General features: G+C 64.8%; 55 protein-coding genes and 1 pseudogene (2 of these 56 only partly in view). 38 read left to right on the forward strand and 18 right to left on the reverse strand.

Going from position 1 to position 54,923, the window contains the following annotated elements; all coding sequences use genetic code 11:
* On the reverse strand, positions 1–1,126 hold the 5' portion of the coding sequence (locus AWB81_RS05300) for a mannitol dehydrogenase family protein (protein ID WP_062632952.1). Its footprint begins 350 nt before the window's first position; 1,126 of the gene's 1,476 nt are visible here — the first part of the coding sequence; it begins with the start codon at positions 1,124–1,126; its stop codon lies beyond the left edge, outside the window.
* Positions 1,127–1,221: 95 nt separating this feature from the next.
* On the opposite strand from AWB81_RS05300, the gene manD reads away from it, so the two are divergent.
* The 6 genes from manD (at position 1,222) to AWB81_RS05330 (ending at position 6,618) form a co-directional block, all read left to right on the forward strand.
* Positions 1,222–2,430, forward strand: a complete 1,209-nt coding sequence (gene manD, locus AWB81_RS05305; protein ID WP_062632954.1) for a D-mannonate dehydratase ManD — start codon at positions 1,222–1,224, stop codon at positions 2,428–2,430.
* Positions 2,431–2,461: 31 nt separating this feature from the next.
* Positions 2,462–3,499, forward strand: coding sequence for an L-idonate 5-dehydrogenase (locus AWB81_RS05310; protein WP_062632956.1), 1,038 nt, complete (start codon positions 2,462–2,464; stop codon positions 3,497–3,499).
* A gap of 50 nt (positions 3,500–3,549) precedes the next feature.
* Positions 3,550–4,848 (forward strand): MFS transporter, encoded by a 1,299-nt coding sequence (locus AWB81_RS05315; RefSeq protein WP_062632958.1) that lies wholly within the window; start codon positions 3,550–3,552, stop codon positions 4,846–4,848.
* A 24-nt stretch (positions 4,849–4,872) separates the two neighbouring features.
* Positions 4,873–5,709 (forward strand): GntR family transcriptional regulator, encoded by an 837-nt coding sequence (locus tag AWB81_RS05320; RefSeq protein WP_374730474.1) that lies wholly within the window; start codon positions 4,873–4,875, stop codon positions 5,707–5,709.
* Positions 5,710–5,924: 215 nt separating this feature from the next.
* Positions 5,925–6,302, forward strand: coding sequence for a type II toxin-antitoxin system RelE/ParE family toxin (locus AWB81_RS05325; RefSeq protein WP_062632962.1), 378 nt, complete (start codon positions 5,925–5,927; stop codon positions 6,300–6,302).
* The gene (locus tag AWB81_RS05330; RefSeq protein ID WP_062632964.1) at positions 6,283–6,618 is read left to right on the forward strand and encodes a helix-turn-helix domain-containing protein; all 336 of its coding nucleotides are present in this window, start codon (positions 6,283–6,285) and stop codon (positions 6,616–6,618) included. The genes AWB81_RS05325 and AWB81_RS05330 overlap by 20 nt, the downstream gene beginning before the upstream one ends.
* Positions 6,619–6,642: 24 nt before the next feature.
* On the opposite strand, the gene AWB81_RS05335 is transcribed toward AWB81_RS05330, so the two are convergent.
* Together AWB81_RS05335 and AWB81_RS05340 are read right to left on the reverse strand one after the other, a co-directional pair.
* Entirely contained in the window at positions 6,643–6,870 is a 228-nt protein-coding gene (locus AWB81_RS05335; RefSeq protein WP_062632966.1) for a hypothetical protein, read from the reverse strand.
* A 68-nt stretch (positions 6,871–6,938) separates the two neighbouring features.
* The gene (locus tag AWB81_RS05340; RefSeq protein ID WP_062632968.1) at positions 6,939–8,459 is read right to left on the reverse strand and encodes an MDR family MFS transporter; all 1,521 of its coding nucleotides are present in this window, start codon (positions 8,457–8,459) and stop codon (positions 6,939–6,941) included.
* 73 nt (positions 8,460–8,532) lie between these two features.
* On the opposite strand from AWB81_RS05340, the gene AWB81_RS05345 reads away from it, so the two are divergent.
* Entirely contained in the window at positions 8,533–9,201 is a 669-nt protein-coding gene (locus tag AWB81_RS05345; protein WP_062633133.1) for a TetR/AcrR family transcriptional regulator, read from the forward strand.
* Between the two features lie 239 nt (positions 9,202–9,440).
* Positions 9,441–10,230, forward strand: a pseudogene (locus AWB81_RS05350) (ferritin-like domain-containing protein).
* Here the strand turns inward: AWB81_RS05350 and AWB81_RS05355 are convergent.
* On the reverse strand, positions 10,223–10,948 hold the full coding sequence (locus tag AWB81_RS05355; RefSeq protein WP_062632970.1) for a TetR/AcrR family transcriptional regulator: 726 nt from the start codon (positions 10,946–10,948) through the stop codon (positions 10,223–10,225). The pseudogene AWB81_RS05350 and the gene AWB81_RS05355 overlap by 8 nt on opposite strands.
* A gap of 161 nt (positions 10,949–11,109) precedes the next feature.
* On the opposite strand from AWB81_RS05355, the gene AWB81_RS05360 reads away from it, so the two are divergent.
* Genes AWB81_RS05360 through AWB81_RS05370 form a run of 3 tightly spaced genes read left to right on the forward strand, consistent with a single transcriptional unit; the run spans position 11,110 to position 15,944 of the window.
* The gene (locus tag AWB81_RS05360) at positions 11,110–12,291 is read left to right on the forward strand and encodes an isovaleryl-CoA dehydrogenase (RefSeq protein ID WP_062632972.1); all 1,182 of its coding nucleotides are present in this window, start codon (positions 11,110–11,112) and stop codon (positions 12,289–12,291) included.
* A 13-nt stretch (positions 12,292–12,304) separates the two neighbouring features.
* Positions 12,305–13,912, forward strand: a complete 1,608-nt coding sequence (locus tag AWB81_RS05365; protein WP_062632974.1) for a carboxyl transferase domain-containing protein — start codon at positions 12,305–12,307, stop codon at positions 13,910–13,912.
* A gap of 22 nt (positions 13,913–13,934) precedes the next feature.
* Positions 13,935–15,944 (forward strand): acetyl/propionyl/methylcrotonyl-CoA carboxylase subunit alpha, encoded by a 2,010-nt coding sequence (locus AWB81_RS05370; protein ID WP_062632976.1) that lies wholly within the window; start codon positions 13,935–13,937, stop codon positions 15,942–15,944.
* Here AWB81_RS05370 and AWB81_RS05375 read toward each other — a convergent pair.
* Positions 15,928–16,422, reverse strand: a complete 495-nt coding sequence (locus tag AWB81_RS05375) for an OmpA family protein (protein WP_062632978.1) — start codon at positions 16,420–16,422, stop codon at positions 15,928–15,930. The two genes, AWB81_RS05370 and AWB81_RS05375, sit on opposite strands and share 17 nt — an antisense overlap.
* Before the next feature lie 244 nt (positions 16,423–16,666).
* Between AWB81_RS05375 and AWB81_RS05380 the strand changes: the two genes are divergently transcribed.
* Positions 16,667–17,740: an AI-2E family transporter gene (locus AWB81_RS05380; RefSeq protein ID WP_062632985.1), complete on the forward strand. Its 1,074-nt coding sequence runs from the start codon at positions 16,667–16,669 to the stop codon at positions 17,738–17,740.
* 136 nt (positions 17,741–17,876) lie between these two features.
* Complete coding sequence (locus AWB81_RS05385; protein WP_062633135.1) at positions 17,877–18,923, forward strand: potassium channel family protein; 1,047 nt, start codon at positions 17,877–17,879, stop codon at positions 18,921–18,923.
* Positions 18,924–18,959: 36 nt separating this feature from the next.
* On the opposite strand, the gene AWB81_RS05390 is transcribed toward AWB81_RS05385, so the two are convergent.
* The 3 genes from AWB81_RS05390 to pcaH all read right to left on the reverse strand — a co-directional run bounded on the left by AWB81_RS05390 (position 18,960) and on the right by pcaH (position 20,684).
* Complete coding sequence (locus tag AWB81_RS05390; RefSeq protein WP_062632987.1) at positions 18,960–19,289, reverse strand: DUF2288 domain-containing protein; 330 nt, start codon at positions 19,287–19,289, stop codon at positions 18,960–18,962.
* Positions 19,290–19,385: 96 nt separating this feature from the next.
* The gene (pcaG, locus tag AWB81_RS05395) at positions 19,386–19,976 is read right to left on the reverse strand and encodes a protocatechuate 3,4-dioxygenase subunit alpha (protein WP_062632989.1); all 591 of its coding nucleotides are present in this window, start codon (positions 19,974–19,976) and stop codon (positions 19,386–19,388) included.
* Positions 19,977–19,979: 3 nt separating this feature from the next.
* Positions 19,980–20,684, reverse strand: a complete 705-nt coding sequence (gene pcaH, locus AWB81_RS05400) for a protocatechuate 3,4-dioxygenase subunit beta (protein WP_062632991.1) — start codon at positions 20,682–20,684, stop codon at positions 19,980–19,982.
* 112 nt (positions 20,685–20,796) lie between these two features.
* Here pcaH and pcaQ point away from each other — a divergent pair, with 112 nt between their 5' ends.
* The gene (gene pcaQ, locus AWB81_RS05405) at positions 20,797–21,735 is read left to right on the forward strand and encodes a pca operon transcription factor PcaQ (RefSeq protein WP_062632993.1); all 939 of its coding nucleotides are present in this window, start codon (positions 20,797–20,799) and stop codon (positions 21,733–21,735) included.
* Between the two features lie 194 nt (positions 21,736–21,929).
* Entirely contained in the window at positions 21,930–22,298 is a 369-nt protein-coding gene (locus tag AWB81_RS05410) for a response regulator transcription factor (RefSeq protein ID WP_062633137.1), read from the forward strand.
* 19 nt (positions 22,299–22,317) lie between these two features.
* Here the strand turns inward: AWB81_RS05410 and AWB81_RS05415 are convergent, their stop codons facing one another.
* Positions 22,318–23,031, reverse strand: coding sequence for a lysophospholipid acyltransferase family protein (locus AWB81_RS05415; protein ID WP_062632995.1), 714 nt, complete (start codon positions 23,029–23,031; stop codon positions 22,318–22,320).
* Positions 23,032–23,184: 153 nt separating this feature from the next.
* Between AWB81_RS05415 and pip the strand changes: the two genes are divergently transcribed.
* On the forward strand, positions 23,185–24,168 hold the full coding sequence (pip, locus tag AWB81_RS05420) for a prolyl aminopeptidase (protein WP_062632997.1): 984 nt from the start codon (positions 23,185–23,187) through the stop codon (positions 24,166–24,168).
* Here the strand turns inward: pip and AWB81_RS05425 are convergent.
* Positions 24,165–25,547, reverse strand: coding sequence for an EAL domain-containing protein (locus AWB81_RS05425; RefSeq protein WP_235025724.1), 1,383 nt, complete (start codon positions 25,545–25,547; stop codon positions 24,165–24,167). The genes pip and AWB81_RS05425 overlap by 4 nt on opposite strands.
* Before the next feature lie 197 nt (positions 25,548–25,744).
* Between AWB81_RS05425 and AWB81_RS05430 the strand changes: the two genes are divergently transcribed.
* From AWB81_RS05430 to AWB81_RS05440, 3 genes are all read left to right on the forward strand, one after another.
* A complete protein-coding gene (locus AWB81_RS05430; protein WP_062633005.1) occupies positions 25,745–26,167 on the forward strand; it encodes a hypothetical protein in 423 nt (140 codons plus the stop codon).
* A 529-nt stretch (positions 26,168–26,696) separates the two neighbouring features.
* Positions 26,697–27,476, forward strand: a complete 780-nt coding sequence (locus AWB81_RS05435; RefSeq protein WP_062633007.1) for an N-acyl amino acid synthase FeeM domain-containing protein — start codon at positions 26,697–26,699, stop codon at positions 27,474–27,476.
* Between the two features lie 119 nt (positions 27,477–27,595).
* Positions 27,596–30,565, forward strand: a complete 2,970-nt coding sequence (locus AWB81_RS05440) for a putative bifunctional diguanylate cyclase/phosphodiesterase (RefSeq protein ID WP_062633009.1) — start codon at positions 27,596–27,598, stop codon at positions 30,563–30,565.
* Positions 30,566–30,587: 22 nt separating this feature from the next.
* Here the strand turns inward: AWB81_RS05440 and AWB81_RS05445 are convergent, their stop codons facing one another.
* Both AWB81_RS05445 and AWB81_RS05450 read right to left on the reverse strand, forming a co-directional pair.
* The gene (locus AWB81_RS05445; RefSeq protein WP_062633011.1) at positions 30,588–30,797 is read right to left on the reverse strand and encodes a hypothetical protein; all 210 of its coding nucleotides are present in this window, start codon (positions 30,795–30,797) and stop codon (positions 30,588–30,590) included.
* An 84-nt stretch (positions 30,798–30,881) separates the two neighbouring features.
* Complete coding sequence (locus tag AWB81_RS05450; protein WP_062633013.1) at positions 30,882–31,508, reverse strand: LysE family translocator; 627 nt, start codon at positions 31,506–31,508, stop codon at positions 30,882–30,884.
* 127 nt (positions 31,509–31,635) lie between these two features.
* On the opposite strand from AWB81_RS05450, the gene AWB81_RS05455 reads away from it, so the two are divergent.
* From AWB81_RS05455 to hutI, 3 genes are all read left to right on the forward strand, one after another.
* A complete protein-coding gene (locus AWB81_RS05455; RefSeq protein WP_062633138.1) occupies positions 31,636–32,100 on the forward strand; it encodes an Lrp/AsnC family transcriptional regulator in 465 nt (154 codons plus the stop codon).
* 158 nt (positions 32,101–32,258) lie between these two features.
* Positions 32,259–33,959 (forward strand): urocanate hydratase, encoded by a 1,701-nt coding sequence (hutU, locus tag AWB81_RS05460; RefSeq protein ID WP_062633015.1) that lies wholly within the window; start codon positions 32,259–32,261, stop codon positions 33,957–33,959.
* A gap of 6 nt (positions 33,960–33,965) precedes the next feature.
* Positions 33,966–35,171 carry an imidazolonepropionase gene (gene hutI, locus AWB81_RS05465; RefSeq protein ID WP_062633016.1) on the forward strand — a complete coding sequence of 402 codons (1,206 nt, stop codon included), beginning with the start codon at positions 33,966–33,968 and terminating at the stop codon, positions 35,169–35,171.
* A gap of 80 nt (positions 35,172–35,251) precedes the next feature.
* Here hutI and AWB81_RS05470 read toward each other — a convergent pair whose 3' ends face one another.
* The gene (locus tag AWB81_RS05470; RefSeq protein WP_062633018.1) at positions 35,252–35,506 is read right to left on the reverse strand and encodes a GlsB/YeaQ/YmgE family stress response membrane protein; all 255 of its coding nucleotides are present in this window, start codon (positions 35,504–35,506) and stop codon (positions 35,252–35,254) included.
* Between the two features lie 223 nt (positions 35,507–35,729).
* Between AWB81_RS05470 and AWB81_RS05475 the strand changes: the two genes are divergently transcribed.
* Together AWB81_RS05475 and AWB81_RS05480 are read left to right on the forward strand one after the other, a co-directional pair.
* Positions 35,730–36,218 carry a hypothetical protein gene (locus AWB81_RS05475; protein WP_062633020.1) on the forward strand — a complete coding sequence of 163 codons (489 nt, stop codon included), beginning with the start codon at positions 35,730–35,732 and terminating at the stop codon, positions 36,216–36,218.
* A 78-nt stretch (positions 36,219–36,296) separates the two neighbouring features.
* Positions 36,297–36,593, forward strand: a complete 297-nt coding sequence (locus AWB81_RS05480; protein ID WP_062633022.1) for a YciI-like protein — start codon at positions 36,297–36,299, stop codon at positions 36,591–36,593.
* An 18-nt stretch (positions 36,594–36,611) separates the two neighbouring features.
* Here AWB81_RS05480 and AWB81_RS05485 read toward each other — a convergent pair whose 3' ends face one another.
* The 3 genes from AWB81_RS05485 to AWB81_RS46375 form a co-directional block, all read right to left on the reverse strand.
* Positions 36,612–37,631 (reverse strand): LysR family transcriptional regulator, encoded by a 1,020-nt coding sequence (locus AWB81_RS05485; protein ID WP_062633024.1) that lies wholly within the window; start codon positions 37,629–37,631, stop codon positions 36,612–36,614.
* Positions 37,632–37,832: 201 nt separating this feature from the next.
* The gene (locus AWB81_RS05490; RefSeq protein ID WP_062633140.1) at positions 37,833–39,098 is read right to left on the reverse strand and encodes a mechanosensitive ion channel domain-containing protein; all 1,266 of its coding nucleotides are present in this window, start codon (positions 39,096–39,098) and stop codon (positions 37,833–37,835) included.
* Between the two features lie 38 nt (positions 39,099–39,136).
* Positions 39,137–39,355 (reverse strand): hypothetical protein, encoded by a 219-nt coding sequence (locus tag AWB81_RS46375; protein ID WP_167306253.1) that lies wholly within the window; start codon positions 39,353–39,355, stop codon positions 39,137–39,139.
* Between AWB81_RS46375 and AWB81_RS05495 the strand changes: the two genes are divergently transcribed.
* The 11 genes from AWB81_RS05495 to AWB81_RS05545 are packed head-to-tail and all read left to right on the forward strand — an operon-like array spanning position 39,294 to position 49,644.
* The gene (locus AWB81_RS05495) at positions 39,294–40,247 is read left to right on the forward strand and encodes a MurR/RpiR family transcriptional regulator (RefSeq protein WP_062633026.1); all 954 of its coding nucleotides are present in this window, start codon (positions 39,294–39,296) and stop codon (positions 40,245–40,247) included. The two genes, AWB81_RS46375 and AWB81_RS05495, sit on opposite strands and share 62 nt — an antisense overlap.
* A complete protein-coding gene (locus tag AWB81_RS05500) occupies positions 40,244–41,218 on the forward strand; it encodes an isoaspartyl peptidase/L-asparaginase family protein (RefSeq protein ID WP_062633028.1) in 975 nt (324 codons plus the stop codon). The genes AWB81_RS05495 and AWB81_RS05500 overlap by 4 nt, the downstream gene beginning before the upstream one ends.
* A 16-nt stretch (positions 41,219–41,234) precedes the next feature.
* Positions 41,235–43,136: a dipeptide ABC transporter ATP-binding protein gene (locus tag AWB81_RS05505; protein ID WP_062633030.1), complete on the forward strand. Its 1,902-nt coding sequence runs from the start codon at positions 41,235–41,237 to the stop codon at positions 43,134–43,136.
* 58 nt (positions 43,137–43,194) lie between these two features.
* Positions 43,195–44,772: a glutathione ABC transporter substrate-binding protein GsiB gene (gene gsiB / locus AWB81_RS05510; RefSeq protein WP_062633032.1), complete on the forward strand. Its 1,578-nt coding sequence runs from the start codon at positions 43,195–43,197 to the stop codon at positions 44,770–44,772.
* A 55-nt stretch (positions 44,773–44,827) separates the two neighbouring features.
* On the forward strand, positions 44,828–45,748 hold the full coding sequence (gene gsiC, locus AWB81_RS05515) for a glutathione ABC transporter permease GsiC (RefSeq protein ID WP_062633034.1): 921 nt from the start codon (positions 44,828–44,830) through the stop codon (positions 45,746–45,748).
* 7 nt (positions 45,749–45,755) lie between these two features.
* Positions 45,756–46,655: a glutathione ABC transporter permease GsiD gene (gene gsiD / locus AWB81_RS05520; protein ID WP_062633036.1), complete on the forward strand. Its 900-nt coding sequence runs from the start codon at positions 45,756–45,758 to the stop codon at positions 46,653–46,655.
* Positions 46,652–47,662 carry a DmpA family aminopeptidase gene (locus AWB81_RS05525; protein WP_062633038.1) on the forward strand — a complete coding sequence of 337 codons (1,011 nt, stop codon included), beginning with the start codon at positions 46,652–46,654 and terminating at the stop codon, positions 47,660–47,662. The genes gsiD and AWB81_RS05525 overlap by 4 nt, the downstream gene beginning before the upstream one ends.
* Positions 47,659–48,477, forward strand: a complete 819-nt coding sequence (locus AWB81_RS05530; protein WP_062633040.1) for a M55 family metallopeptidase — start codon at positions 47,659–47,661, stop codon at positions 48,475–48,477. Before AWB81_RS05525 ends, AWB81_RS05530 begins: the two co-directional genes overlap by 4 nt.
* Positions 48,478–48,536: 59 nt before the next feature.
* Positions 48,537–48,755: a hypothetical protein gene (locus AWB81_RS05535; protein WP_235025721.1), complete on the forward strand. Its 219-nt coding sequence runs from the start codon at positions 48,537–48,539 to the stop codon at positions 48,753–48,755.
* Positions 48,756–48,783: 28 nt separating this feature from the next.
* A complete protein-coding gene (gene crcB, locus AWB81_RS05540; protein ID WP_062633041.1) occupies positions 48,784–49,161 on the forward strand; it encodes a fluoride efflux transporter CrcB in 378 nt (125 codons plus the stop codon).
* Positions 49,162–49,164: 3 nt separating this feature from the next.
* Complete coding sequence (locus AWB81_RS05545) at positions 49,165–49,644, forward strand: GNAT family N-acetyltransferase (RefSeq protein ID WP_062633043.1); 480 nt, start codon at positions 49,165–49,167, stop codon at positions 49,642–49,644.
* Here the strand turns inward: AWB81_RS05545 and AWB81_RS05550 are convergent.
* On the reverse strand, positions 49,619–51,007 hold the full coding sequence (locus AWB81_RS05550; RefSeq protein ID WP_062633045.1) for a sensor histidine kinase: 1,389 nt from the start codon (positions 51,005–51,007) through the stop codon (positions 49,619–49,621). The genes AWB81_RS05545 and AWB81_RS05550 overlap by 26 nt on opposite strands.
* Positions 51,000–51,677, reverse strand: a complete 678-nt coding sequence (locus tag AWB81_RS05555; RefSeq protein WP_062633046.1) for a response regulator — start codon at positions 51,675–51,677, stop codon at positions 51,000–51,002. Before AWB81_RS05555 ends, AWB81_RS05550 begins: the two co-directional genes overlap by 8 nt.
* A gap of 145 nt (positions 51,678–51,822) precedes the next feature.
* Between AWB81_RS05555 and AWB81_RS05560 the strand changes: the two genes are divergently transcribed.
* The 3 genes from AWB81_RS05560 to AWB81_RS05570 all read left to right on the forward strand — a co-directional run.
* Positions 51,823–52,923, forward strand: a complete 1,101-nt coding sequence (locus AWB81_RS05560; RefSeq protein WP_062633048.1) for an ABC transporter substrate-binding protein — start codon at positions 51,823–51,825, stop codon at positions 52,921–52,923.
* 78 nt (positions 52,924–53,001) lie between these two features.
* Positions 53,002–54,768 carry an ABC transporter permease gene (locus tag AWB81_RS05565; RefSeq protein WP_062633050.1) on the forward strand — a complete coding sequence of 589 codons (1,767 nt, stop codon included), beginning with the start codon at positions 53,002–53,004 and terminating at the stop codon, positions 54,766–54,768.
* Positions 54,761–54,923: the 5' end (the start) of an ABC transporter ATP-binding protein gene (locus AWB81_RS05570; RefSeq protein WP_062633052.1), read on the forward strand. 905 nt of this gene lie beyond the right edge of the window; 163 of the gene's 1,068 nt are visible here — the first part of the coding sequence; its start codon is at positions 54,761–54,763; its stop codon lies off the right edge, out of view. The genes AWB81_RS05565 and AWB81_RS05570 overlap by 8 nt, the downstream gene beginning before the upstream one ends.

Raw genomic sequence — 54,923 nt, forward strand, 5'->3', positions numbered from 1 at the left:
CCATCGCGATCTGCGCCGTGCGGTGCTTGAGCGCCGCGTTGGCATAGCGCGCGAGCAGGGCGTCGCGGTACGCGAGGACATCGAAGGAAGGCGGCACGTCGAGCGTCGGCGCGATTTCCTGCGTCATCATCGCGTGGATCAGCTTCTTCAACGGCGCATGCGCGATCGCCTCATCGATGGTGGCGAAACCCGCGAGCATCGAGAGATACGCGAGCGTCGAATGCGTGCCGTTGAGCATGCGCAGCTTGGCGATTTCGAACGGCATCACGTCGTCGACGAGTTGCGCGCCCGCCTTTTCCCACGCGGGGCGGCCTGCCGGAAAGCGATCTTCGATCACCCACTGGCGAAACGGTTCGCAAGGACCCGGCGCGGCGTCTTCCATATTCAATGCGTGCGACGCGGCTTCGCGGTCGGCATCGGTGGTCGAGGGCACGATGCGGTCGACCATCGTCGATGGAAACGCGACTTGCGTGTCGATCCAGTCGGCGAGCGCGGCGTCGCGGGCCCGCGCGAACGATACGACCGCCTGCTTCAAAGCTGCGCCGTTGTGCGAGAGGTTGTCGCAGGAAAGCACGGTGAACGGCGGCGTGCCCGCCTCGCGCCTGAGTGCCAGCGCTGCGCTCAGGATGCCCGGAACCGTCGACGGCTCTTGCGGATGCGTCAGATCGTGCGCGATTCCCGGATGATCGCGGTCCACGTCGCCGGTCTTCGTATCGCGGCAATAGCCCTTCTCGGTGACCGTCAGCGAGACGATGCGCACGTTCTCGTCGGCGAGGAGCGCGAAGAGGCGCGTGCGGTCGTACGGCATCGCGAGCACTTCCTTCAGCGCGCGAACCACCGTCACGCGCACGCCGTCCGGCCCGCGTTCGATCACGCTATACAAACCGTCCTGCGCCATCAGCGCGTCGCGCTTGGCGACATCGCCTTGCAGCGTCACGCCGCAGATGCCCCAGTCGCCGCCAGCCGCCAGCATCGCCTCTTCCGTATAGACCGCTTCGTGCGCGCGATGAAAGTTGCCGATCCCCAGATGCACGATCCCGACGCGCGGTTCACGCCATTCGGGCGAAAGCAGATGCGGCTCGATGGAAGCGAGCGTCTCACGGCAAAGCGTTGATTTTGCGTTCATTTGTCTGTCCGAGGGGCGGGAAAACCCGCTGTTGACGATTGAATATACTTGTATGGTAGCATCGGTTCCAACGAATGCCACTCAAGGAAATCCCCATGAAAATCGTCCGCGCCGATGTGATCGTCACCTGTCCCGGCCGCAACTTCGTCACACTCAAAGTGGTGACGGACGAGGGCGTCTACGGTATCGGCGACGCCACGCTCAACGGCCGCGAACTCGCGGTCGCTTCGTACCTGAAGGATCACGTGTGTCCGCTGTTGATCGGGCGCGATCCGGGACGCATCGAGGACATCTGGCAGTTTCTCTACAAGGGCGCGTACTGGCGCCGCGGCCCGGTGACGATGACCGCCATCGCCGCCGTTGACATGGCGCTCTGGGACATTCTCGGCAAGGTGGCGAACCTGCCGCTGTACCGGCTGCTCGGCGGGGCGTCGCGCGAAGGCGTGATGGTCTACGGACACGCGACGGGCCGCGACATCCCCGAAGCGCTCGACCGCTACGAAGAGCACCTCGAACAAGGCTACAAGGCGATCCGCATCCAGTGCGGCGTGCCGAACATGCGCTCGGTGTACGGCGTCTCGAAGGGCAGCGGCATGTACGAGCCGGCGACGAAAGGCGCGGTGGAAGAGCAGAGCTGGTCGTCGGAGAAGTATCTCGACTTCGTGCCGAAGCTCTTCGAAGCCGTGCGTGACAAATTCGGTTTCGATTCGCATCTGCTGCACGACGTTCACCACCGCCTGACGCCGATCGAAGCGGCGCGGCTCGGCAAATCGGTCGAGCCGTATCGCCTCTTCTGGATGGAAGACCCGACGCCCGCCGAAAATCAGGCCGGCTTCCGCCTGATCCGCGAGCACACAGTGACGCCGATCGCAGTCGGCGAAGTGTTCAACAGCATATGGGACTGCAAGCAGCTGATCGAAGAGCAGTTGATCGACTACATCCGCGCGACGCTCACGCATGCGGGCGGCATCACGCACCTGAAACGCATCGCGGATTTCGCTTCGCTCTATCAGGTGCGCACGGGGTGTCACGGGCCTTCGGACCTGTCGCCGGTGTGCATGGGCGCGGCGCTGCACTTCGACCTGTGGGTGCCGAACTTCGGCGTGCAGGAATACATGGGCTTTCCGAAAGAAGCGCTCGACGTCTTCCCGCATGCGTGGACGTTCGATCGCGGCATGATGCATCCGGGCGAGGCGCCGGGCCATGGCGTCGATATCGACGAGGAAGCCGCCGCGCGCTATCCGTACGACCCGGCGTATCTGCCGGTCGCGCGGCTGGAAGACGGCACGCTGTGGAACTGGTAAGCCCAACGCATATAAGGAAAGGAGCATCACGATGTTTGCAGCCGTACTTCACGAACCCAAAAAACTCCTCATCGACGAACTCGATGCGCCTCAACCGCAGCCGGGCCAGGTGCAGATTCGCGTACGCGCGGGCGGCATCTGCGGGTCGGACCTGTCGTACTACTTCAAGGGCAAGAGCGGTGACTTCGCCGTGCGCGAGCCGTTCGTGCTCGGTCACGAGGTCGCGGGCGAAGTCGCCGCGCTCGGCGAAGGCGTAAGCGGTCTTGCAGTCGGACAGCGCGTCGCGGTGAATCCGGGGCTCAACTGCGGCGTGTGCCGTTATTGCGTCAAAGGCATGCCGAACCACTGCCTGAACATGCGCTTCATGGGCAGCGCGTCGACGTTTCCGCACATGCAGGGCATGTTCCGCCAGTACATCGCAGTGAGCGCGCACCAGTGCGTACCGGTGCCGGACGGCCTCGACTTCGCGCAGGCATCGATGGCCGAGCCGCTCGCCGTCGCCTTGCACGCGTTGCGGCAGGCCGGCACGCTCGTCGGCGCGAAGGTGCTGCTGGTCGGCTGCGGTCCGATCGGCTGCATCTTGCTGGCCGTTGCGAAGCGGGCGGGCGCGCATCGCATCGTCGCGCTCGATCTCGCGGAGAAGGCGCTGCAAATGGCGACGACGCTAGGCGCCGACGAAACCGTGCTCGCTAACGACCAGGCGCGCATCGAACAGTGGGCGCAGCAGCGCGGGACGTTCGATGTCGTGCTCGAAGCGTCAGGAAGCCCCGCAGGGCTTGACACTGCATTGCGCGCCGCACGCGCGGGCGGCACGGTGATTCAGGTCGGCAACCTGCCGGCGGGGCAGTCGCCGGTGGCGGCGAATCTCGTGATGTCGAAGGAGCTGTGTTATCGCGGCTCGTTCCGTTTCACCGACGAATACGCGGTCGCCGCCGAGGAACTCGGTGCGCACAAGATCGACCTGCGTCCGCTGATGACGCACGCGTTCCCGCTCGAAGAAGCGAATCGCGCATTCGAAGTCGCACACGACCGCACGCAGTCGATGAAAGTCCATCTGCATTTCGATTAACTATCTTGCACGAACCGCCCGGAAAGAGGCGGCGCAACCGGAGACTCACCATGATCAAGAGCCAGCGATGGTTCGTCGTCGGCCTGCTGTTTTTGGCGGGCATCATCAATTACCTCGACCGCGCCGCGCTTTCGATTGCCGCGCCGCTCATCCAGAAAGACCTGAACTTTTCGCATGCGCAGATGGGCATCGTGTTCAGCAGCTTCTTTGTCGGCTACGCGCTGTTCAACTTCATCGGCGGCGTGGCGTCGGACAAATATGGCGCGAAGAAAGTGTTCGGCGGCGCAATGGGCATCTGGTCGATCTTCTGCGGCGCGACTGCGCTCGCCGGCGGCCTCGTCTCGCTGATCGTGCTGCGCGTGCTGTTCGGCATGGGCGAAGGGCCGTTCAGTTCGTCGAACAGCAAGATGGTGAACAACTGGTTCCCGCGCCGCGAGGTGGCGAGCGCGATCGGCGTCATCAGTTCGGGTACGCCGCTCGGCGGGGCGCTCGCGGGGCCGGTCGTCGGCTATATGGCGATCCAGTTCGGCTGGCGCTGGGCGTTCGTCGTCATCATGCTGTTCGGGCTCGCGTGGCTCGTGCTGTGGACGCTCACGACCACCGAACACCCGCAGCAGAACAAGCGCGTGAAGGCCGCGGAACTCGACCTGATTGTCGAAGGACAGCAGCAGGCTTCGTCGATGGAACACGCGCCCGCTGGTCAGAAAGCGGGTCTCGGCTTCTACCTGAAGCAGCCGATCATCCTCGCCACGGCATTCGCGTTCTTCGCGTACAACTACGTGCTGTTCTTCTTCCTGTCGTGGTTCCCGACCTACCTGATCGAGGCGCACCACATGTCGTTGCGCGACATGAGCATCGCGACGGTCATTCCGTGGGTGCTCGGCAGCATCGGGCTGGCTGCGGGCGGCTTCATCACCGACTTGATCCTGCGTCTCACCGGCAAGCCGCTGCTCTCGCGACGCATCGTGCTCTCCGTGTGCCTCGGCGCGGCGGCGGTGTGCGTCGGCTTTGCGGGGCGTGTTGCGAGCATGCAGGGCGCGGTCGCGCTGATGTCGGTGTCGATCTTCTTCCTGTATGTGACTGGCTCCGTCTACTGGGCCGTGATCCAGGACACGGTGCGGCGCGAGAACGTCGGCGGCGTCGGCGGCTTCGTGCACCTGCTCGCGAACCTCGCGGGCATCATCGGACCGGCGGTGACGGGCTTCATCGTGCAGGCGACGAACGGTCACTACGGCAGCGCGTTCGTGCTGGCGGGAGCGATCGCGGTGCTCGGTGCGTTGTGTGCTCTGGTGTTCATTCGCGAGCCGCGCACGCTGAAAACCGCAGCAGGGCGCGTGATAGTATCGTGAAGACAGCGTATTGAAAGACTGCCCATGACAAGCATTTCCGCAACCACTCCGCTCGACAGTGTGGACCCGCCCGACACCGCCGCCCCGATGAAGCGCGGACGCGCTCGCCGCGCGCTCGCGTCGCAACCGAAGACGCCGCTTCCCGATCTCACGGAGAAAGTGTCGTTCGATTCGCACGAGCCTATCGGCAAGCAGATTTTCCGCGCATTGCGCCAGGCGATTTTCGCGGGCGAGATGGCGCCGGGCACGCCGCTTTCGGAAAAGGAAGTGTCGGAGATGTTCAACGTCTCGCGGCAGCCGGTGCGCGAGGCGTTCATCAAGCTGGTCGAGGCGGGGGTGCTGCAGGTGCTGCCGCAGCGCGGCACTTTCGTGAAGAAGATCTCGCCGCGTCAGGTGCGAGAAGGGCGCTTCATCCGCGAGGCGATCGAGACAGCGGTGGCGCGCAAGGCCGCCGCCGCGATCACGGAAGCGCAGCTCGACGAACTCGCCGCGAACCTGCGCGAGCAGAAGGCGGCGGCGAAGGCAAACGACATCGCGGCGTTCCTCGCGCTCGACGAGCAGTTTCACTTCCTGATCGCGCAGTCGATCGATTGCGTGGCGGCCTGGAACACGATTCAGGACATCAAGGCACAAATGGATCGCGTGCGTTATCTGAGCCTTCCCGATGTTTCGCCGCTCGACCTGCTGATCCGGCAGCATGCGCGGATCGTCAGCGCGCTGAAGGCGCACGATCCGTCGCTCGCCGAAGAGGCGATGCGCGCGCATCTGCGCGAGATCCTGATCTCCCTGCATCCGATCGCCGAGCGCAATCCCGACTGGTTCGAAGCCGACGAACCGGAGCGCGTGCCGCTCGCCACCTGAACGCTCATCCACATTGAGCTTTGCCTCACGCCTTGCGGCTCGCGCCGCAAGGCGTTTTTGCTTTGCGTAGGCCATTCGGCCGAATTGTTCCGCTTCTGCTGCCGGGAGATGCTCGAACTGGCGCCGTGACTTGGCATTCCTGATGTTTTTCGTGGCGCGCTCAGGAGTCGCCAGAAAAGCGGCTTGCATTTCAATACCAGTTCGAGTATAAATACATGCAGTCAGATGAAAGGCCGCTCATCTGGGTCGGCAGCAGCAAAAAGGATTTGTGCGCGCTTCCTGTGGAAGTGCGGCAGTTTTTCGGTCACGCGCTCGACGTCGCCCAGCGGGGCGGGCGTCACCAGTCGGCAAAGACAATGCGCGGCTTCAGCGGCGCGGGCGTGCTGGAACTTGTGGAAGACGATGCTGGCGGAACGTATCGCGCGGTTTATACCGTGCGTTATCGCGAGGCCGTGTTCGTGCTGCATTGTTTCCAGAAGAAGAGCAAGTGCGGCATTGCCACGCCTGTCGAAGAGATGGACATCGTCCGTGCGCGGCTGAAACTGGCGGAACACCTGGCGAAGGAGCTAAGAAGTGGGAAAACGTATTATTGAAGGCGTCGAGTTCGAAGTCGGGTCGGGCAACGTGTTTGCCGACCTCGGATTGCCCGACGCGGAAAAACTCAAGATCAAGTCCGGGCTCGTGTTCGAGATCGCCAAGGCGATCCGGCGTCTCGAACTCACCCAGGAACAGGCTGCGCGCCGCATGGGTATCGCGCAGCCGAAGGTGTCGGGCCTGCTGCGCGGCGATTTCGCCAATTTCTCCGAGCGCAAGCTGATGGATTGCCTCACGCGTCTTGGCTACGACATCGAGATCTCGGTCAAACCGGCCGCCGCCGAAACCGGTCACCTCGTGCTTGCGGTGGCCTGAGCGCGGCGCGGCGGGTCATCGGGTTCAGGGATGGCCGTAGAGCGCCTTGTCCGATTGCGAGGTGTGGTGGTGATGCTGGCTCGAGTGCTTCTTCCCGGCGTGTGCGCTTTGAGCCTTCGTATGAGCGCCTGAATGTGCGGCCGCCATCGACGATTGGCCTTCCGCGAAGCGATACGTTTCGGCCTGCGCGAGCGTCGAGAACGACACCAGCGCATAGCATGCCGGGACGATCAGCCATTTACTCAATTGCATGAAGCTTTCTCCTGAATTCGGGAGCGCAAGCATACACCGGCGCGCCGAAGGAGAGTCGCACGCTGGCGTCAACGCTTGCGCAGCGGCTGATCCTTCAGGAACCACGAGAGTACGAACGCGATCAGGACGACACCCGCCGCCACGAGATACACCGTATGCATCGAAGCGGCGAACGCGTTCAGATAGTCGTCGTGGAGCGCGGCGGGCAAGTGCTGGATGGCTTGCGGCCCGAGCGAGCGCGGCAGTTCGACGCCCGCCGGAATCGCTGCTTCCAGCCGCGAGCGCAGTCCGTTCGAGAAGATCGCGCCGAACGCCGCCACACCCACCGAACCGCCGATCGAGCGAAACAGCGTCGCGCCGGACGTCGCCACGCCGATCAGGCGAAACTCCACCGCGTTCTGCACCGCGAGCACCAGCACCTGCATCACCATGCCGAGTCCGAGCCCGAGCAGCGCCATGTAGCCGTACATCACGTGAACCGGGGTCGCGATCTGCAGGGTCGAGAGCAGCAGCATCGCGCAGGCGACGAGCGCCGTGCCGGCAATCGGAAAGGCGCGGTATTTGCCGATGCGGCTGATCAGCCGCCCGCTCACGATCGACGAAAAGAGCACGCCGGCCATCATCGGCGTGACTTGCAGGCCGGCTTGCGACGGCGTCGAGCCTTTCACCACCTGCAAATAGAGCGGCAGGAACGTGACCGAGCCGAACAGCGAAAAGCCGACGATGAAGCCGATCAGCCCGCTCAGCACGAAGGTGCGATCCGTGAAAAGCGACAGCGGCATGATCGGTTCGGCGGCGAGCCGTTCTTCGTAGATGAAGCCGCCAATCGAAATCAGCCCGAGCAGGAGCGTGCACCACAGCTGCGGCGAACTCCACGGCAGAAGGGTGCCGCCCTGGCTCGTGAACAGGATGATGCAGGTGAGCGCCGACGCGAGAAACGCCGCGCCCATGTAGTCGACCTTGTGGCGGACATGCGCGGTATGCGGCTTGAAAACGAGCCCGATCACGACAAGCGCGATCACGCCGAGCGGCACGTTGATGTAAAAGATCCAGCGCCACGACAGATGCTCGACAAGAAAGCCGCCGACGAGCGGACCGACCACGGTCGCGAGTCCGAACACGCCGCCGAAGAGGCCCTGATAGCGGCCGCGTTCGGCGGGCGGGATGACGTCGGCGATGGCGGCCATCGTGATGACCATCAGTCCGCCGCCGCCCAGGCCCTGCAACGCGCGCAGCACGATCAGCTGCGTCATGTCCTGCGCGACGCCGCACAGAATGGAGCCGGCGAGAAAGATCAGGATCGACGCCTGCAGCACGATCTTGCGGCCGAACAGGTCGCCGAACTTGCCGTAAAGCGGCACGACGATGGTCGAGGTGAGCAGATACGACGTCACCACCCACGACAGGTTTTCCAGCCCGCCCAACTCGCCGACGATCGTCGGCAGCGCGGTGGAGACAATGGTCTGGTCGAGCGCGCCGAGCAGCATGACGAGCAGCAGCGCCGTGAAAAGCAGGCGGATCGGCGGTCGTTCGGCGGATTGCGCGGCACTTGGCAAGGCGGCCGCGGCGGTTTGGTGCAAAGATGCCATCGAGTGACTCGATTGAAATTAATTAACACGGAAGTTAATATGGGCCTCGTTTTCTGTCTGGTCGATGGATCTCATGACAAAAGTTGTTACCGAAACTGACAAGCAAGCCGCGCCGCGCAAGGCCGGCCGGCGCCCCGGGCGGCCGACCGGCGCGCACGGCGCCGATGCGCGCGAACATTTGCTGGACATTGCGCTCGGGATGTTCGCGAAGCAGGGCATCGTTGAGACGACGCTCGGCGCGATCGCGCGCGAGGCGGGCGTGACGCCCGCGATGGTCCACTATTACTTCAAGACGCGCGATCAGTTGCTGGACGTGCTGATCGACGAGCGTTTCATTCCGTTGCGCACCGAACTGGGCCGCGCATTCGCCGATCCCGAAGCCGAGCCCGCCGACGCGTTGCGCACTTTCGCCGAAGCGCTCGTCGCCACGGTCGACAAGCATCGGTGGTTCGCGGCGCTGTGGGTGCGCGAAGTGATCAGCGACGGCGGCTTGCTCAGGCAGCGCATGGCCGAGCGTTTCGGCGACGAGAAAGAGGCGACGATCACGCGCATCGAGCAATGGCAAAAGGACGGCAAGCTGAATCCGCGACTGGAGCCGTCGCTGGTGTTCGTCTCGCTGTTCGGTCTGACCGTGTTCCCGCTCGCGACCTGGAAATGGCGTGAGGGCGGCCGGCGTCTGACGAGCGAGCAGATTGCGCGTCACGCGGTCGCGCTGCTGACGCAGGGCGTCGGGCCGGTGTAGCGCTGGCGACGACCGGCAGACCGGCCTCGGACAACGGATAGCGGTCGCGGGCCCAAACTGGCCGCAAATATGACACAAGCGAGCGTGTTCGCGCCCCTTATGCCAGAATCCGCATTACGCGCACTTCCGAACATGACATGGCCGACACGCTCACGCCAGCCGAAGCGGATCATGCGATGCGTCACTGGACGTATCGTTCCGCCGGAAAGATCTAGACAGGTTCCGCTCAGCACAAGCGGATGTTCTGCGAGTTGCTGCTCACCACGCACAACCCGTACAAGCCCGCCGTCATCGACTGGCCGAAGCTCGATCCCGCGGCGCTGAAGCGCGTGACGTCGCTGCCGATCTGGGACATCGCGGTGCAGACGGAAGGCCGCGCGTCGATCCGTGTTGCGACGTACGCGGCGAGCAAAGATCCGCTTCTGCGCGAAGCCATCACGATGAACGCCAATGAGGAAGCGCGCCACAAGATCGTGCTCTCGAAGCTGGTCGAGGCGTACGGCATCGCGCTCGCGCCCGAGCCGCCGTATCCGCCGCCCGCCGACGCGCTGCGGGCGTGGATGCTTACCGGCTACAGCGAATGCATCGACAGCTTCTTCGCGTTTGGTCTCTTTGAGGCGGCGCGCACGTCGGGTTACTTCCCCGAGGCACTCGTCGAGACTTTCGAGCCCGTCATTCAGGAAGAGGCGCGCCATATCCTGTTTTTTTGCGAACTGGCTGGCGTGGTATCGGCGCAGTCTGCCGTGGTACCGGCGACCGTGGTTCTTTGCCAGGACCTGCAGCGTCTGGATCGCGCTGATCCGCGACCGCGTGTCGCTTGCGCGCGGCTTCGACAACAGCGGCGCGGCGCAGGACATGAACTTCCCGGCGAATGTCGGCGATTCGGTGGGGGGCGGGGTGTCGGCGGGTGCGCTGATCGACCTGTGTCTCGCCGAAAACGACCGCCGCATGGGCGGCTACGACGGGCGCCTGCTGCGCCCGACGTTCGTGCCGAAGCTCGCGCGCCTCGCGCGGCGTTTCATCAAGTAGCGCGCTTCGTTTCCTGTTCGAAGCGGCGCGATGCCTCTTCCACGTCCTGCCGGAACTGCGTGAGCGCCGCTGCGTTCGCGTCCGGCGGTTGCAGCGCAACCCACAGCACCTCGATCAGCTCGTTCGCGGTCGTGTCGATCTGAGTCTGACTCAGGCGGCGCTTCGCAAGCGTGGCGTCCCACAGCACATGCTCCATCGGCCCGAAGACGAGCGAGCGCATCAGCCGCAGCGGGATGTCGCCGCGCACGTGCCCGAGTTCCTGCCCGCGCGCGAGGACATCCATCAGCGGCGCGGTGTAGCGGCGTTGCAATTCCGTGAGCGTGTCGCTGAGGTCGTGCTGCTTCGTGCGTCCCTCCGACAGAACCAGCGAGCACAATCCCGTACCGTTCACGAGCATCAGCCGCAGATGCGTCCTCACGATGAACGCGAACTGCTGGCGCACGGAGCCGTCGCGCGGCAGGCCGGTTTCGAATGCCTGGATGATTTCGTCGTACCAGTCCGCGATCACGCGCGCGCAGAGTTCGCGCTTGCCGCTGAAATAGCTGAACACCGTCGCTTCAGAAATGCCCGCGCGCTGCGCGATCTCGGCGCTGGTGGCGGCGTCGTAGCCTTTTTCGGCGAAGACGTCGCGTCCCGCCTGAAGGATGTCCTTCACGCGCTGCTGCGACTTGACACCCGACGGCGTACGTCGGCTGGATACGGAGGTAGGGGCGGACATGGCGCGAGAAAGCACAGTAATAAATGTGAGCGTAGCTCAAAAATGTGTTGACTGCCAGAGCAATTGAGCGTGAAATTGCTCAATGCGCTTGAGGCGCGCGCTGTGTGAGCAGCACTTATATTCAGGGTGCGCCGAAAACATTGAATCTGGAGGAGACACCCATGAATGACGTTCCGGGCCTGAACTTCGCGCTGGGCGAAGATATCGACATGCTGCGCGACTCGCTCGCGAACTTCTGCGCGAAGGAAATCGCGCCGCGTGCTGGCGAGATCGATCGCACCGACCAGTTCCCGATGGACCTGTGGAAAAAATTCGGCGACCTCGGCGTGCTCGGCATGACGGTCTCCGAGGAATATGGCGGCGCGAACATGGGCTACACCGCGCATATGGTCGCGATGGAGGAGATTTCGCGGGCGTCGGCTTCGGTCGGGTTGTCGTACGGCGCGCATTCGAACCTGTGCGTGAACCAACTCCACCGCAACGGCACCGAGGCGCAGAAGCGCAAGTACCTGCCGAAGCTCGTGTCGGGCGAACATGTCGGCGCACTCGCGATGAGCGAGCCGAACGCGGGTTCGGACGTCGTCAGCATGAAGCTGCGCGCCGACGAAAAGGGCGACCACTATGTGCTCAACGGCACCAAGATGTGGATCACCAACGGCCCGGATTGCGACACGCTCGTCGTCTATGCGAAAACCGACATCGAAGCGGGCGCGAAGGGCATCACGGCGTTCATCGTCGAGAAGGGCATGAAGGGCTTTTCGGTCGCGCAGAAGCTCGACAAGCTCGGCATGCGCGGCTCGCATACTGGCGAACTCGTGTTCGAGAACGTCGAAGTGCCGAAGGAGAACATCCTCGGTCAGTTGAACGGCGGCGCGAAGGTGCTGATGAGCGGCCTCGACTACGAGCGCGCCGTGCTCGCGGGTGGTCCCACCGGCATCATGCTCGCGTGCATGGATGCGGTCGTGCCGTATATCCACGATCGCAAGCAGTTCGGGCAGGCGATCGGCGAATTCCAGCTGATCCAGGGCAAGGTCGCAGACCTGTACACGACGCTGCAGGCCTGCCGCGCGTATCTGTACGCAGTCGGGCGCCAGCTCGATACGCTCGGCTCAGGCCACGTTCGGCAAGTGCGCAAGGACTGCGCAGGCGTGATCCTCTACACCGCCGAAAAGGCGACGTGGATGGCCGGCGAAGCGATCCAGATTCTCGGCGGCAATGGTTATATCAACGAATATCCGGTCGGACGCCTGTGGCGCGACGCGAAGCTTTATGAGATCGGCGCCGGCACGAGCGAAATCCGCCGCATGCTGATCGGCCGCGAACTGTTTGCTGAAACGGCTTGAGCGAGACAACCTCATGCCGATCATCGAAACCAAACTGAATCCGCGCGGTGAAGAGTTCCGCACGAACGCGGCGGCGCTCGAAGCGGTCGTCGCGGACCTGAAGGAAAAGGTCGCGAAACTCGCGCTGGGCGGTGGACAGGCAGCGCGTGACAAGCACGTCTCGCGCAACAAGCTGCTGCCGCGCGACCGCATTGCGCAATTGCTCGATCCGGGCACGCCATTTCTGGAACTGTCGCAACTCGCCGCCTTCGGCATGTACAACGACGACGCCCCGGGTGCGGGTGTCATCACGGGCATCGGGCGGATCGCGGGGCAGGAGTGCGTGATCGTCTGCAATGACGCGACGGTCAAGGGCGGCACCTACTATCCGGTCACGGTCAAGAAGCATCTTCGCGCGCAGGAAATCGCGGAGCAGAACCGCCTGCCGTGCGTGTATCTCGTCGATTCGGGCGGCGCGAACCTGCCGAATCAGGACGACGTCTTCCCCGATCGCGATCACTTCGGCCGCATCTTCTACAACCAGGCGAACATGTCGGCGCAAGGGATCGCGCAGATCGCGGTCGTGATGGGTTCGTGCACGGCGGGCGGCGCGTATGTGCCGGCGATGAGCGACGAATCGATCATCGTGAAGAATCAGGGGACGATCTTCCTCGGTGGCCCGCCTCTGGTGAAGGCCGCCACGGGCGAGGAAGTGAGCGCAGAAGACCTCGGCGGCGGCGACGTGCATACGCGTCTGTCCGGCGTAGTTGATCATCTCGCGCAGAACGATGCGCATGCGTTGGGCATCGCGCGCAGCATCGTCGGCAATCTGAATCGCGTGAAGACGGCGCCGCTCGCGCTGAAGGAACCGCTGCCGCCGCGCTACGACCCGCAGAGTGTCTACGGCGTGATTCCTGTCGATACCCGCAAGCCCTTCGACGTGCGCGAAGTGATCGCGCGCATCGTCGACGACTCGGCCTTCGACGAATTCAAGGCCCGCTACGGCACGACGCTCGTCTGCGGTTTCGCGCATATCTGGGGCCATCCGGTCGGGATCATCGCGAACAACGGCATCCTGTTTTCCGAGTCTGCCCTGAAGGGCGCGCATTTCATCGAACTGTGCTGCCAGCGCAAGATTCCGCTCGTGTTCCTGCAGAACATCACGGGCTTCATGGTCGGGCGCAAGTACGAGAACGAAGGTATTGCGCGCAACGGCGCGAAGATGGTGACGGCCGTGGCGACGGCGAAGGTGCCGAAGTTCACGGTGATCATCGGCGGGTCGTTCGGCGCGGGCAATTACGGCATGTGCGGCCGCGCGTATTCGCCGCGCTTCCTGTGGATGTGGCCGAACGCGCGCATCTCGGTGATGGGCGGCGAGCAGGCTGCCTCGGTCCTCGCAACGGTGCGGCGTGACGGCATCGAAGGCAAGGGCGGTAGCTGGTCGAAGGAAGAAGAGGAAGCGTTCAAGGCGCCGATTCGCGAGCAGTATGAGGTTCAGGGACATCCGTATTACGCGAGCGCGCGTCTCTGGGACGACGGCGTGATTGATCCCGCGCAAACGCGCGACGTGCTCGGCCTCGGGCTCGCCGCGACGATGAACGCGCCCATTGAAGACACGCGGTTTGGCGTCTTCCGGATGTAATCCTCTTTACTCAGGCTCAGCCATGTTCAACAAAATTCTGATCGCGAACCGCGGCGAGATCGCGTGCCGCGTCGCGGCGACGGCGAAGCGCATGGGTATCGCGAGCGTCGCCGTCTATTCCTATGCCGATGCGCAAGCGAAGCACGTCGCCGTGTGCGACGAAGCGGTGCACGTGGGCGGTGCGGCGGCGGGCGAAAGCTACCTGCGCATCGAGCGCATCATCGACGCCGCCTTGAAAACCGGCGCACAGGCGATTCATCCGGGCTACGGTTTCCTGTCGGAAAACGAGGACTTCGCACGCGCCTGCGAGAAGGCGGGACTGGTGTTCATCGGGCCGCCGGTCGAGGCAATTTCCGCGATGGGTTCGAAGGCGGCGGCGAAGGCGCTGATGCAAACCGCGTCGGTGCCTCTCGTCCCCGGCTATCACGGCGACGATCAGGACCCCGCGCTCCTGCAACGCGAAGCGGACCGCATCGACTATCCGGTGCTGCTGAAAGCGAGCGCGGGCGGCGGCGGCAAGGGTATGCGCGTCGTCGAGAAGAGTGCGGATTTGGCTGCGGCACTGGCCTCGTGCAAGCGCGAGGCGGCGAGCAGTTTCGGCAACGATCGCGTGCTGATCGAGAAGTATCTGCTGCGTCCAAGACACGTCGAAGTGCAGGTTTTCGCGGACAAGCACGGCGGCGCCGTCTATCTGTTCGATCGCGATTGCTCGGTGCAGCGCCGCCATCAGAAGGTGCTGGAAGAAGCGCCCGCGCCGGGCCTGACAGATGAAGTGCGTCGCGCGATGGGCGAAGCTGCGGTTGCCGCTGCGCGCGCGGTGAATTACGTGGGCGCGGGCACCGTCGAATTCATCATGACGCAGGACGGCCAGTTCTACTTCATGGAGATGAACACGCGTCTGCAGGTCGAGCATCCGGTGACGGAGATGGTGACGGGCCTCGATCTGGTCGAATGGCAGTTGAAGGTCGCGTCGGGCGAACCGCTGCCGTTGAAACAGCAGGAACTCAAGGTCGACGGCCACGCAATCGAAGCGCGCATCTATGCGGAAAATCCGTCGCGTGGCTTCCTGCCGTCGACGGGCACGCTCAAGCATCTGCGCATGCCGCAGTCGGATCAGTTCACGATAAACGGCAAAGTGCGCATCGACAGCGGCGTGCGCGAAGGCGACACCATCACGCCGTTCTACGATCCGATGATCGCGAAGCTGATCGTGCACGGCCGCGACCGAGCCGATGCGCTCGCGCTGATGTCGCGCGCGCTGCGTGAATTCGAAGTGGTCGGGCCGCACACGAACGTGGAGTTCCTGCAGCGCATCGTCGCGAGCGAGCCGTTTGCGACGGGCGATCTGGACACCGGCCTGATCGAGCGTCATCACGACACGCTCTTCGCGCCTTCGACCGTGCCGCAAAAAGAAGCGCTCGCGCTTGCCTGCGCGGCCTTGCTGACACGCGAAGGCGGTGAGGCGCACGGCAACTCCCCCTGGGACGCGCTGTCGCACTGGCGCATGGCGGGCGGCTACGCGCAGGACCTGAACTGGCGCGCGATCGCTACCGATGAAACGCTGCAAGCGGTCTTCACGCGCGAGTCGACGGCGATGCACGTCAACGACAAGCGCCTCGAACTGCTCGGCGAGAACGTGCGCTTCGACTGGTCGCATGGGGACGAGCCGCACATGTTCGCGGTGCTGCTCGACGACACGCTCATCAAGGGCCGCGTGTTCATCGACGGCGACGTCTTCCACGTGTTCTATCAGGGCGCTTCGCTTGCGTTCGAATGGCAGAACCTGATGGCTCACGCCGCCGACGCCGAGCACGAAGGCCGTCTCACCGCGCCGATGCCCGGCAAGGTCATCGCGGTGCTGGTGGAAACGGGGGCTGTGGTGGAAAAGGGCGCGCCTCTGCTCGTGATGGAGGCGATGAAGATGGAGCACACGATCGTGGCGCCATCCGGCGGCAAGGTCGGCGAGATTCTCTTTAACGTCGGCGATCAGGTCGCCGACGGCGCCCAGTTGCTCGTCATGGAAGCCAGCTGAGCGTCGGCTTGCGCGGACCGACCAGCGTTTCCGTCGTCTCGGCCTTCACCAGGATATCCACGCGCCGGTTCAACGCACGCCCTTCGGGCGTGTCGTTGCTCGCGATCGGCTGCAGGTAGGCCATTCCCTTCGTCCTGATGCGCGCGGCAGGCACGCCGCGTGCGACGAGCGCATCGGCGACCGCTTCGGCGCGCGCCGCAGAAAGCGAGTCGTTATACGCGCGCGTTCCTTCGTTGTCGGTGTGGCCTTCCACCAGAATCGGCCGTGAACTGCGCTTGAGGAGCGCTGCGGCACGGTCGAGCATGGGCGCGCTCGTGAGGCGGATGGTTGCGTCGTCGGTATCGAAGAGCGTCGCATCGGACATGCGAATTTCTACGCCATCCTTGCCTGAATGCAGGACGACACCGTATCGGGCGTTCAGGGCGTCTTCGCGCCACCGGTCGAGACCGGACGAGCAGCCGGCAACGAAAACGGACATGACACAGAAGCTGGTGATCGTTCGAATGGCTGTCACTGCGACCTTACGTAGCGGATTGCCAGAAGCAAGTTAAGTCTGATTATATGTAATGGACCGCCGTACTTTGTAAAAGAACATTGGCGCACGGCCGACGGGCGAACGATGCGCGATCCATCCACGCGAGCCCGGACATACAATGCAGCGCACGCGCCGGCCGGAGCCGGCGTGCTGTCCGTCCCGAACCACGCGCACCCGAACCTACCCGATGATCCAACACGAGCAGATTCCGACCGAAGACGAGGCCCGCGCGAAACGCCTGCAGCGTGCGGCATCGGCTGTACTGTACGCCGCGCTGGTCGCCCTGGCGCTCTGGACGATGCGCACGTTCATTCCCGCCGTCGTGTGGGCTTCCGTGATAGCAATCGCGCTGTGGCCCGCGTTCGGCTGGCTCGAGCGCCGGCCGTGGCTCGGCAGGCACACATCGCTGGTTGCGATCGCCCTGACGGCGGCCGTCGGGCTGTTGTTCGTCGTGCCGTTCGCGATCGTCGCGACGCAGGCGGCGAGCGAAGCGCGCGACACGCTGCACTGGCTCCATGAAGTGCTGCGCTCCGGCATCGCGCTGCCCGAGTGGGTACATCGCCTGCCGATGGGCTCGCAGCAGATCGCGTCGTGGTGGTCGGCGAATCTGGCGACGCCGCTCGAATCGTCGCCGGCGGTGCAGAAGCTGCACAGCGCGACCTTCGTCGAGATGACACGCCACTTCGGCGGACGGCTCGCGCACGGCCTCATCATCTTCGGGTTCATGCTCGTCACGCTGTTCTTCATCTTGCAGGCGGGATCGAGACTCGGCGAGCAACTGTTCGCGGCGTCGCGACGCGCCTTCGGCAGCGACGGCGCGATGCTCGCGCGCCGCATGGCCGATTCGGTGCGCAGCACGGTTGTGGGTCTCGTCGTCGTGGGACTGGGCGAGGGCGCGCTGCTCGGCATCGCCTACGCGATCACCGGCGTGCCGCACGCGACGCTCCTCGGCATGCTGACCGCCGTCGCGGCGATGCTGCCGTTCTGCGCGCCGATCGTCTTTCTCGGCTCGGCGCTGTGGCTGCTCGCGCAAGGCTCGATGGTGGCGGCGGTCTGCGTCGCGGCGTTCGGGCTCGTGGTGGTGTTCATCGCGGAGCATTTCGTGCGGCCGGTGCTGATCGGCGGATCGGCGCGCCTGCCGTTCCTGCTCGTGCTGTTCGGGATTCTCGGCGGCGCCGAGACGTTCGGGCTGATCGGGCTTTTCATCGGCCCGGCGCTGATGACGATCCTCGTCGTCCTCTGGACCGACTGGGTGCGATGAAGCACCGGGCGCGGCGCGCCAGTCAAGCGGCTTTCAGGCGGTAGAATCTCCCGATCCCGGAACCCTTCGAGCTACTGACTTGTCTTCTCCGCGACCCTCGCCGAAACCGCCCCCGCGCGTGCCGCGCAGCGCGCGCATGCCGTGGCAGCCGCGCCACGGGCGCATGCTGTTCACGCGCCCGACCGTCTCGCCGCAACGGCTGCTGCTGCGGCGCGTCTACATGGTGTTCGCGCTGTGCCTGCTCGCGTTCACGATTCTCTACATCGACCGGGACGGTTTGCGCGACGCGTCGAAGCCGCCAAACGAGCCGATGAACCTGGTCGACGTGGTCTATTTCACGATGGTGACGGTCGCGACCGTCGGCTACGGCGACATCGTGCCGGTGACGGCGCGCGCGCGTCTCGTCGATGCGCTGCTCATCATGCCGATCCGCGTCATCATCTGGTTCATCTTTCTGGGCACCGCGTATCAGCTGGTGATCCAGCGCATCGTCGAGGAATATCGCATGAAGCGTCTGCAACGAAACCTGCGCGGGCACATTCTCGTGTGCGGCTACGGGCTTGCCGGGTCGATAGCCGTGCGCGAACTGCTGGAAAGCGGCACCGACGCGCGCCGCATCATCGTGATCGATACCAGCGAGGCCGCGCTGGAGGCGGCGACCTCGGTCGGCGTGACGGGCCTGCTCGGCGACCCGTCGCGCGAAGACATCCTGCGCGAGGCGCAGGTCGCCCGGGCGCATGCGGTGATCGTCGCCGTCACCGACGACCCGACCGCCATCCTCGTCACGCTCTCGGTGCGCAGTTTCGCGCCGAAGGTGAAGATCGTCGTGCGGGTTCAGGAGCACGTGTTCCAGCGACAGTTGCGGCAGGCGGGCGCCGACGTGATCGTTTCGTCGACGAAGATCGGCGGACTCCTGCTCGCCGATGCCGTGGAAACACGCTATGTCGTGCCGTTCGTCTCCGACATGCTGCAGGCGCGCGGACGCGTCACGCTGCTCGAACGCGTGGCGCTGCCCGGGGAGATCGGGCAGATGACCAACGAGGTGAAGGGCGCGATCGTCGTTGGACTGGCGCGCGACGGGAAAGTGATGGAGTTCTACGAAGACCCGCACGTCGCGATCGAGGCGGGCGATACGCTCGTGATGATCCGCTCGTCGCGGGGCGAGGGGAAGCCCGCGGCCTGAGGCCGCTCAAGGCGCCTCGAGGTAGCTTGAGACGGCCTAGTTCGCCGCTTGCGAGGGCTTGCCGGCGCGTTGCTGCACGCACACCCACGGCGACACCACGACGGCCCACAATTCCGGATCGCGCGCGGCAAAGTCGGCCGCCGTTTCGGCCTGGACGCGTTCGATCAGCCCGGCCGACAGCCATTCGGTGACCTGTTTCGTATTGTCGCTGGCGACGCTTTCGGCGACGCTCACGAGGTCGAGATCGCGCGCTACCTTGATGAGCACGCCGCGTGCGAAAAAGCGCTCCAGTTCGGACCAGCCGATCTGCGCGGTTTCGCCGAGGAGCTTGACGTAAAGCGGGGAGGGGGAAGGTGCTTCGGACATGGCGGCGGGGCGTTGAAATGGGCGTCGGGTTTTATGCATCCGACACTATAAACCATGTGCCGGACGCACCTTCCTTCGCCCACCCTCAATGCAGCATCAGAGATCGAAGAAAACGGTCTCTTGCGGGCCTTGCAAATAAATGTCGAAACGGTAGATCGTGCTCGACGTGCCCGGTTCGCGCTTCGCGATGAGCGTTGCGCGGCGTTCTTCGGGAACGCTCGCGAGCACCGCGTCCTTCGCATTGGCTTCGCTCTCGTCGTCGAAGTAGATGCGCGTGTACGCGTGCAAAAGCATGCCGCGCATCAGCACGATGACGTCGATGTGCGGTGCGGCGTCGTCGCCGGTCTTGCCGGGTTTGACCGTGTCCACCACGAAGCGCAGTTTCGGGTCCGTGCCGGTACCGACGCGTGCGAAGCCGCGAAAGCCCGTCTTGCGCGCTTCGTCGACGCTCTGCACATAATGCCCGGCCGAATCGGCCTGTGCCATTTCGATAACCGCGTCGCCGATCACCTTGCCTTCGCCGTCGTACACGTTGCCGACGACCGAAATGTGTTCGCCCGTCACTTCGCGGTCAGCGACCGACGGCGTAAAGAGGCTCTTCAGATCGAAGTTGTATTGCTCGGGGCACAGGCCGTAGGCGAAGTACGGTCCGACCGTCTGCGAGGGGGTCTGTTTCAGTGTGGTCATGGTTCAGGCCTCCGTCGGGGTTTGGTCCGGGCCGCGCAGCACGATGTCGAATTCGTAGCCGAGCGCATAAGCTTCTTCCGTCGTATCGATGGAAAAGCGCGAGATCAGGCGTTCGCGCGATTGTTCCGGGATGCCCTGGTAGATCGGGTCGAGCTGGAGCAGCGGGTCGCCGGGGAAGTACATCTGCGTGACGAGCCGCGAGCCGAAGTACTCGCCGAAGAGCGAGAAGTGGATGTGGTTCGGACGCCAGGCGTTCGGATGGTTGCCCCACGGATACGCGCCCGGCTTGATCGTCAGGAAGCGATAGCGGCCTTCGTTGTCGGTGATGCAGCGTCCCGCGCCGAGGAAGTTCGGATCGAGCGGAGCGTCGTGCTGGTCGGCCTTGTGGACGTAGCGTCCGGCGGCGTTCGCCTGCCAGATCTCGACCAGCGTATTGCGTACCGGGCGGCCGCCTTCGTCGAGCACGCGGCCCGTCACGATGATGCGCTCGCCGAGCGGATCGCCGTTCTTCACAGCGTTCTTCGTGAGGTCGTTGTCGAGCGCACCCAGGTCTTCGGCGCCGTACACTGGCACGCGACGGTCGCGCAGGTTTTCCTTCAGCGGGATCAGCGGGCGCGACGGGCTGCGCAGCACGGAAGACCGGTAGCCCGGCGAGCAGTAGGGCGGATGCGATTCCCAGTCGCGCGGTGTGAGGATCGGTGAAGTCATTCGACTGTCTCCTGTTATTTGTGGGTCAATGGGATATTTCTGAAGACTACTTTAACGAACCTTCGAAGTTATGGAAAATGACGTTTTATGCCTCCTGCCATAACGATTCGTCATGGATAACGACTTCACCAATACGCGCGTCAAATTCCGGCATCTGCAGTGTTTCCTGGCCGTGACGCAACTGGGCAGCGTCCAGCGAGCCGCCGACAGCCTTTCGATCACCCAGCCGGCGGTATCGAAGACGATCGGCGAACTCGAATCCATTCTAGGCGTCCGGCTCTTCGAGCGTGGGCGCCGCGGTGCCGTCCCGACGCGCGAAGGGCGTCTTTTCGCGCCGCATGCGAGCGCGTGCGTGGCAGCCCTGCGCGAGGGCGTCGATGTGCTGCTGCGCGAAGGCGGCGACGTGCCGGGGTCGGTGGCGATCGGCATCCTGCCGACCGTGGCGACCGCGCTCCTGCCGCGCGCGCTCGCGGAGTTCCGGGCGCATTGGCCCGCCGTGTCGGTGAGCGTGTGGACCGATTCGAACGCGCAATTGCTCGCGCGGCTGAAGGAGGGCGAAGTGGATTTCGTGATCGGGCGCGTGTCCGATCCGGAGGGCATGCACGGCCTCTCGTTCGAGCAGGTCTATCGCGAGCCGCTCGCGGTCGTCGTGCGGCGCGAGCATCCGCTCACCCTGGAAGCGCCGCTCACGCCCGCGCTGCTCGCGCGCTTTCCGGTTGTCGTGCCGCCCTTCGGCACGCTGATCCGGCAGTCGGCGGAGAGCGTGCTGACGGCCTTCGGCGCGCACGCGCTGACGGCGTTCGTCGAGACGCTGTCGGTTTCGCTCGGGCGTGCGCTCGCGCTCAACAACGATGCCGTCTGGTTCGTGCCGGCGGGCGCCGTCGAGCGTGACATCGCGTTCGGACTGCTCGCGGCGCTCTCGATGCCGTTCGCGGGCACCGACGAACCCATCGGCCTGATCCGTCGCACCGATGCCGCGCGAACGCCTGTCGAGGAGAGTCTGATCGATGCGATTCGCGACGCGGGCCGCGCGCGCATCGGTACGAAATAGCCGTTGCGGCCAGCGCCCCGGCGGGGCACAAGTTACCGGGTGCGTTCAATGCTACGAGGAAATCGGCGCGTATGGCGTTTTCGGGCGATACTGGTGCAACAAACGACGTGTCGCGCGGTCAGATGGCAGAGCACGCCGCCGGACGCCCCCGCGCGGTTAATCTCGTTGTCAACCTGCCGTCAACTTTAAGGAAGATGAAGACCGTACTGCTCGTCGACGACGACCCCGCCACCATCGAAGCCTGGACGATCTGCATGCAGGACGCAGATTGCGCGGTGCTCTGCGCCTATGACGGGAATGCCGCGCTTGCGCTTCTCGCGGAGCATCGCGTGGACATCGTCGTGTCCGACTGGATGATGCCGGGCCTGGGTGGCGCGCTCCTTTGCCAGACGATGAAAAACGACACGGCGCTTGCAAGGATTCCCTTCCTGATGATTTCGGGTCACCCGAATCCGCCGGCCTTCGTGAGCTACGACGGCTATCTGCAAAAGCCCGTCGACATGGAGACGCTCTTGTCCGCGGTCAACCGTCTCTGCGCCGCCAAGACGCGCCCGCTTTACTGAAGCGCGCGGCGCGCTCGACTCATCGCAACTCGGCCAGCGCCTCATCCATCTGCGCCTGCGCGAGCTTGTTCAATTCCTGCGGGATCGTGCAATCGAGCGGCAGCGTCTGCGTGACGATCACGCGGATGTGCCCCGGTCCTTCGGGCCAGCCCTTCGCCGGCCAGACCTTGCCGGCATCGTGAACGACGGGCACCACCGGGACGCGTGTTGCGCAGGCGAGCCGCACGCCGCCCGACGCGAGCTTGAGCGGCGCGTCGTGCGCGACGCGCGTGCCCTCCGGGAAGATCACCACCGCATCGCCTTTCGCGAGCTTTTCGGCGCATTCGCGCGTGACGGCCTGATGCGCCTGGCGCAGCGATCCGCGATCGAGGCTCACCATGTCGAGTCCGACCAGCACCCAGCCGAAGAACGGCACGCGCTTGAGTTCGCGCTTGAAGACGAAGCTGATGCGCTGTGGAAAGAGCGCCATGAACGCGAGCGTCTCCCAGGTCGATTCATGGCGGCACAGCATGATGAACGGCCCTTCGGGCAGATGCTCTAGCCCTTCGACCGCACACGTGATGCCGCAGATCACGCGCAGCATCGCGACCATTGCACGGCACCAGAGTCTCGCGAGCCAGTAGCGGCCACGCCGGCCGACGAAGGGAAACAGAGGCAGGATCAGGATCGACCAGATGATGCCGCTGCCGAGAAGATAAGTGGCGAAGAGCCGCCTGACGAGTGTTCGGTGCATCAAAACGCTTTGAAAGAAAGGGATGGTAAGGAGCGCGTCTCGCGCGGCCCCCCCGAAGCATAGCCCGACATGCGGCGCGTGTCTGGCCCGATGGCTTATGCTGCGGCAGTGAGCGACACGAACGCTCGGCCCCAATCAGGACAAGAGGAATCCATGACGGAACAGACGGCAACTGAACCGCCCGGCTTCGAGGAAGGCATGCTCGAGGTCGGAGACGGCCACACGATCTACTGTCGCGCGCAGGGTCCGCGCGACATGCCCGCGATGCTCGTCGTGCACGGCGGGCCGGGCGGCGCGATGAACGTCAAGTGGGCGGAGGTGCTCGATGCATCGAAGTGGCGGATCGTCTTCTTCGACCAGCGCGGCTGCGGCAAGTCCACGCCGTTCGGCAAGCTCGAACACAACGGAATCGACGCGCTCGTCGGCGACATGGAGAAGCTGCGCGTCGCGCTCGGCATCGAAAAGTGGGCGCTCTTCGGCGGTTCGTGGGGCACGACGCTCGGACTGGCGTACGGCATTGCGCATCCCGGGCGCTGTCTCGGTTTCCTGCTGCGCGGCGTGTTTCTCGCACGGCGCGAAGACATCGACTGGTTCCTGTGGGACGTGCGCCGCGTGTTCCCGGACGCGCACCGCCGGTTTCTCGACGCGATCGAAGCGGCGTGCGGTCACCGGCCGCGCAGTGCCGAAGAGATCCTGACGCTCGCAGAAGCGCCGCTCGCGCGCTTCGACGAAGCCGGCACGCGGCTCGCGCGCGCCTGGACGGCGTATGAGACGACGCTTTCCGTCGTGAACAAGCCGGCGCAGGCTCAGGAAAAACCGGCAGAAGAAAAAAAGGAAACTGGCGAATCCAATGCGCCGGCCGTGTCGATGGCGCTGCTCGAACGTCACTACATGGCGAACGAACTGCCGCCCGAACCATTGCTGCCGCGCCTGTCGGCGATTGCGCACCTGCCGTGTCATATCGTGCATGGCCGCTTCGACATGGTCTGCCCGGCCGATCAGGCGCTCGAACTCGCCGGGCACTGGCCCGGTGCCCAGCTTTCCATCGTCGACGCCGCCGGCCACTGGACCTTCGAGCCGGGCAATGTCGCCGCGCTGCGCGTGGGCGGTGAAGCGCTGTCGAAGGCGCTTGCCTAGAGAATCGCGGCGGCCGGCGCGGAAAGCTTCTGCCAGTCGAGGTCCGCGCCCACGACGATCCACGCGCCGCGATAGCGCACCGCGACGGTCAGCGTCACGCACAGCGACGCGCCCGTCACCGACAGATACGGCGCGCTCGCGATCAACTGCTCGCGGGCGGCGAGGGCGTCGACGAAATAGTCTCGGTTGTCCCAGCGTCCCGTCGACGGATCGGCGATCGGCGCGAAGCGCTCGCCGGCCGCGCGGGCAGCGGCGCCGGGCAGGGCGGGCGAAAACTCGCGGCCGCGCTGGTCGAGAAAGAAGCAGCTCGACGTGCACGGCAACGTGAGCAGCGCAGCGCATGCGGCCTCGGTCGACGCGCCGCCCGAGAGGCGCGCGGTGGCGTCCTTCAGTTGCGAGCGATACGGCATCAGAAGTAGATCGCTCGCGAGGCGCTCGGAATGGCGCATCTGCGCGAGCGTATCGAAGACATTCTCGAAGAGCGTGCCCGCCGACGACGCGCGGACCAGTTCCGGCGCCGGGCGGCCGAACAGAAAGCCCTGCACGAAATCGACGTTCGAGCGGGCCGCGAGCAGCAGGTCCTGCTCCGTCTCGATGCCTTCGGCCACGACGAACATGCCCGACTCGTGCAGGAGATTGACGAGCTTCGGCAGCAGCGCGTCGCGCAGATGGGCGCCCTGCGTGCGCACGAGGCTGCGGTCCAGCTTGACGATGTCGGGCCGAAGCGTCAGCAGACGGTCGATGTTCGAATGGCCGGCGCCGAAGTCGTCGACGGCGACGAGAAAGCCCTGTGAGCGGAACGCGTGCGTCGCGTGGGCGATCCGGGCAAGCTCGGAGCCGCCTGATTCCAGCACTTCGATCACGATGCGCCCGGGCGCGAGCCCGCACTCGCGCGCGAGCGCGGCGAGTTCGGCCGCGTAGGCGTGGTCCGTGAAGGTCGACGGATTGATGTTCAGGAAGAGCCAGGTCGCGTCGGGCAGGCGGGTGGCCGCGCTGGCGAGGTGCGTGGCGTGGCTCGTGCGGTCGAGCAGGGCGACCGAGCCTTCGACGATCGCCTTCCGAACAGGTCGAACGGCGCGACGAGCGGCCCGGACGGCGCGATCCCGCGCAGCAGCGCCTCGTAGCCGACCGCGCGCTGGTGCGGCAGGCTGAAGATCGGCTGCAGGTGCGAGGCGAGCGCGATGCCGTCGAAGATATGCGCGACGTGCATCACGCCGCGTGCCCGCAAAGCGCGATGGGACGGCGGCGGAACGGCCAGGGCAGACGGCGCATGCGAGGAAGCTCGAACATGATGAATGGCCGCTTGGCCCGGCGCGCGTGGCGCGGGCCCCGGCCGGATCCGGAGATTTCGATATACACGTTATCGGTCGGACCGGCACGGACTTGAGTGCCGCGCCCGTCGCGACCTGTCCGTCTTGCCTGTCCGGCAAGGCAGCCGCCGTCGCCGGTGCGCACAAAAAATTGCCCCGGCGTGGCGCGCGTCCTATCTTTGAGAGGGCAAATGGTAGGATCGCGCCTGCAACCAAGACGGGCGAGGCCCGTCGAACGGTCAATTGAAAGACAGCGAGGCGATTCGATGGCGCAACAAAAAACCAATCCGAAACTCGAGCAGGCGCTCACGCGCGGCGACCTCGCCATTCGGCAGGCCAACTCGGCCCGCGCCACCGCGGTACTGCGCGCACTCGGCAAGATGATCGTCGAGGCATCGTCTACGATCGGCGTGGAGGCGTTCGTCGTCATTCACGACGGCGACAAGATCTACGATCCCGTCGACGGCATGTGGCCGCAGCAACTGCTGATATCGCTCGACGGCCCGGTCGAGGACACCGATCCGGACGAAGTGCGCACCATCACGTTGCTCGCCGATACGCCGGCCACGATCTTCCGCTGCGAGTGGCAGCGCGCGGACGGCAAGATCGGGCGCCAGGAAGGCCGGCCGCTCGCGATGGTCGCGTTCATCACCGACGTCGACATCCCCTGGCTCGACGACGAAGACTGACCCGATCCCACTTTTTGCGCATCTGAACGGCTCCCTTCGCGGAGCCGTTTTTATTTGCCGGCGTTTCCCGGCATTTCCCGCCCCGGCTCCTCCCGTAGATCCTCACCTTTCGTGTGAGCATCGCTCCGTATGTCCGCGAATCATTTTCTTTTCGAACGATAGCGCAATCGTTTGCTTTCCTATTTTCAGGAATAGATTTCGAATTTTAATTTCCATTCTGCGGGCCGATAACCTTTCTACCCCGTTGCGAGCCTGTAATTCGTGAAAGTCGCAGCTGTCTTTCTGGCTGCTCCCTCTCCGATTACCGCCGGTAACTTTCGCCATTGCTCAATATCGGGGCTGAGGTGCCGCTATCGGCGACTAGAGCGATTTCTCCATGTGTTTACCCCGGATTTTGTCCAGAAACATTTGCCACCGCTCACGCCGAAATAACGAGTCATGAGACGCTCTTTCCGCCGCGCTTGGGCGCCACCTTTTCACCTGACTCGGGCCGGCACCTTTCCTAAATGCCAACAAAATGGGGTTACAAATGGAACGTCTCAGCCTTGTAAATGAAGCCGCCGAAATCAGCCGTGAACAAAATGCCGCTCGTCCCGAGCTTTTTGCACTCCGCGCCCTCCAGAAACCCGAACGGATGCCGTTTACTATCCGTATCGCCTCGAACGAGCGCGACCTGCAGAAAGCGGTGCACATCCGGCGGTCGGCGTACGGGCGGCACCTGCCCGAGTTTGCCCAGACGATGTCCGTCGAGGACTGCGATCGCGCGCCGGGCACGGCCATACTGCTCGCGGAATCGAAGCTCGACGGTGCGCCGCTCGGCACAATGCGGATTCAGACCAACGAATTCGAACCGCTCGGCGTGCAGCATTCGGTGGCGCTGCCTGAGCGGTTGAACGGCCGGCTCGCGGAAGCGACCCGGCTGGGGGTTGCGGGCGGCTCGGTGGGCCGGGTAGTAAAAATGATGCTTTTCAAGGCTTTGTTTTTATATTGCGAGCAACAGAACATCGACTGGATGGTAATTACCGCGCGCTCGCCCATCGACAGGGAATATGAAGCGATGCTTTTTGAAGATGTTTTTGGCGATAAACAATTCATTCCGATGGCGCATGTCGGCGGATTGCCGCATCGTGTGCTTGCGGGGGAAGTCGGCGTCGCCCGGCAGCGCTGGGAAGAAGCGGGTCATCCGTTATTCCAGTTCGTGTTCCAGACGAACCATCCGGATATCGATTTGCGGACGTCCGATTTATCTTTCGAGCGGGAAACGGTACGATGCCCGGAGGCCTCGCAGCAAGTCGCTTACGGCCGGTGACCAAGAATAACTGGGCTGCCCGACGGCCCGGGTAACAGGAATTGGCGATGGCGGGCAGGCATTTTCGGCCCCGCCATCGTCCGCGCGGCACGCGTCGTGCACCACGGGGATTTTCCAGTATGGCGTCGGTTACGTTATTTTCCCTTTCGAAATACCGGCACACGGGGTCGTGGCTCGACCGCGCGCTTTATGTTTTCTCCGTATATATCGTTCCCTTTTTGATTGCGGCCGGCACGATTGCCACGCTTTTGCTGTTGCCGCACCAGTTTCGATCCGCCGCAGCCGTAACGCTGCCGCTGCACGTCATCGACGAGCGCGGTGCCGTCGTCGCTCCCGCGGACGCGCTCGCCCAGTTGCGCGACGCGCCCTCGACCACACGCTACGGCACGCAACTCTCCGAAACGCCCATCTGGTTCACTTTCACCGTGCCGGCGTCGACATCGACGCACCCGACGCTCGTCGAATTCCCGTCGCGGCATGCGCAAAGCCTCTCATGCTGGATCGCCTCCACGATGCAGCCGCTCGGCACCGCCGACCGCGAGTCGGTCACGGGCGAGATGCGCGCCGTCAAGGCCGGCTTTTCCGTCTATCTCGGTCATCTCGCGCAACCGCTGCCGATCCTGTGCGCCGGCACGTTTTCCGGTCCCGCGCAACTGAGCGTGCAGGCGTGGGACGCGCCCGGCCTGCGCAATTCCTCGCTCGACTTCCAGGAAAGCGCAGGGCTGATCGGCGGCGGCCTGCTCACGCTCGCCGTGTTCGTCTTCGTCACCGCGATCATCAATCGCGAGTGGACCTATGTGATCTTCGCGGTGTGGCTCGTCGGCAATTTGCGGCTGTGCGCGAACGCGATGGGCTGGGACACGCAGTGGCTCGACCGCGTGATTCCGCCCGACTGGATCCCGGTGCTGCGGCAGGTCACGTTCGCCGCGTACTACCTGTTGACGGGCGCGCTCTTCAGCCAGCTGTTCCGGCGCGAATTGCGCGCGATCGGCTATCGATGGCTCCTGCGCGCCGGACAGTACGTCGGACTGGTGCTGCTCGCGCTGTCGGTCGTGCTGCCGTATTCGCGCTTCATTCCGGCGCTGTGGGTGCTGGGCGGCTTCGGCATCGGCGTGCTGATCTTCCTGCTCGCGCGCCTCGTCTGGCTTGCCCGCTCGCGCACGGTGCTGTGGTACGTCGCGTCGCTCGCGATCGTGCTTTTCGCCACGTTCTCCGAGGTGCTCGGCGCGGCTTTCGGGCTAAAGCTGTTGTTCGGCGGCGTCAACACGGTGACGGCTGCGCTCTCGTCGAGCATGATGGCGGCCTTCGCGATCGCCGAGCAGATGCGCGCCGAACGCGAGCACCGCCGGCAGGCGCAGACAGAACTGCGCAACACCTACGAAGTCACGCCGATCGGCCTCTTCACGCTCGACTCCGACGGCCACTTCGTGCGCGCCAACCCGGCGTTGCGCGCGATGCTCGACCTGCACAAGGCCGAATACAAGTCGCGCCACTGGAATGATTATTTCGAAGCGGGCGCCTGGGGCGCGCTGCAGGCGCTGGCTTCGAAGGGCAGCGACGGCGAACTCGAAATGGGCGGCGCCGCTGCGCGCGGCACCGGCGAGCGGCGCTATCTGCTGAAGGCGATCGAGTCGAACGGCTGGGTCGAAGGGTCGCTGCAGGACGTCACCGAGCGCTCGAAAGCCATCGAGCGCCTGCGCTTTCTGGCCGAGCACGATCCGCTGACGGGGTCGCTCAACCGCCGCGGCGTGGAAAAGGCGATCGCGGTGGAAAGCGATGAAGCGTTGCCGTGGGCGCTCGCGTACGTCGACCTCGACCGCTTCAAGCTCGTGAACGACCTGTTCGGCCATCGCTCCGGCGACGAAGTGCTGAAGCAGGTCGCCTCGCGCATGCGCGCGCACTTCGAGCGCGAATATCCGCTCGGTCGCATCGGCGGCGACGAGTTCGTCTGCGTGATGAGCGACACCTCCATCGACGACGCCATCGCGCAATGCCACGAACTGATCTCGGTGCTCTCCGACGCGCCGTATCAGGTGGGCAATCGCGCGTTCCAGGTGAAGGCGTCGATCGGGCTCGTCGAGTGCTCGCGCGGCGTGCGCGTGCAGGATGCAGTCTCGAACGCCGACCGCGCGTGCCGCGAGGCGAAGAAGGTCGCGCACACGCGCCTCGTCACGTACCGCAAGGGCGCCGCCGCGTTCGAGGAGCGCGCGGAAGAACTGCGGCTCGTCGAGACGCTCGGGCGCAACCGGCTGCCGGCCGGCCTGTTCCTCGTGATGCAGCCGATCATGTCGCTCTCGGCGCCGACGGAGTCGCTCAACTTCGAGGTGCTCCTGCGCATGCGGGCCCCCGACGGCACGACGCTGCCCGCGGGCAAGGTGATCGTCGCGGCGGAAGAGTCGGGCAATATCGCGGCGATCGACCGCTGGGTCATGACGACGCTGCTCACGTGGATCGAAAAGCATCAGCACATGCTGCCGAACACGCAGTTCATCTGCGTGAACCTGTCGGGCGGGTCGCTGAACGACGAGCAGTTCATGGAAGACGTCTTCGCGCTCTTCGCGCAGCACCGCTCGATCGTCCACTACCTGTGCCTCGAAATCACGGAGAGCGTCGCGCTGCACGATCTCGAAAACACGCAGCGCTTCATTTCGCGTGTCCACGACATGGGCGGCAAGATCGCGCTCGACGACTTCGGGGCGGGCTACACGTCGTTCAAGTATCTGAAGGCGCTATCCGCCGACGCGCTCAAGATCGACGGCGAGTTCGTCCGCACGATGTGCGCGCATCCGGCCGACATCGCGATCGTCGAGGCGATCGTGGCGTTGGCCCGCAATCTCGGCATGCGCAGCGTCGCGGAATGGGTCGAGGACGCCGATACGCTGCGCGCGCTGCAGGAAATCGGCGTGGACTACGTGCAGGGTTATCTGATCGCGAAGCCGCAGGAAAGCGCGGCGATTCTGGCGGCGTCGTCGGCCGCGAGTTTCGTGCAGGATGCGGAAGTCGTGAATTTCATCGAATGCCTGTCGGAACCCGAGCAGGCAATGTCTTACGGCTACGAGTGGCGCGCGCGGGTCGCGTCGCGCCACTGAGCGCGGTCTTTGCGACGCCCGCTCAAGCCGTCTTCTGCTCGTTCAGTACCTTCGTGGCCGCAATCGGAATGCGCGTGTCGTCCCATTGGGCGAGCCACTGCACTTCCTTCGTCGTGAAATAGCCCGGGTAATTGCGCAGCGCGAACTGCAGCGAATCGACGACATGGTCGCGGATGATTTGCGGCGCGGCTTCGTCGTTGACGATCGCGTGGAGGGCTTCGAGTGTGCTCATGGCGCAGGTTGAGTCGAAAGGAAATTGCGCCAACCTTAACCGGAGAAAAATCCGGAAAATTATTCGATGCGCGCCGCGCGTGGCTTAATCGAGCGAAAGCCGCACGGCGAACGCCAGCAACGCCGCCGAGAACGTCCAGCGCTGCGCCGTCTGCGCGCGCGGATGACGGCGCAGCCATCCCGAAATCCTCACCGCGCCGAGCGCGAGCGTCACGTCGAACGCGACGCCGACCGCCACCAGCACCACGCCCAGTTCGACCACCTGCGACCACACCGGTCCGGCTTCCGGATGCACGAACTGCGGCAGCAGCACGGAGCAGAACAGCAGCGCCTTCGGATTCAGGATGCTGCTCAGCATGCCTTTCGCGACCGCCGAGCGTAGCGTCGATGTTGCGCCGGGGCGGGCGGCATCGTCGAGACCGAACGACGGCGAGCGGAAGATCTGCACCGCGACGTACGACAGATACAGCGCCCCGGCAATCCGCACCGCTTCGTAGAGCCACGGCGCGCTTTTCAGCAACGCCGCGACGCCGAGCGCGGAAATCGTCACATGCGTCGCGCGGGCCGTGGCGAGGCCGCTCGCGGTGGCGAGACCGTGCCGCATGCCGCGCGTCGCGCTCGTCTGCAGGACGAGCGCCATGTCGGGACCGGGCAGCGCATAGACGACGGCCAGCGCGCCGACGAACACCGCGAGCAAATCGAGCGAAACCATGATGACCTCCGTTTTGAAGGCTCAATGATGCCGCCACTCGATGAGCGATTTCTGGCTTATTGGGCTATTGTATTCATAGAAATTAGCGGAAAGCGCCAGAAGCGTGCTCGAACTGGAGGAAATCACCATGAACGATCTCGACAAGATCGACCGTGCCATTCTCGCGGCTGTCCAGCAGGACGGCCGCATTCCGATCGCCAAGCTCGCCGAGCGCGTCGGCCTGAGCGAAACGCCCTGTGCGCGGCGCCTGAAGCGTCTCGAAAGCGAGGGATTCATCGGCGGCTACCGCGCCGTGCTGTCGCGAAAAGCGCTGGATATCGGCGTGATCGCGTTTGCGCAGGTGCGCTTTTCCATCCACGACCGCGCGCTGTCCGACCGCTTCGAGCGCGAAGTGCAGGGCATCGGGCGCATCGTGTCGTGCCACAACATTTCGGGCAGCGCAGACTACCTGCTGCAGGTCGCGGCGCGCGACCTCGACGAATACGGCATTTTCATGCGCGACGTTTTGCGCGCACTGCCGGGCGTGACGGCGGTCGAATCGATGCTGTCGCTGCGCGAAGTCAAGCGCGATACCGGGCTGCCGCTGATTTAGCTGTCTATACAAGCGTCCGCGCAGTCTTCCGAAAGCCCGGCACTAAAGACCAAGGGAATTCCCTAATACAACCAAAGTTGTATATACAAGACCATCTGGCTTATCGGATCTGTCTGTTGCAGGCGGATCGTCCCACCCTCAAAGCGCAGGAGTTCGTTGTGGACCAATCTTCCCGTCAGGCTTTTCGTTTCCGCGATGTGGAGATCCGCGCGCCGCGCGGCACCACGCTCAACGCCAAGAGCTGGCTGACCGAAGCGCCGCTGCGCATGCTGATGAACAATCTCGATCCGGAAGTAGCCGAGAATCCGAAGGAACTGGTCGTCTATGGCGGCATCGGGCGGGCGGCGCGCGACTGGGCGTGCTTCGACAAGATCGTTGAGACGCTCAAGCGCCTGGAAGCCGACGAAACGTTGCTCGTGCAGTCGGGCAAGCCGGTCGGCGTGTTCAAGACGCACGAGAACGCGCCGCGCGTGCTGATCGCGAATTCGAACCTCGTGCCGCACTGGGGCACCTGGGAGCATTTCAACGAACTCGACGCGAAAGGCCTCGCGATGTACGGCCAGATGACGGCCGGAAGCTGGATCTACATCGGCAGCCAGGGGATCGTGCAGGGCACCTACGAGACCTTCGTCGAAGCAGGGCGGCAGCACTACGGCGGCGACCTGAAGGGCCGCTGGGTGCTGACCGCGGGCCTCGGCGGCATGGGCGGCGCGCAGCCGCTCGCGGCGACGCTCGCGGGCGCCTGTTCGCTCAACATCGAATGCCAGCAGAGCCGCATCGACTTTCGCCTGAAGACGCGCTACGTCGACGAACAGGCGACCGATCTCGACGACGCACTCGCCCGCATCGAGCGCTACACGTCCGAAGGCCGCGCGATTTCGGTCGCGCTGTGCGCCAATGCCGCCGATGTGCTGCCCGAACTCGTGCGCCGCGGCGTGCGTCCGGACATGGTCACCGACCAGACGAGCGCGCACGATCCGCTGAACGGCTATCTGCCGAAGGGCTGGACCTGGGCGCAATACCGCGACCGCGCGCAGAGCGACGCGGCGGGCACGGTGAAGGCGGCGAAGCAGTCGATGGCGGAGCACGTTCGCGCGATGCTCGCGTTCCAGCAGCAGGGCGTCCCGACCTTCGACTACGGCAACAACATCCGCCAGATGGCGAAGGACGAGGGCGTCGCGAACGCGTTCGATTTCCCGGGCTTCGTGCCGGCGTACATCCGGCCGCTTTTCTGCCGCGGCGTCGGGCCGTTCCGCTGGGCCGCGCTCTCCGGCGACCCGCAGGACATCTACAAGACCGACGCGAAGGTCAAGGAACTGATTCCCGACGACGAACATCTGCATCGCTGGCTCGACATGGCGCGCGAGCGCATCAGCTTCCAGGGGCTGCCCGCGCGGATCTGCTGGGTCGGGCTCGGACAGCGCGCGAAGCTCGGCCTCGCGTTCAACGAGATGGTGCGCTCGGGCGAACTGTCGGCGCCGGTCGTGATCGGGCGCGATCACCTGGATTCCGGCTCGGTCGCGAGCCCGAACCGCGAGACCGAATCGATGCAGGACGGCTCGGATGCCGTCTCCGACTGGCCGCTCCTCAACGCGCTCCTGAACACCGCGAGCGGCGCGACGTGGGTGTCGATCCACCACGGCGGCGGCGTCGGCATGGGCTTTTCGCAGCATGCGGGCGTCGTGATCGTCTGCGACGGCACCGACGAAGCCGCCGCGCGCATCGCCCGGGTGCTGCACAACGACCCGGCGACGGGCGTCATGCGCCACGCTGATGCGGGCTACGACATCGCCGTCGAGTGTGCGCGCGAAAAGGGCCTCGATCTGCCGATGATCGAAGGCGCCGTGCCGAAGAAGTAAGCCGCGATGAAACGACTCTGGCAATACTGTCACGCCGCGACGATGAAGGGCGGCGCGTACTCGACCATCGAGGACGCGGCAATCGTCACCGATGGCGGGCTGATCGAGTGGATCGGTCCGCGCGCGTCGCTGCCCGCGCACGACGCCTGCGAGGTCGTCGATCTCGAAGGCGCGTGGGTGACGCCCGGTTTCGTCGATTGCCATACGCATCTCGTCTTCGGCGGCGATCGCAGCGGCGAATTCGAAAAGCGTCTGCAAGGCGTGAGCTACGCGCAGATCGCGGCGGAGGGCGGCGGCATCGCGAGTACCGTGCGCGCGACGCGCGAGGCGAGCGAGGACGCGCTCTTCGCCAGCGCGAAGCGCCGCGCGAGCGGCTTCCTGCGCGAAGGCGTGACGACGGTCGAAGTGAAATCGGGCTACGGCCTCGATCTCGCGAACGAGCGCAAGATGCTGCGAGTGGCGCGCCGGCTCGGCGAGGCACTGCCGCTGACCGTGCGCGCGACCTGCCTCGCGGCGCACGCGCTGCCGCCGGAATACGCGAACCGTCCGGACGACTACATCGACGTCGTCTGCGCGGAAATGCTGCCGGCGCTGGCAAAGGAAGGTCTCGTCGATGCCGTCGATGCCTTCTGCGAACACCTCGCGTTTTCGCCGGCGCAGGTCGAGCGCGTGTTCCTGACGGCGCGCGAACTCGGGCTGCCGTTGAAGCTTCACGCGGAGCAGTTGTCGTCGCTCCATGGTTCGAGCCTCGCCGCGCGCTACGAGGCGTTATCGGCGGATCATCTCGAATACATGACCGAGGACGACGCGATCGCGATGGCGCGTTCGGGCACCGTCGCCGTGCTGCTGCCGGGCGCGTTCTACATGCTGCGCGAGACGCAGCTGCCGCCCATCGACGCATTGCGCCGCCACGGCGTGCCGATCGCGCTCGCGAGCGACCTGAACCCGGGCACGTCGCCGGCGCTTTCGGTGCGGCTGATGCTGAACATGGGCTGCACGCTCTTTCGGATGACGCCCGAGGAAACGCTCGCAGGCGTGACGATCCACGCGGCGAAGGCGCTCGGCTTGCAGGCGACGCACGGTTCGCTCGAAGCGGGCAAGGTGGCGGATTTCGTCGCCTGGCAAATCGGCCGGCCGGCGGAACTGGCGTACTGGCTTGGCGGCGATCTGCCGAAACGCGTGGTGCGTCACGGAGCGGACGTGCATATCTGAAAGCGCCGTTACGAGATGCCCCAAAAAAAACCTCACCCGGTAGGGCGAGGTTTTTTATCGTGCGCCGGTTTCCTGAAAAGTCAGGCGCGTCGTTTCGTGAAAATGCCCCATAGCACGAGCAGCACGATCGCGCCGATCACCGAGGCGATCCAGCCTACCGGCTGTCCGGGCTGATACCAGCCCATCGCGCGGCCGACGTAGCCCGCGATCAGCGATCCCGCGATGCCGAGCACGATGGTCATGATCCAGCCCATGCTGTCGTTGCCCGGTTTGATCGCCCGCGCGATCAGCCCCACGATCAAGCCGACGATCAAAGTCCCGATGAATGCAAGCATGCGTTTGCTCCCTGACAGAGTTTGGCTGCGGCCGGGCGTCCCCCGGTATGTGCAAATTAGCACGGCAGCCCGGATTTGGGTATGACGACAGGGGCACGGTTCGTGCCCGGTCCTCTGCCGGACGGCCAGGTTGCGGGCGCACGGCCGCGGGGTTCGGGGCCGGCGGGTTAAAATCGCGGCCCGAACGCACCAGCTGCAGACTTTCGCCAGGAATTCCATCGCCATGACCGACTCTGAACTCGACCAGACCGACGACGCCATCCACGAAGACCGCCTGTGGCGCGACGACGGCTGGACCGCGCGCGTGATCAAGAACGAGGACGACGACGGCTGGGCCGTCGAGATGATCCGGGACGGTGAGGCGGAACCCGCGCTCGTCGGCCCGTGGACGATGGGCCGCGACAAGAAGAACCCGAAGCCGCTCGATGCGGCGGCGTTCCGCACGTTGGTGAAGACGGCGTCGGAGGTGCTGCGGCGGCACGAGCAGCAGCGTCACGCGATGCTGCACAAGAATGTCACGGTGAGCGTGCAAGGTGACGACGTGACCGTCACGCTCGATATCGTCCCGGACGAGGACGATCCCTACGCCGACCTGAAGGCGTTCGATGCGTTCGGCGCGCAGCTCGCGCAGGTGCGCGTGTCGGCGGGATTCAAGCTGACGAAGGCGAGCGCCGAGGCATGGGTCGCGAACGAGTTTCAGAAGCCGGGCTGAGCGCGGGAGCGTGGCGGCCGCCTTGCTGAAAAGCGGCGCCCGCCACGATAATCGGCTCTTGTTCCAAGGAGACGCGCCATGCACTACGTCCTCATCTACGACCTCTGCTCCGACTACATGGAGCGCCGCGTGCAGTTTCGCGACGACCATCTGACGCTCGCGTGGGCCGCCGTCGAGCGCGGCGAAATCGTGCTGGCGGGCGCGCTGGACGAGCCCGTCGATCGCGCGATGCTGCTCTTTCACATCGATTCGCCGCAGGCCGCCGAGGAGTTCGCGCGCAACGATCCGTATGTGATCAACGGGCTCGTCACGCACTGGCAGGTGCGCAAGTGGAATACCGTCGTCGGCAATTCGGCGGCAACGCCGGTGCGCTAGCGCCGCATTCGCCCGGGATCAGCCTTCGTCGGCGGTTTCCGGGTGCTCGTTTTCGCCGCGCGAGGGGCGTCCGCGCGAAGCCGCCGGCAGCGGACGCCGGCCCGCCGCGCGAAAGAGCCGGGTCATCGCGTCGTCGACCTGCTGCGAACGCTCGAACAGTTCCGCGAGCCAGTCGACGAAGACGGAGACGCGCGGCGTCGCCTGCCGGCTCTTGAGAAACGCCACCGACACGTTCATCGGCATCGACCGCCACTGCGGCAGCACTTCGCGCAACTGTCCCGAGCGCAGGTACGGGAGCGCCGCGATCCGCGCCGGCTGGATCAGCCCGAGCCCTTCGATTCCGCACGCGAGATACGCGTGTTCGTCCGCCACCTGGACGAATCCCGGCATTTTCACCGTCAGCGCCTTTCCGTCGACTTCGAAGTCGAAATCGCACGGCCGGCCGGTCTTTTCCGACACGCAATTCACGGCGAAATGGCGCGCGAGATCGTCGAGCGTTTCAGGCGCGCCGTTGCGCTCCAGATAGGCCGGACTTGCGCACGTCACGTGCTCGAAGGTGCCGAGCCGGCGCGCGATCAGGCCGGAATCGGGGAGTTCGCCCAGCTGCACGCTGCAATCGACACCTTCGCCGACCAGATCGACCGCGCGGTTGCCGATACCGATCGACAGGTCGATATGCGGATAGCGCGTGTGAAAGTCCGGCAGCGCGGGCACGACGATGGAGGTCGCGACGGTATCGGGCATCTCGACGCGCAGCCGGCCGCGCAGGCGGTCTTCGCCCGCGTGGAAGCCGGATTCGAGGTCGTCGATATCGGCGAGGATTTGCGCGCAGCGCTCGTAGTACGCGGCGCCGTCGACGGTGAGATTCAGGCGGCGCGTCGTGCGGGCGAGCAGTTGCACGCCCACCAGCGCTTCGAGTTGCTGGATGGTGGTGGAGACGGTCGCGCGCGGCATGGCGAGCGATTCGGCTGCGCGCGAAAAGCTGTTCGTATCGACGACGCGTGTAAAGACACGCATTGCATGAATGCGATCGAGCACGGTATTTTCCTTTGACGATGATGGAGCGGGCCCCGTGCGCGGTGTGGGTTTTTTACTTGCGCTTTCGCGGGAGGGGCCGGCGATGGTTACATCGTAAGCAGACACATCGTCTGGGTGAATACCCAAAAATCGCGGATTATTGCCCGATTCTGTGGGGCCTGGCGCGCCGGAGTATCGAACGGTCAACCGCCGGCCCCGGTATCAAAGCACGGGCATCTCGCCGCGAAGCCGCCCCGAAAGCCCCGTCATGTCCGCGCCCGACGGCGCCTGATAGAGCCGAAGCCCCATCTCCGGCAAAATCGACAGCAGATGATCGAACACGTCCCCCTGGATGCGCTCGTATTGGGTCCACGCGGTCGTCGCGGTAAAGCAGTACACCTCGACCGGAATACCCTGCGACTGCGGTTCCATCATGCGCACCATCATCGCCATGTCCTGCCGGATCTCGGGATGCCGCTGCAAATAAGCCAGCCCGTACGCGCGAAACGTGCCGATATTCGTCAGCCGCCGCCGATTCGCCGGCTCGCTCGCCAGTTCGCCGAGATTGCGGTTCGCCTGCTCGACCTCGGTCTTCTTTTCCTCGAGATAGTCGTGCAGGAAGCGAAAGCGCGTGAGCCGCTCGGTTTCCTCGTCGGTGAGAAAACGCACGCTGGTCGCGTCGATGCGCAAGGTCCGCTTGATCCGCCGTCCGCCCGATTCGAACATGTGCCGGTAGTTGCGGTAGCTTTCGGAGAAGAGCTTGTAGGTCGGCACGGTCGTCACCGTGTTGTCCCAGTTCTGCACCTTGACCGTATGCAGCGCGATGTCCTTCACGAAGCCGTCCGCGTTTGACTGCGGCATCTCGATCCAGTCGCCGATACGCAGCATGTCGTTCGACGTCAACTGCGTGCTCGCGACGAGCGACAGCAAGGTGTCCTTGAACACCAGCAGCACCACCGCCGACAGCGCGCCCAGCCCCGAGAGCATCCAGAGCGGCGAGCGGTCGATCAGGATCGACAGCACCAGCACGCCGCAGACCAGCGCGAGCGCCAGCTTGCCGATCTGGATGTAGCCCTTGATCGAGCGCGTCTGCGCTTCCTTGCTCGCGGCATAGATGTCCTGCCACGCCGAGAGCGCGCTGCCCGCCGCGAAGAACACACAGATCCATGCGAGCGCATGCGCAAGCCGCTCGACGATGCCCGCCGCCTGCGCGATGTGCGGCACCTCGCCGATCCCGAGCGCGACCGTCGCGAAGGGCACGGCGTACCAGAGCCGGTGATACGCGCGGTGACGCGTGAGCGCTTCGTCCCAGGCGCCGTGGCCGGCCAGGACGAGCAGCCGGTGCGCGAAATACAGCACGATCCACGCGACCACCCACTGCGCAAACAACGCGACCGCGACGAGCGCGAGCAGGCCGACGGCGAACTGCGCCCAGGGATGCGTGGGAAGGTGCTGCTGCAACTGATCGGCGAGGACGTCGAGGTTCATGCGTACGAAGTCGTGAAAGGAGCGAGCCGTATTGTGCATCAAGCGGGTGCATCGAGCGTCGCATCGTCCGTGCGGGCACGCATTGCTGCAGAGCGTCTCATCGGAAACCCGCGGTTGATGAAAATGAATTTTTTTTGGCGTCCGTTTTGGGTAAACATAGTTTCATTACATTTTCCCAAGGGCGCTTTCGCGCGTATGGCCCGTTCGTCGTCCTCCATCACGCCGCCTTCGGGCGACGAGTTGATCTCCGTGCGCATCGCCTCCGCCATGCCCACGCTCACGCCGATTCACCGGCGCATGGGCGCGTTCGTGCTGGCGAACCTGTTCCGCTCGGCGACGATGCGCATCGACGAACTGGCGAGCGCCGTGGGCGCTTCCGTGGCGACGGCGAACCGCTTTGCCCGCGCGCTCGGCTTCGACGGCTATCCGGCGTTTCGCGAGGCGCTCGTGCGCGGCTTCGAGGCGACCATCGCGCCCGTCGAGCGGCTGCGCACCGCGCTGGAGTCGCCCGCGAGCGGCTCGCAGGTGTTCGATGCGTCGCTCGAACAGGCGGCGTCCAACCTGCAGATGACGCGCGCGGCAATCGACGGCGGCGTCGCCGAGGCACTGGTTGACGCGATTCTGGAGGCGCGGCGCGTCTTCGTGATCGGCTACGGTGCCAGCGCGTTTCTCGCGGGGCTGATGGAGCACGGGCTGACGCCGTATTGCGCGAACGTGCAGTCGCTCGCGTTGATGGGCGGTCCGTCGCACGCGGCGCGGCGGCTCTTCAACGCGGCGCCGGGCGATCTGCTGATCGCAATCGCATTCCCGCGCTACGTCGACGATACGATCGAACTCGCGCGCCTCGCCGCCGGCCACGGCGTGCGCGTGGTCGCGCTGACGGACAGCGCGGCGTCGCCGCTCGCGCAGGTCGCGGACCTCGTGCTGACGATCCGCACCGAACGTCGTCTCGCGGCGAATTGCGATACGGCGGTGCTGGCCGTCATCGAAGCCCTGTGCGACGCGGTCGCGCAGCGGGCGAAGCGCTCCGTGGAAGCGGCTTCGGGCCTGACCGAATTCGTGTTGCCGTGGCTCGTGAAGCCGGCGATGCACATTCCCGCCGCCAGCAGCACGCGCGCGCCTGCCAAAACGGAAAACACCAAGACATGACCCCGACAGCCGTCATCGCGATCCACGGCGGCGCAGGCACTATCCTGCGTTCCGCGCTCAACGCCGAAGCCGAAGCGCAGTATCACGCGGCGCTCTCCGGCATCCTCGAAGCGGGGCAGAGCATCCTCGCTTCGGGGGGCAGCGCGCTCGACGCGGTCACCGAAGCGGTGCGCCTGCTGGAAGACTGTCCGCTTTTCAACGCGGGCCACGGCGCTGTCTTCACGGCGGCGGGCACGCATGAACTCGACGCTTCCGTGATGGACGGCGCGACGCTCGAAGCCGGCGCCGTGTGCTGCGTGACGCGCGTGAAGAACCCCGTGCTCGCGGCGCGCCGGGTGCTCGAAAAGAGCGAGCACGTGCTCTTCACGGGTGCGGGCGCGGAAGCGTTCGCAGCGGCACAGGGGCTCGAATTCGTCGATCCCTTGTACTTTCATACCGAGACGCGGCATCGGCAATGGCTCAACGCGCGCGGCATGCAGGGCACGATGCTCGATCACGACGCCGCTTCAATGGAAGCAAAGGCCGAAGGTCCGAACGAACCCATCGATCCCGACAAGAAGTTCGGCACGGTCGGCGCGGTCGCGCTGGATGCGCACGGCCACGTCGCGGCGGCGACCTCGACGGGCGGCATCACCAACAAGCAGCCGGGGCGCGTCGGCGATGCGCCGCTGATCGGCGCGGGCTGCTACGCGAACGACGCGACCTGCGCCGTCTCGACCACCGGCACGGGCGAGATGTTCATGCGCATGCTGGCCGCCTACGACGTCTCGGCGCGCATGGAGTATCGCGGCGCGACGCTCGAACAGGCGGCAACCGAAGTCGTGATGGAACGGCTGCCGCGCATCGAGGGACGCGGCGGCCTGATCGCCGTCGATGCGAAGGGCAACGTGACGCTGCCGTTCAACACGGAAGGGATGTACCGCGGTTTCGCGCGCGTCGGTGAAGCGCCAGTGACCGCGATCTACGGCTGACAAGGAAGAAGAAGCGATGCCAGACATCAAGTCTTTGCCGCCGTCGCGGGTGATCGAAGTGGACGACCTGTCGGTGACGTTCCGCTCGGGCGCGAAGCTGGTCGAAGCGGTGAAGCATCTTTCGTTCACCGTGGACCGTGGCGAGACGCTTGCCATCGTCGGCGAATCGGGCTCGGGCAAGTCGGTGACGTCGCTTGCGCTGATGCGCCTCGTCGAGCATGGCGGAGGCAGGATCGCGTCGGGCAGCATCGCATTTCGGCGACGCAACGATCGGGTGCTCGACCTCGTGAGCGTATCGAATGCGACGATGCGCTCGATTCGCGGCGCCGACATCGCGATGATCTTCCAGGAGCCGATGACGTCGCTGAACCCGGTGTTCACGGTCGGCGACCAGATTGCCGAAGCGATCGCGCTGCATCAGCACAAGAGCCGTGCCGAGGCGCGCACCGAAGCGCTGCACCTGCTCGATCTCGTGCGCATTCCCGAATCGAAGCGCGTGTTCGCGCGCTATCCGCATCAGCTTTCGGGCGGCATGCGCCAGCGCGTGATGATCGCGATGGCGCTCTCGTGCAAGCCTGCGCTCCTGATCGCCGACGAGCCGACCACCGCGCTCGACGTGACCATCCAGGCGCAGATCCTGCAGTTGATCCGCGGCCTGCAGGACGAGATGAACATGGGCGTGATCTTCATCACGCACGACATGGGCGTGGTCGCTGAAGTCGCGGACCGCGTGCTCGTGATGTATCGCGGCGAGAAGGTCGAGGAGGGCGCATCCGACACGCTGTTTGCGGCGCCGAAGCATCCGTACACCAGGGCGCTGCTCGCCGCCGTGCCGAAGCTGGGCGCGATGCGCGGCACCGATCGTCCCGCGAAGTTTCCGATCGTCGAAGTGGAAGCGGCCGACGTCGCCCCGGACGATGCGAGCGCGCTGCGTCCATCCGCGGCGGTCGAGGCGCAGCACCAGCCGGCACTCGATACCGCTGCAGCGCCGATCCTGCGCGTGCGCGATCTCGTCACGCGCTTTCCGGTGAAGAGCGGCCTTTTCGGCCGCGTGACGGGCGCGGTGCATGCAGTCGAACGCGTGAGCTTCGACCTGCGTCCGGGCGAGACGCTTGCGCTCGTCGGCGAGTCGGGCTGCGGAAAATCGACGACAGGCCGCTCGCTGCTCAAGCTCGTGGAGAGCCAGAGCGGTTCAATCGAATTCGACGGACGCGATATCAGCACGCTCAGCGGACCCGCGTTGCAGGCGTTGCGCCGCAATATCCAGTTCATTTTCCAGGACCCTTTTGCGTCGCTCAATCCGCGCCTCACGGTCGGCTTCTCGATCATGGAGCCGTTGCTCGTGCATAACGTGGCGAAGGGCAAGGAAGCCGAGGCACGCGTCGAGTGGCTGCTCGAAAAGGTCGGACTGCCCGCAGAAGTGGCGCAGCGCTATCCGCATGAATTTTCGGGCGGCCAGCGTCAGCGCATCGCGATCGCGCGCGCGCTTGCGTTGAACCCGAAGGTCGTGATCGCCGATGAGTCCGTGTCCGCGCTCGATGTCTCCGTGCAGGCGCAGATCGTCAACCTGATGCTCGACCTGCAGCGCGAACTGGGCGTCGCGTATCTCTTCATCTCGCACGACATGGCGGTGGTCGAGCGCGTCAGCCATCGCGTCGCCGTGATGTACCTCGGGCAGATCGTCGAGATCGGTCCGCGTCAGGCCGTGTTCGAAGCGCCGCGTCATCCGTACACGAGAAAGTTGATGAGCGCGGTGCCCGTCGCCGATCCCGCGCGCCGGCACGCAAAGCGCATGCTCGCCGCCGACGAGATTCCGAGCCCCATTCGCAAGCTGGGCGACGAGCCCATCGTCGCGAAGCTCGTCGCTGTCGCGCCGGATCACTATGTCGCCGAGCATCATGTCGGCGGGGCCTATTGATAACAAGCTTGCAGTGCACCTCCAGCGAACCATAACGTCAAGCCAAAGGAGTCCAACGATGTCGCTCTCGAAGTCAGGTCCGAAGTTCAAGCTGTTGCGCATGCGCGCGCTGATCGCCGCGAGCGCGAGCGCCTGCGTCTTCACGACGCTCACCGCGATGCCCGCTCACGCCGAAACCACGGCGGTGATGGCGGTCGCCTCGACCTTCACGACGCTCGATCCGTACGACGCGAACGACACGCTGTCGCAAGCGGTGGCGAAGTCCTTCTATCAGGGCCTGTTCGGCTTCGACAAGGACATGAAGATCGTCAACGTGCTGGCGACGAGCTACGAAGCGAGCCCCGACGCGAAGGTCTACACGATCAAGCTGCGCACCGGCGTGAAGTTCCATGACGGCACCGACTTCAACGCCGATGCGGTGAAGGCCGTGTTCGACCGCGTGACCGATCCGGCGAACAAGCTGAAGCGCTACAACCTCTTCAACAAGATCGAGAAGACCGAAGTGATCGATCCGCAGACGGTAAAGATCACGCTGAAGATTCCGTTCTCGGCGTTCATCAACGTGCTGGCGCATCCTTCGGCGGTGATGATCTCGCCCGAGGCTTTGAAGAAGTACGGCAAGGACATCTCGATGCATCCGGTCGGCACGGGACCGTTCGAATTCGTCGAATGGAAGCAGACGGACGACCTGAAGGTGAAGAAGTTCGCGGGTTACTGGAAGAAGGGCTATCCGAAGATCGACATGATCGACTGGAAGCCGGTGGTCGACAACAACACGCGCGCGGCGCTCATGCAGACGGGCGAAGCGGACTTCGCGTTCCAGGTGCCGTTCGAGCAGGCGGCGGCGCTCAAGGCGAGCCCGAAGGTCGACCTGATCGCAGCGCCTTCCATCATCCAGCGCTACATCAGCATGAACATGCTGCAGAAGCCCTTCGACAACCCGAAGGTCCGCGAAGCGATGAACTACGCGATCAACAAGGAAGCGCTCGTGAAGGTGGCGTTCGCGGGTTACGCGATGCCGGCTGAAGGCGTCGTGCCGCAGGGCGTCGACTATGCGGTAAAGACGGGTCCGTGGAAGTACGATCCGGCGAAGGCACGCGAACTCCTGAAGGAAGCGGGCTATCCGAACGGCTTCGAAACGGAACTGTGGTCGGGCTATAACCACTCGACCGCGCAGAAGATCATCCAGTTCGTGCAGCAGCAACTGGCGCAGGTCGGCGTGAAGGCTTCGGTGCAGGCGCTCGAAGCGGGCCAGCGCGTGGCGAAGGTCGAGAGCGCGCCGGATCCGGCCACCGCGCCGATCCGCATGTACTACATCGGCTGGTCGTCGTCGACGGGTGAAGCCGACTGGGCCATCTCGCCGCTGCTCGCGAGCGCGTCGTTCCCGCCGAAGCTTTCGAACACGGCGTACTACAAGAACGACACCGTGGATTCCGACCTGGCGAAGGCGCTCGCGACCACCGACCGCAACGAGAAGTCCGCGCTCTACGCCGATGCGCAGAAGCGCATCTGGGCAGATGCGCCGTGGGTCTTCCTCGTCACGGAGAAGGTCGTGTATGCGCGCAGCAAGCGTCTTTCGGGCGCGTATGTGATGCCCGACGGCTCGTTCAGCTTCGACGAGATCGCCATCAAGTAACTGCCGATGGCAGGGCGTCATGCGTCGATGACGCCCGGCCGAACCGATTCGACTCATGCTGACCTTTCTCGCCAAGCGCCTGCTCGGATTGCTGCCGACGCTGCTGATCGTCGCGGTGCTGGTGTTCTTGTTCGTGCACATGCTGCCGGGCGATCCGGCGCGTCTTGCCGCCGGCGCCGAAGCCGACGAAGCGACGGTCGCGCTCGTGCGCGCCGATCTCGGCCTCGACAAGCCGCTGCCGCAGCAGTTCGTCAACTTCTTCAAGAAGGTCATGCACTTCGACTTCGGCACGTCGACGCGCAGCAAGCGCCCCGTGAGCACCGAGATCGCCGAGCGCTTCATGCCGACGCTCTGGCTCACCATCGCGAGCATGGTATGGGCGGTGATCTTCGGGATGGCGATCGGCATCGTCTCGGCGGTGTGGCGCAACCAGTGGCCGGACCGCATCGGCATGACGCTCGCGGTGTCGGGCATCTCGTTTCCGGCGTTCGCGCTCGGCATGCTGTTGATGGAGATTTTTTCGGTGAAGCTCGGCTGGCTGCCGATCGTCGGCGACGGCTCCTGGCAGAGCTATATCCTGCCTTCGATCACGCTCGGCGCGGCCGTCGCTGCCGTGATGGCGCGCTTCACGCGAGCGTCGTTCGTCGAGGTGATGAACGAGGACTTCGTGCGCACCGCGCGCGCGAAGGGCGTGCACGAACCGGTCGTCATCATCAAGCACTGCCTGCGCAACGCGATGATTCCCGTCGTCACGATGATGGGCCTGCAATTCGGATTTCTGCTCGGCGGCTCGATCGTCGTCGAGAAGGTTTTCAACTGGCCGGGGCTTGGGCGCCTGCTCGTCGATGCCGTCGAGATGCGCGACTATCCCGTGATCCAGGCCGAGGTGCTGCTGTTCTCGCTGGAGTTCATCGTGATCAACCTGATCGTGGACGTGCTGTACGCCGTGATCAATCCGACCATTCGCTTCAAGTGAGGCCCGCATGAGCGTGACAGCCGACACAGCCAAGGCCGCCGCTGCAGCGAGCCACGAGATCCGCACGCCGTGGAGCGAGTTCTGGCGCAAGTTCAGGAAGCAGCCGGTCGCGCTTGCCGCGGGCGTGTTCGTAACGCTCCTGATCCTGATCGCGATCATCGCGCCGTATATCGTGCCGTACGACCCGGAAAACTTCTTCGACTACGACGCGCTCAACGCAGGACCGTCGGCGGCGCACTGGTTCGGCGTCGATTCACTGGGGCGCGACATCTTCAGCCGCATCCTCGCGGGCAGCCGCATTTCGTTGTCGGCCGGGCTGTTGTCGGTCGTGATCGGCGCGGTGATCGGCACGTTCTTCGGGCTGCTCGCGGGCTACTACGAAGGATGGTGGGACCGCATCGTGATGCGCGTCGCCGACGTGCTGTTCGCGTTCCCCGGCATCCTGCTCGCGATCGGCGTGGTCGCGATTCTCGGCAACGGCATGATCAACGTGATCTGTGCGGTCGCCATCTTCAGCATCCCCGCGTTCGCGCGGCTCGTGCGCGGCAACACGCTCTCGCTCAAGCACCTGACTTATATCGAAGCGGCGCGCAGCATCGGCGCGTCGGACTGGACCATCATCGTGCGGCACATCCTGCCGGGCACGATCTCGTCGGTGGTCGTGTACTTCACGATGCGCATCGGCACCTCGATCATCACTGCCGCGAGCCTCTCGTTCCTCGGCCTCGGCGCGCAGCCGCCGACGCCCGAGTGGGGCGCGATGCTCAACGAGGCGCGCGCCGACATGGCGATGGCGCCGCATATCGCCGTGTTTCCGAGCCTCGCGATCTTCTTCACGGTGCTCGCGTTCAACCTGCTCGGCGACGGCTTGCGCGACGCGCTCGATCCGAAGCTGGACCGGCCATGATGGATGTGCCGCATATCGGCTCGCTGACAGCCGGTCCGCTCGGCACGATTGCGGACGTGGCGGGCGTGACGGTCGGGCATTGCACGCTCGACGAGGGTGCGGTGCAGACGGGCGTCACGGTCGTGCGGCCGCATGACGGCGACATCTATCGCAGCAAGGTGCCGGCAGCCGCGAGCGTGATCAACGGCTTCGGCAAGAGCATCGGACTCGTGCAGGTCGATGAACTCGGCGTGCTCGAAACGCCGATTGCGCTGACCAATACCTTCGGCGTCGGCACGGTGGCGAACGCGCAGATTCGCGGCGCCATCGAAGCCAATCCGCAGATCGGGCGAGACTGGCCGACCGTCAATCCGCTCGTCTTCGAATGCAACGATGGCTATCTGAACGACATTCAGGCGCTCGCGGTTCAGGAGGCGCATTACCGTCACGCGTTGCAGGCGTGCGATGCCGGCTTCGAGCGCGGCTCGGTCGGTGCAGGGCGCGGAATGTCGTGCTTCGACATGAAGGGTGGTATCGGATCGGCATCGCGTGCGGCGCGCGTCGCGGGCCGTGAGTTCATGACCGGCGCGCTCGTGCTCGCGAACTTCGGCCGCCTGCCGATGCTGACGCTCGGCGGCGTCGCGCTCGGGCGGACCATGTCGGCTTCCGAAGAACAAAAGCCCGAGCAAGGCTCGATCATCATGATCATCGCCACCGACGCGCCGCTCGACGCGCGCCAGTTGCGCCGTCTTTCGCTGCGCGCGGCCGCCGGCCTCGCGCGCACGGGCTCGGTGTACGGCCACGGCAGCGGCGACATCGCGCTCGCGTTCACGACGGCCTGGACGGTCCCGCATCTCGCCGACTTCGTCGCGGTGCCCGCGCTCGTTGCGGATGCGCGGCTCGATCCGCTCTTTCAGGCCGCGGCGGACAGCGTCGAGCAGGCCATCGTCGATGCGCTGTTCAGCGCGGAACCGGTGACCGGCCGCGACGGCAACCGGCGTCTTTCGCTCAAAGACATGCAACCATGAAAGTACTCATCTCGGCGGACATCGAAGGCATCGCGGGCGTGTTTCATCCCGAACAGACCCGCGCGGGCAATGCCGAATACGAACGGGCGCGCCGCTGGATGACGCTCGAAGCGAACGCGGCCATCGAAGGCGCATTCGCGGGCGGTGCGACGCAAGTATGGGTCAACGATTCGCACGGCGGCTTTCGCAACCTCCTGCCCGATCTCATCGACGCGCGCGCGGGCATCGTGCTCGGCAAGCCGCGCACGCTCGGCATGATGGCGGGTCTGGAAGACGAACCCGAACTCGTGTTCATGATCGGCTATCACGCGCGGGCGCAGAGCCGCGGCATCCTCGCGCATACGATCAACAGCTTCGCGTTTGCGCGCGTTTCGCTCGATGGCGAGGAAGTCGGCGAGGCGGGGCTCTATGGCGCGCTCGCGGAGGAACGCGGCGCGCGCGTGGCGCTCCTGACCGGCGACGACGTATTCGTCGAAGAGACGCGTCCCGCGTTTGCCGACGCCCGCTTCGTGACGGTCAAGACGGCGCACGGCTATTCGAGCGGCGTCACGCAGTCGCCCGTTAGCGCCTGCGAGACGATCCGGCGCGCAGCGATCGAGGTCGTCGGGCAAGCGCCGCGTGACAGGCTTCGCAAGGTACCTAAGCACGTGCATTGCGAATTGCGCGTGCAGGACACCGCGCTTGCCGATCTCTTCTGCCAGTGGCCGACGCTCGAACGCATCGACGGCGTCACGCTCGCGTTCGATACGCCGTCGGTCGAACATGCGGTGCGCGTGCTCAACAGCCTGTCGGCGATGTCGTTCATGCTGAGGTGAAAGCACACGCGTTCGTCTATCATGGAGTCATGCATCGGCTCGATGGTGAGAGGTACGCCATGCGCAAGATCTGGCTCGAACACAACGACGATACCGCGCTCGATCCTGCTGACCCTGAACTCGTGATGCGCGGGTCGCTTTTCATCGACGGTCACGAAGTAGGATGGTGGGAACAGCGGCACGACGGTACGTGGATGGCGCATGTCAGGCATACTGCGCACGACATTGTAGAGACGAGCAAGGAGCGGCTCATCGAGCGCCTTGCACGTGACGCGTAGACCTTCCAATTCACTTTCGCTTCTGTTCATGTATCTGTCGATCATCGCCGTGGGTCTTGGCGGCGCGCTCGGCTCCCTGCTTCGCTGGGTGCTCGGGCTGCGCCTCAATGCGCTGTTCCCCAACCTGCCGCTCGGCACGCTCGCCTCCAACGTGATCGCGGGCTACGTGATCGGCGTCGCCGTGGCGTGGTTTGCGCGCTTTCCTGACCTTTCCATCGAATGGCGGCTCTTCGTGATCACCGGCCTGATGGGCGGCCTGTCCACGTTCTCGACCTTCTCGGCCGAAGTGGTTGCGCATTTTCAGCAAGGGCGCTTCGCCTGGGCCGCGGGCGAGATCGCGATCCATGTGACGGCTTCGGTCGTGATGACGGTGCTCGGGATCGCAACCGTTTCTCTCGCGCGATAGGCCGTGGTTGAAATCAGGCCGTATCGTCCTTCGGATCTCGACGCGGTAATCGAGCTGTTCCTGCGCTCGGTTCGCGAGGTTGCCGCGCGTGACTACGATCGGCGGCAGATCGATGCGTGGGCGCAAGCGGATCGCGATGAGTGGTCCGTCAAGCGCATGAGCCGGCCGACCTGGGTCGCGACGACAGGCGTATCGCTTGCCGGTTTCGCCGACCTCGAAACCGACGGCCATATCGACATGATGTTCGTGCATCCCGCGCATCAGGGCGCGGGCGTCGCGAGCGTGCTGCTCGCACAGGTCGAAGCGAGCGCGCGCGAACGAGGCATCGCGCGACTGCACACGGATGCGAGCATCACGGCGCGGCCGTTCTTCGAGAAGCGCGGGTTTCATGTGATCGCGGCGCGGGTCGTCCATGTTCGAGGCGAGGCCTTCGAGAACTTCCGCATGGAGAAGACACTCAGTCCTTCCCGAACTGCACGCTGACGATAAGTCCGCCGCCTGGCGCATCGTCGAGCGATATGCGCGCATGATGCACCCGCGCGATCTCGCGCACGATCGAGAGGCCGAGCCCGCTGCCTTCCACATTCTGCGTCGCCGAGCTACGGTAGAAGCGTTCGAAGACCGCGTCGCGTTCCTGCGCCGCGATGCCGGGACCGTCGTCGATCACTTGCAGCAGCGGCCCTTCGGCCGCATTCGTCACGCGCACGGTGATGACCGATCCGTCGCCCGCATAGCGGATCGCATTGTCGATGAGATTGCCGCAGAGTTCGCCGAGCAGGTCGCGCTGGCCGGTCACGTCCACTCGTTCTTCCTGCTCGAAGCCGAGATCGATGTTGCGGGCGCGCGCCACCGGCGACCAGTCGAGGGTCACGCTGCGAGCGACCTTGTCGAGCGAAAGCGGCGCGAGCTTCACCAGATGGCCGCTGTCCGCGTCGAGCCGTGAGAGCGAGAGCAGCTGCTGCACACCTTTTCCCGCCTGCCGCACCGCGCCGTGCAGACGCTTCAGATGCAGTCTCGCGCGTTCCTCGCGGGTCTCGCGCAGTGCAAGCTCAGACTCGGCCTGAATCACGGCGAGCGGCGTCTTCAACTGATGCGCGGCATCGGTGAAGAACCGGCGCCGCGATTCCTGCATGCGCCGCAAGCGGCCAATGTACTGATTGATCGATTCGACCAGTGGTTCGACTTCGCTCGGCAGGCCGCTCTGATCGAGCGGGGCGGGATCGTCGTCGGCGCGGGCGGCGACTGTCGCCGACAGGCGGTTGAGCGGCCGCAGGCCGCGCCCGACCCCGAGCCACACGATGCCGAGCGCGAGCACGATCAGCAACGCTTCCTGCGTGAGCGAGCCGATCAGGATGTCGCGCGCGAGCGCCTGCCTCGGCTCGATCGTCTCGCCGACCATGATCCACACGACGCGCGTCTGCGCGGTCGGAACGTCGTGAACCGGCAGGCGCAACGCGCCCATGCGTAGTTGCTCGCCACGGTAGGTCGCATCGTAGAAGCGCGTCTGATACGGCTCGGGCGTCGCGCGCTTCGGCGGCAGCGGCAGGTCCGCATAGCCGGTCACGGCCCGTCCGCTATCCTCGCGAATCAGGTAGTAGATCTTGCCGCCGGCATCGGATTCGAACAGCTCCAGCGCGAGATACGGCAGATCGACTTCGACCTGGCCATCACTGAGCCGCGTGCCTTCGCGAATCGACTTCAGCGAGAAGGCGAGCGAACGGTCGAACGCGACGTGCGCGGCGTTCATCGCGCGCTGATAGGTGAGCCATGAATCGAGCGCGAGAAGCGCGACGAGCGGCAGCAAGAGCCACACCGACACCTGCCGCCGCAAGTTTGGCTTAGGCATCCTCGCGCTTCGCTTCGAGCAGGTAACCGAGACCGCGCAGCGTCACGATGGCGACAGCGCTTTTCTCCAGCTTCTTGCGCAGCCTGTACACATAGATCTCGATGGCATCCGGATTCACGGATTCGTCGATGCCGAAGATCTTCTCCGAGAGCGTGTCCTTGTTGATCGCGCGACCGTTGCGCAGGATCAGCACTTCGAGCACGGCACGTTCGCGCGGGGTCAGCGCCAGCGGCTCGCCGTCGAGCCGGAAGCTGCGATCGACGCTGTCGTACGCGAGCGGCCCGCATTCCACGCGCGTGTGCTCGTGGCCGTGGCTGCGGCGGATCAGCGCGCGAGCGCGCGCTTCCAGTTCGGTCAGTTCGAACGGCTTGGCGAGATAGTCGTCTGCGCCGAGGTCGAGGCCCTTCACGCGATCTTCGACCGAGCCGTGCGCGGTCAGGATCAGGACGGGCACCGGATTGCGCCGAGCACGCAAACGCCGCAGCACTTCGAGGCCGTCGAGCCGGGGCAGGCCGAGATCGAGGATCACGAGCGCATAGTCCTGCGTGCGCAACACGTGATCGGCGGCCTCGCCGTCATGCATGCAATCGACAGCGAAGCGGGCTTGCGTCAGCGCGTCCGTCAGCGACTTCGAGAGGATGGGATTGTCTTCGACTAGCAGAACGCGCATGACTGTGACCTAGGGAAATCCATGAGACGAAAACGGCTTTATGAGCGAAAACCCACGACGAATGAAAGCGGTCAGAAAGCGCTCGCAACTTAACATGCGACCACTCGAACACATAACCATTACAAAGCGAATTCTGGAGGAAGACATGAAAAAATTGAATCCCGCGTTGCGCGCTGCCGCTCTGTCCGTCGCCCTGTTCGCCGCTCATGCGGCTCACGCGCAAGTCCCTGCGGGTTATCCCGGATCGTATCAGTCGGTCATCGATGGCGCGAAGAAAGAGGGCAAGGTGCTCGTCTATTCGGTCACGGACACCGCGCTCGTCCGCCCGCTCATCAAGGACTTCGAGTCGCTCTACGGCGTGAAGGTCGAATACAACGACATGAACAGCACGGAGCTCTACAATCGCTATATCAGCGAGAACGCGGCGAGCAGCACGAGCGCTGACGTGCTGTGGAGCTCGGCGATGGACCTGCAGGTCAAGCTCGTCAACGACGGCCTGATGGCGAGCTACGACTCGCCCGAGACGGCCCAGCTGCCGCAATGGGCGCAGTACCAGAAGCAGGCTTATGGCACGACCTACGAGCCGCTCGCGATCGTCTACAACAAGCGCCTCATTCCCGCGAACGAAGTGCCGCAGACGCGTGCCGACCTCATCAAGCTGCTGCAGACGCAGGCGGCGAAATACAAGGGCAAGGTCACGACTTACGACATCGAGAAGTCGGGCGTCGGCTTCAACTATCTCACACAGGATGCACGCGTGAACCCGCAGGTGACGTGGCAGCTCGTCGATGCGATCGGCGCTTCGAACCCGAAGCTCCAGTCGAGCACGGGCGCCATGATGGAGCGCATTTCGTCGGGCGAGAATCTCATCGGCTACAACATCCTCGGCTCGTATGCGTTCGCGAAGGCGAAGAAGGACCCGTCGATCGGCTACGTCTATCCGAAGGACTACACGCTGGTGGTGAGCCGCCTCGTGACGATCTCGAAGAAGGCGAAGAACCCGAACGCGGCGAAGCTGTGGGTCGACTATCTGCTGTCCAAGCGCGGCCAGACGCTGCTCGCTAACCAGGCCGACCTGTTCTCGATCCGCTCGGACGTCGAGGGCGAAACGTCGATGGCCGGCCTCACGAAGCAACTCGGCGATTCGCTCAAGCCGATCCCGATCGGCACGGGTCTCCTCGTCTATCTCGACCAGAGCAAGCGCCTTGAATTCCTGAAGAAGTGGCAGCAGGCGATCAAGCGCTAAGCCTTTCCCAGCCCGCGCCATAGCGCGGGCCACTCCCGTATTTTCTTCGATGCGCCGGCAAGGCGCAGGGGGACACTCATGCTTACATCGAGCACAAACGACCCGGGCGCGGTCCTGTCGACCAACGGCGAGGGCAAGGTGCCGAAGCTGCCCGAGGGCGGCTTTCGCGGTCTCGCCGCCATGTTCCGCTGGATCGTGATTGCGGTGCTGACGGTCGCGGTGCTGTTGCCGCTTTCGTTCATCGTGTTTCAGAGCCTCTTGAACGCACCGTTCTTCGATGTCAACAAAACGCTCGGTATTGCGGGCTTCAAGTTCATTTTCGAAGACCCCGATTTCTGGTCGGCGGTGAAGAACTCGTTCATCATCGCGGGCGGCATGCTGTTCATCTCGATCCCGCTCGGCGGCATTCTCGCGTTCCTGATGGTGCGCACCGACCTGCCGGGCCGCCGCTGGCTCGAACCGCTCCTGCTCACGCCGGTGTTCGTCTCGCCGATGGTGCTTGCGTTCGGCTATGTCGTGGCGGCCGGTCCGGTCGGCTTCTATTCGGTGTGGTTCAAGGAACTGTTCGGCGCTGAAAACGCGCCCTGGTCCATCTACTCGATCTTCGCGATCACGATCATCGTCGGCTTGACGCATGTGCCGCACGTGTACCTGTATTCGTCGGCGGCGCTGCGCAATCTCGGCTCGGATGTCGAGGAAGCGGCCCGCGTCGCGGGCGCACGGCCGTTTCGCGTCGCGCTCGACGTCAGCCTGCCGATGACGATGCCCGCGCTGCTCTTCGCAGGCGTGCTGGTGTTCTTCCTCGGCTTCGAAGTGTTCGGCCTGCCGCTCGTGCTCGGCGATCCGGAAGGACACCTCGTGCTCGCGACCTACCTGTACAAGCTCACCAACAAGCTCGGCGTGCCTTCGTATCACCTGATGGCTGCGGTGGCCGTGTGCATCATCGCGATCACGTTTCCGCTCGTGCTGCTGCAACGGCGCCTGCTCAAGAGCGCAAGCAAGTTCGTCACGGTGAAGGGCAAGGCGGGGCGCCAGACGGTGCTGCCGCTCGGCGCGTGGCGCTGGGTCGCGCTCGCGATCGTCACGCTGTGGCTCTTTCTCACCGTGTTCGTGCCGCTCTCGGGCATCGTGCTGCGCGCGTTCGTGACGAACTGGGGCGAGGGCGTCGCGTTGCGCGAAGTGCTCACGGTCGCCAACTTCGTCGATCTTTTCGAGCAGGACAACCTCGTGCGCGCGATCTTCAACACGCTTGGCATCGGCGTGATCGGCGGGGCGCTCGCAGTCGGCTTCTATTCGCTCGTGGCGTTCGCCGGGCATCGGCGCAACGACTGGGGCACGAAGCTCCTCGACTATCTCGTGCTGCTGCCGCGCGCCGTGCCCGGCCTGCTTGCCGGTCTCGCGTTCCTGTGGATCTTCCTCTTCGTGCCCGGCATCAAGGAACTGAAGAACTCGATGTGGAGCATCTGGATCGCGTACACGGTCGTGTGGCTCGCGTACGGCATGCGCCTGATTCAAAGCGCCTTGCTGCAGGTCGGCCCCGAACTGGAAGAAGCGGGACGCAGCGTCGGCGGCACGCGCGCCCGCGTGAGCCTCGACGTGACGCTGCCGCTCGTGCGCTTCGGCCTGCTCGCTGCATGGCTCCTGATCTTCATGATCTTCGAGCGTGAATATTCGACGGCGGTCTACCTGCTGTCTCCCGGCACCGAAGTGATCGGCGCGCTGCTCGTCTCGCTGTGGGCGACGGGCGCAGTCGATCAGGTCGCGGCCCTTTCAGTCATCAACATTGCGATGGTCGGCGTCGGTCTTGCCGTGGCATTGCGCTTCGGAGTGAAACTTCATGGATAAGCTCATTGTCGACAATCTGTTCCTGAGCTACGGCACCAATCCGATTCTGAAGGGCGTGTCGTTCGAACTGAAGGCAGGCGAAGTGGTGTGCCTGCTCGGCGCGTCGGGCAGCGGCAAAACCACGCTCCTGCGTGCGGTCGCGGGTCTCGAACAGC

The organism is Caballeronia arationis (assembly GCF_001544975.2).
Classification (GTDB): domain Bacteria; phylum Pseudomonadota; class Gammaproteobacteria; order Burkholderiales; family Burkholderiaceae; genus Caballeronia; species Caballeronia arationis.

What these genes read in the sequence shown, in the direction of transcription:
- manD (WP_062632954.1), top strand. Translation starts at nt 1,222, where the DNA reads ATGAAAATCGTCCGCGCCGATGTGATCGTCACCTGTCCCGGCCGCAAC.
- AWB81_RS05310 (WP_062632956.1), top strand. Translation starts at nt 2,462, where the DNA reads ATGTTTGCAGCCGTACTTCACGAACCCAAAAAACTCCTCATCGACGAA.
- AWB81_RS05315 (WP_062632958.1), top strand. Translation starts at nt 3,550, where the DNA reads ATGATCAAGAGCCAGCGATGGTTCGTCGTCGGCCTGCTGTTTTTGGCG.
- AWB81_RS05320 (WP_374730474.1), top strand. Translation starts at nt 4,873, where the DNA reads ATGACAAGCATTTCCGCAACCACTCCGCTCGACAGTGTGGACCCGCCC.
- AWB81_RS05325 (WP_062632962.1), top strand. Translation starts at nt 5,925, where the DNA reads ATGCAGTCAGATGAAAGGCCGCTCATCTGGGTCGGCAGCAGCAAAAAG.
- AWB81_RS05335 (WP_062632966.1), bottom strand. Translation starts at nt 6,870, where the DNA reads ATGCAATTGAGTAAATGGCTGATCGTCCCGGCATGCTATGCGCTGGTG.
- AWB81_RS05340 (WP_062632968.1), bottom strand. Translation starts at nt 8,459, where the DNA reads ATGGCATCTTTGCACCAAACCGCCGCGGCCGCCTTGCCAAGTGCCGCG.
- AWB81_RS05345 (WP_062633133.1), top strand. Translation starts at nt 8,533, where the DNA reads ATGACAAAAGTTGTTACCGAAACTGACAAGCAAGCCGCGCCGCGCAAG.
- AWB81_RS05355 (WP_062632970.1), bottom strand. Translation starts at nt 10,948, where the DNA reads ATGTCCGCCCCTACCTCCGTATCCAGCCGACGTACGCCGTCGGGTGTC.
- AWB81_RS05360 (WP_062632972.1), top strand. Translation starts at nt 11,110, where the DNA reads ATGAATGACGTTCCGGGCCTGAACTTCGCGCTGGGCGAAGATATCGAC.
- AWB81_RS05365 (WP_062632974.1), top strand. Translation starts at nt 12,305, where the DNA reads ATGCCGATCATCGAAACCAAACTGAATCCGCGCGGTGAAGAGTTCCGC.
- AWB81_RS05370 (WP_062632976.1), top strand. Translation starts at nt 13,935, where the DNA reads ATGTTCAACAAAATTCTGATCGCGAACCGCGGCGAGATCGCGTGCCGC.
- AWB81_RS05375 (WP_062632978.1), bottom strand. Translation starts at nt 16,422, where the DNA reads ATGTCCGTTTTCGTTGCCGGCTGCTCGTCCGGTCTCGACCGGTGGCGC.
- AWB81_RS05380 (WP_062632985.1), top strand. Translation starts at nt 16,667, where the DNA reads ATGATCCAACACGAGCAGATTCCGACCGAAGACGAGGCCCGCGCGAAA.
- AWB81_RS05385 (WP_062633135.1), top strand. Translation starts at nt 17,877, where the DNA reads ATGCCGTGGCAGCCGCGCCACGGGCGCATGCTGTTCACGCGCCCGACC.
- AWB81_RS05390 (WP_062632987.1), bottom strand. Translation starts at nt 19,289, where the DNA reads ATGTCCGAAGCACCTTCCCCCTCCCCGCTTTACGTCAAGCTCCTCGGC.
- pcaG (WP_062632989.1), bottom strand. Translation starts at nt 19,976, where the DNA reads ATGACCACACTGAAACAGACCCCCTCGCAGACGGTCGGACCGTACTTC.
- pcaH (WP_062632991.1), bottom strand. Translation starts at nt 20,684, where the DNA reads ATGACTTCACCGATCCTCACACCGCGCGACTGGGAATCGCATCCGCCC.
- pcaQ (WP_062632993.1), top strand. Translation starts at nt 20,797, where the DNA reads ATGGATAACGACTTCACCAATACGCGCGTCAAATTCCGGCATCTGCAG.
- AWB81_RS05410 (WP_062633137.1), top strand. Translation starts at nt 21,930, where the DNA reads ATGAAGACCGTACTGCTCGTCGACGACGACCCCGCCACCATCGAAGCC.
- AWB81_RS05415 (WP_062632995.1), bottom strand. Translation starts at nt 23,031, where the DNA reads ATGCACCGAACACTCGTCAGGCGGCTCTTCGCCACTTATCTTCTCGGC.
- pip (WP_062632997.1), top strand. Translation starts at nt 23,185, where the DNA reads ATGACGGAACAGACGGCAACTGAACCGCCCGGCTTCGAGGAAGGCATG.
- AWB81_RS05430 (WP_062633005.1), top strand. Translation starts at nt 25,745, where the DNA reads ATGGCGCAACAAAAAACCAATCCGAAACTCGAGCAGGCGCTCACGCGC.
- AWB81_RS05435 (WP_062633007.1), top strand. Translation starts at nt 26,697, where the DNA reads ATGGAACGTCTCAGCCTTGTAAATGAAGCCGCCGAAATCAGCCGTGAA.
- AWB81_RS05440 (WP_062633009.1), top strand. Translation starts at nt 27,596, where the DNA reads ATGGCGTCGGTTACGTTATTTTCCCTTTCGAAATACCGGCACACGGGG.
- AWB81_RS05445 (WP_062633011.1), bottom strand. Translation starts at nt 30,797, where the DNA reads ATGAGCACACTCGAAGCCCTCCACGCGATCGTCAACGACGAAGCCGCG.
- AWB81_RS05450 (WP_062633013.1), bottom strand. Translation starts at nt 31,508, where the DNA reads ATGGTTTCGCTCGATTTGCTCGCGGTGTTCGTCGGCGCGCTGGCCGTC.
- AWB81_RS05455 (WP_062633138.1), top strand. Translation starts at nt 31,636, where the DNA reads ATGAACGATCTCGACAAGATCGACCGTGCCATTCTCGCGGCTGTCCAG.
- hutI (WP_062633016.1), top strand. Translation starts at nt 33,966, where the DNA reads ATGAAACGACTCTGGCAATACTGTCACGCCGCGACGATGAAGGGCGGC.
- AWB81_RS05470 (WP_062633018.1), bottom strand. Translation starts at nt 35,506, where the DNA reads ATGCTTGCATTCATCGGGACTTTGATCGTCGGCTTGATCGTGGGGCTG.
- AWB81_RS05475 (WP_062633020.1), top strand. Translation starts at nt 35,730, where the DNA reads ATGACCGACTCTGAACTCGACCAGACCGACGACGCCATCCACGAAGAC.
- AWB81_RS05480 (WP_062633022.1), top strand. Translation starts at nt 36,297, where the DNA reads ATGCACTACGTCCTCATCTACGACCTCTGCTCCGACTACATGGAGCGC.
- AWB81_RS05490 (WP_062633140.1), bottom strand. Translation starts at nt 39,098, where the DNA reads ATGAACCTCGACGTCCTCGCCGATCAGTTGCAGCAGCACCTTCCCACG.
- AWB81_RS05495 (WP_062633026.1), top strand. Translation starts at nt 39,294, where the DNA reads ATGGCCCGTTCGTCGTCCTCCATCACGCCGCCTTCGGGCGACGAGTTG.
- AWB81_RS46375 (WP_167306253.1), bottom strand. Translation starts at nt 39,355, where the DNA reads ATGCGCACGGAGATCAACTCGTCGCCCGAAGGCGGCGTGATGGAGGAC.
- AWB81_RS05500 (WP_062633028.1), top strand. Translation starts at nt 40,244, where the DNA reads ATGACCCCGACAGCCGTCATCGCGATCCACGGCGGCGCAGGCACTATC.
- AWB81_RS05505 (WP_062633030.1), top strand. Translation starts at nt 41,235, where the DNA reads ATGCCAGACATCAAGTCTTTGCCGCCGTCGCGGGTGATCGAAGTGGAC.
- gsiB (WP_062633032.1), top strand. Translation starts at nt 43,195, where the DNA reads ATGTCGCTCTCGAAGTCAGGTCCGAAGTTCAAGCTGTTGCGCATGCGC.
- gsiC (WP_062633034.1), top strand. Translation starts at nt 44,828, where the DNA reads ATGCTGACCTTTCTCGCCAAGCGCCTGCTCGGATTGCTGCCGACGCTG.
- gsiD (WP_062633036.1), top strand. Translation starts at nt 45,756, where the DNA reads ATGAGCGTGACAGCCGACACAGCCAAGGCCGCCGCTGCAGCGAGCCAC.
- AWB81_RS05525 (WP_062633038.1), top strand. Translation starts at nt 46,652, where the DNA reads ATGATGGATGTGCCGCATATCGGCTCGCTGACAGCCGGTCCGCTCGGC.
- AWB81_RS05530 (WP_062633040.1), top strand. Translation starts at nt 47,659, where the DNA reads ATGAAAGTACTCATCTCGGCGGACATCGAAGGCATCGCGGGCGTGTTT.
- AWB81_RS05535 (WP_235025721.1), top strand. Translation starts at nt 48,537, where the DNA reads ATGCGCAAGATCTGGCTCGAACACAACGACGATACCGCGCTCGATCCT.
- crcB (WP_062633041.1), top strand. Translation starts at nt 48,784, where the DNA reads ATGTATCTGTCGATCATCGCCGTGGGTCTTGGCGGCGCGCTCGGCTCC.
- AWB81_RS05550 (WP_062633045.1), bottom strand. Translation starts at nt 51,007, where the DNA reads ATGCCTAAGCCAAACTTGCGGCGGCAGGTGTCGGTGTGGCTCTTGCTG.
- AWB81_RS05555 (WP_062633046.1), bottom strand. Translation starts at nt 51,677, where the DNA reads ATGCGCGTTCTGCTAGTCGAAGACAATCCCATCCTCTCGAAGTCGCTG.
- AWB81_RS05560 (WP_062633048.1), top strand. Translation starts at nt 51,823, where the DNA reads ATGAAAAAATTGAATCCCGCGTTGCGCGCTGCCGCTCTGTCCGTCGCC.
- AWB81_RS05565 (WP_062633050.1), top strand. Translation starts at nt 53,002, where the DNA reads ATGCTTACATCGAGCACAAACGACCCGGGCGCGGTCCTGTCGACCAAC.